Here is a 57,671-nt window from a genome sequence, read left to right as displayed (position 1 = left end):
ACGCCGGGCCGGACCCGCTGCGCGGCGGCGACAAGGGCACGGTGCCCGGCGGCGCGCCGGCCGGCACGTTCGACCCCTGGCGCTACCGGGACCAGGCCGGCGTGGCCGACGTCGACCTGGTCGGCTACAAGGTCGAGGCCACCGACGGTGGAATCGGCAAGATCGACAGCGCCAGTCACGAGGTGGGCGGCAGCTACCTGGTCGTGGACACCGGGCCCTGGATCTTCGGCAAGAAGGTGATGTTGCCGGCCGGCACCGTCAACCAGGTCGACCACGACCAGCGCACCGTCTCCGTCGACCGGAGCCGGGACCAGATCAAGGCCGCCCCGGAGTACGACGAGACCAGCCACAGCGACCCGAGCTACCGGGATCAACTGGGTGGCTACTACGACGAGACGTACGGCGCGCTCCCGCCCGGCACGGCACGCTGACGGTTCGGCCCCGACGGCCGGTGGGGCGCGTACCCGCCGGCCGTTACCGTGAGGGCGTGGACGCCATCGACGACAGCCGACAGATTCCGCTCCCCGCCACCTTCAACTTCCGCGACGCCGGCGGCTACCTCGGGCACGGCGGCCGACCCGTACGCCGTGGTCGGCTCTACCGCTCCGACTCGCTGCACCGCCTCACCGAGCAGGACCGGGACGCCTTCGCCGCGATCGGGATCCGCACCGTCATCGACCTGCGCCGCCCCACCGAGGTGGAGCGCGACGGCCGGGTGCCGGCGTACCAGGGGCTGGCCTACCGCCACATCCACCCGGAGCACGCCGACTGGGCGGGTACGCCCCACGAGGAGGGCGCCAGCCTGGCCCGGTACCTCGCGGACCGGTACGCGGACCTGGCCCAGACCGGCACCGCCGGGCTGGCCGAGGCGGTCGGGCTGATCGCCGACTCCGCCAACGCCCCGGTGGTCGTGCACTGCGTGGCCGGCAAGGACCGCACCGGCATCGTCTGCGCGCTGACCCTCGCCGTGCTCGGCGTCGACGACGCGGACATCACCGCGGACTACGCGCTGAGCAGCGAGGCGTCGGCCCGGTACAGCGCCTGGCTGGCCTCCGTCAACCCGGGCGGCGTGGACGTGCCGGCGCCGTTCCTGAGCTCACCCGCCGAGGCGATGCAGATCTTCCTGGACGAGCTGCGCGCGGGGCACGGCTCAATCGAGGCGTACCTGCGCCACGCCGGGGTGACCGACGAGCAGCTCGCCGCGCTCCGCGACCACCTGCTCGACGAGCACACCAAGGCGCAGCCCACCGACGGGTAGGGCCGACTGCGCCGGCCCGTCCGGGTGGACGGGCCGGCGCAGCGGCGGAGATCAGAAGACCCGCTGCACCCAGCCGTGCGGGTCGGCCGCCTTGCCGCGCTGGATGTCGACCAGCTGCTGACGCAGGGCCATGGTGACCCGACCGGGTTCGCCACCGCCGATGAGGAACTCGCCGTCCGGGAAGCGGACCCCACCGATCGGGGTGACCACCGCGGCGGTGCCGCAGGCGAACACCTCCTTCAGGCGTCCGCTGGCGGCGTCGGCCTGCCAGTCGGCGAAGCTGACCGGCCGCTCCTCGACCTGGTGTCCGGCCGCGCCGGCCAGCGTGAGGACGGCGTCGCGGGTGATGCCCGGCAGGATCGTGCCGGTCAACGGTGGGGTGACCACCGTGCCGTCGTCGTAGACGAAGAAGACGTTCATGCCGCCCAGTTCGTCGACGAACCGGCGCTCCACCGCGTCCAGGAAGACGACCTGGTCACAGCCGGCCTCGATGGCCTCCGCCTGGGCCGCGAGCGACGCGGCGTAGTTGCCGCCGCACTTGGCCGCGCCGGTGCCACCGGGGGCGGCCCGGGTGTAGTCCGGAGAGACCCAGACGGTGACCGGCTTGACGCCACCGGTGAAGTACGCCCCGACCGGTGAGGCGATCACCATGTAGAGGTACTCGTTGGCCGGGCGGACGCCGAGGAAGACCTCGCTGGCGATCATGAACGGCCGCAGGTAGAGGCTGCCGTCCTCGCCGGTGGGGATCCACTCCCGGTCGATCTCGATGAGCTTGTGCAGCGAGTCGACGAACACCTCCGGCGGCAGCACCGGCATCGCCATCCGCTGCGCGGAGGTGGCGAAGCGGGCCGCGTTGGCGTCCGGCCGGAACATCGTCACGCCACCGTCGGCCGTGCGGTACGCCTTGAGCCCCTCGAAGATCTCCTGCGCGTAGTGCAGCACGGCGCTGGCCGGGTCCATCGGGATCGGGGCACGGGCTTCCACCCGGGCGTCGTACCAGCCCTTGCCGTCGGCATAGCGGACGGTGACCATGTGGTCGGTGAAGACGCGGCCGAACCCGGGATTGGTCAGCAGTGCGGCCCGATCGGCGGCGGATACCGGCGCGAGATTCGGACGGATCTCGAAGTCGAGCTTGTCACCACCGCTCATCGCGCTGACCTCCCTGCGGGACAACGGCATGCGGGACCGCACACCGACATGGCTGTGCCAGAAACTTACCCCGAACGGTCGTTAAGCGGGTAGCGCCGGTCGGGCTGCCCGTGGCAGGCCGGCCTCAGGGCCGGTCGCCGCTCGGGCCGGGGTGATCAGGCTACGGCGTGGGCGGCGAGCCGGTCGCCGACCTCTTCGGTACGCAGCGTCACGCCCGGCACCCGACCGGCCAGCTCGGCGGCGACCGCCGCGTTGACCCGGGCAGCCGACTCGCTGTGCCCGAGCTGCTCCAGCAGCAACGCGGCCGAGAGCACCGCGGCGACCGGGTCGGCGATGCCCTGCCCGGCGATGTCCGGCGCCGAGCCGTGCACCGGCTCGAACATCGAGGGGTACGCCCCCTCGGGGTTGATGCAGCCGCTGGCGGCCAGCCCGATGCCGCCGGTGACGGCCGCGGCGATGTCGGTGAGGATGTCGCCGAAGAGGTTGTCGGTGACCACCACGTCGTAGCGCTGCGGCTGGGTGACCAGGAACATGGCCGCCGCATCGACGTGCTGGTACTCGGTTTCGATGTCCGGGTGCTCGGCGGCGACCGCGTCGAACGTACGCGCCCAGAGCGACCCGGCGTGGGTGAGCACGTTGGTCTTGTGCACGAGGGTGACCTTGCGCCGCTCCCGGCGGCCGGCGCGGGCGAACGCGTCGCGGATCACCCGCTCCACGCCGTGCCGGGTGTTCAGGCTCTCCTCGGTGGCGACCTCGGCCGGGGTGTCCCGGTGCAGGGAACCACCGGCACCGGCGTAGAGCCCCTCGGTGCCCTCGCGCACCACCACGAGGTCGACCTCGCCCGGCTTCACGTTGCCCAGCGGGCCGGCGACCCCGGGCCAGAGCCGGGACGGACGCAGGTTGACGTACTGGTCGAAGGCGAAACGGAGCTTGAGCAGCAGCCCTCGCTCCAGCACACCCGGCGGGACCGTCGGGTCACCGACCGCGCCGAGCAGGATCGCGTCGTGCCCGGCCAGCTCGGTCAGCACCGAGTCGGGCAGCACCTCTCCAGTACGGTGCCAGCGGGCGGCGCCGAGGTCGTACTCGGTGGCCTGCACGTCGGGCAGCACCGCGTCGAGGACCTTGCGGGCCTGCGCGACCACCTCGGGCCCGATGCCGTCTCCGGCCACCACCGCGATCCGCGCCACGACCGCACTCCTCTGCTCAACGGTTCCGTCCGGGCAACGGTACGTCGCCGTCCCGCCTCCCGGTACGCTGCGTCCACGATTTGGGATTCGGGAATGCACAGCACCCTCTCAGCTGGGACTCATGGGGCGGTCATCTCCGCTGCCTACCGTAGTAGTCAGTGGGTCGCGGGGGCCCGCTGACCAACGGGGTCGCGATGACGCGGCGCCATGTGCGAGGGGGCAGATGCGATGCGCATCGACGAGCAGCCACGGACCCGCTGGCCGGACCCGTCCGCGTTCCGCAACCGTCGACCGGACCTTCGACTCGGCAGCCGCCGGCACCGGATCGACCCGACCGCGGCCACCGAGGGCCGGATCGCCGTGCAGCACACCGTACGCACCGCGACCGCCGAGTACACCCTGCTGCTCAACGCACCCGAGTGGCTCGGCCGCCGGGGCGTGGGCGAAGCGCTGCGGGACAGCGTCGCCGAGCTGCGCGCCATCGACCTCACCTACGGCCCCAACCGACCGGAGAGCCTGGTCTCCCGGTTGCGTCGGGGCGAGATCAGCCCCGAGTCGTACCCGCCGCTCGCCGATCTGGTGGACCGCTGCGCCGCGATGCGCGCGGCCACCGACGGGTGGTTCGACGCCTGGGCGGTGCCCGGCGGCTTCGACCCCGGTGGCCTGCTCGGCGGTTGGGCTGTGGAACGCGCCGCGGAGCGACTGCGCGCCGCCGGCATCCACGACTACGCCGTACTCGCCGGCGCCGACCTGGTCGTCCGGGGCCGCGCGCCGCACGGCGGACCCTGGCGGGTCGCCGTGCACCACCCGACCGCACCCGAGCGGGCGCCGATGGTGCTGGAGATGACCGCCGGCGCGATCGGCACCTCCGGGGTGACCGGGCGGCAGGGGCACGTGGTGGACCCGCACACCGGCGAGCCGGCCGATCACCTCGTCGCCGCCACCGTGGTGGGCCCCGACCTGACGATCGCCGACGCCTACGCCACCGCGCTCTACGCCGCCGGCCCCACCGGCCTGGCGTGGTTCCGGGGCAACTCCGACTATCGCGCGCTCTTCGCGCACCGTCGCTGAGCCGGTCGGGGCCCGCGATCGGCCCCCACGGTCTCGGCAACGACAGTGGGGGCCGGTCAGCGACGAGTGCGCGTGGCTCGCACAACCGAGGGGTGCGGACCGGTCGGGCCGGACGTCGACCGCGCCACCCGAAGACGGGCCGGCGCCTCGAACTCGGCCAGTGACCGCAGTGCGTACGCTAGCGAATCGACGCAACTCGACGCAAGAGTCTCCACACCGGACCGTCGTGACGGGAGACTGCCGAGATCGGTGGTTGACCGGCGGCGAGGCAATTTCGACATGGTGAACGGCGGATGGCACGCTATCCGCCGTGAGTTTCGATCTGAGCGTGTGGGCCCTGGAGGACGGGGCGACGCCCGAGGACGTGCGGACAGCGGTCAACGGTTGCCGGCAGGGGCGGCACGTGGACCGCTACCCCGATCCGCGGGTGGTCAGCTTCTACCGGGCGATCACCGCCTCCTATCCGGACCGTCACCCCGGCCCGAACAGCCCGTGGGCGGTGGCGCCGCTGCACGCGGCCCACGACCACGTCGAGCTGAACCTGCACCCGACCTGCGCGGACCAGGTGCTACTGGACATCGAGCGACTGGCCGGCGAGCACGGTCTGATGCTCTTCGACCCGCAGGACGGCTCGGTCTATCCGCCGCCCGCGCGGCTGCCCGGCTGACCTGACCGGCGGCACGGACGGGAAATGACGAGGGGCCCGGCGAATCGCCAGGCCCCCCACGGTGTTTGTCGACTACTACTCGTCGCGCAGATCGGCGGCGCTGGCCGCCGTGGCACCGATCGACTCGGCGGCCGAGGTGAGCAGGTCGGCGCCGAGCGCCTGGTCGACGGTGAGCGTCATCAGCGTCTCACCGCCCGCCTCCCGACGAGCCACCTGCATGGCGGCGATGTTGATGCCCGACTCGCCGAGCAGGGTACCGACCGTGCCGACCACACCGGGCCGGTCGGCGTAGCGCAGGAAGAGCAGGATGCCCTCCGCGCCGATCTCCACGTCGAAGCCGTCCACCTCGGTCAGCTTCAGCACGTCCCGGGCGCCGGAGTGGGTGACCGTGCCGGAGACACTGACCGTCCGACCGTCCGGCAGCGCGCCGCGCACCGTGACCAGGGTCGGTTGCTCGGCCGTCTCGGCCAGGGTGGCCAGGGTGACCTCGACGCCACGCTCGGCGGCCAGGTGCGGGGCGTTGACGTAGGTGACCTGCTCCTCGACCACGGAGCTGAACAGGCCCTTGGTGGCGGCGAGCTTGAGCACCGACACGTCGTGGCTGACGATCTCACCGCGGACCTCGACCGTGACGCTGGCGGCGACCCCACCGGCGACCGCGGTGAACGCCCGGCCGAGCTTCTCCGCCAGCGGCAGCAGCGGCCGAACGTCCTCGGCGACCACACCGCCGGCCTGCACGTTCACCGCGTCCGGGACGAACTCGCCCTGCAAGGCCAGCTTGACGCTCTTGGCCACGGCGAGACCGGCCTTGTCCTGCGCCTCGTGGGTGGAGGCGCCCAGGTGCGGGGTGGCCACCACGTTGTCGAAGGCGAACAGCGGCGACGAGGTGCACGGCTCCTTGCTGTACACGTCGACACCGGCGCCGGCGACCCGGCCCTCGGCGATCGCGTCCGCGAGCGCCTGCTCGTCGACCAGCCCACCACGGGCGGCGTTGATGATGCGCACGCCGGGCTTGACGAGCGCCAGCTCCTTCTCACCGATCAGGCCCACCGTCTCCGGCGTCTTCGGCAGGTGGATGGAGATGAAGTCGCTCTCCCGCAGCAGCTCCTCCAGCCCGACCAGGCGGACGCCGAGCTGCGCCGCACGGGCCGGCTGGATGTACGGGTCGTACGCGATCAGCCGGGTGCCGAACGCGGCGATGCGAGACGCGAAGAGCACCCCGATACGACCGAGCCCCACCACGCCGACCGTCTTGCCCTGGACCTCGACGCCGGTGTACTTCGACCGCTTCCACTCCCCCGCCTTGAGCGCGGAACTGGCGCTCGCGGTGTTACGGGCGACGGCGAGCAGCAGCGCGACGGCCTGCTCGGCGGCGGAGACGATGTTGGAGGTGGGCGCGTTGACGACCATGACGCCCCGCGCGGTGGCGGCCGGCACCTCGACGTTGTCCAGCCCGACGCCCGCCCGGGCGACCACCTTGAGTCGCGGCGCGGCGGCGACCGCCTCGGCGTCGATCTGGGTCGCGCTGCGCACGATGACGGCGTCGGCCTCGGAGAGCGCCGAGAGCAGGGCCGGACGGTCGGTGCCGTCGACGTGACGGACGTCGAAGTCGTGGGCGAGCACCTCGATGGCGGCGGGGGCGAGTTCTTCGGCGATCAGTACGACAGGATTCATCGGTCCTCGTAGAGGTCGTGTTTGCGATCGGCCCGGGCGGCGGGGGGCGCCGCACTGCGCCCTGCGCTGATCCGTGCCGTGGCCGTCAGGTGCCGGCTGCTGCACCTACAGGCGATCGTAGGGGCCACGCTGGTCGGCGTGTTCCGGTCTTCGGGGTGAGGGCCCTCACACGCCCGGTCGAGCGACGGACATCGGCCGTTCACCGCACCGACACGGTTGCTCCCGCCCGCTACAACCGGAGGCACACCCCTGCGGGAGGATCCGCCCTTGTCGCTCGCCATGCGCATCACGCTGCTCCGACAGCTGACCCGCGTCGATCTCGCGCGGTTCGGTCCGAAGCTGGCCGAGGCGTTGGTCACCCGGTCCCACCAGGTGAAAATTCGACGCAGCTTCGTGCCCCGGCGCACCGCCGCCGCGGACGAGGCGGTCGCGCTCTACCGGCGGCTGGTCCAGGACCGGCCGGGCCGGCACGAGGTGGGGCTCGCGCGGGCACTCGTCGCGCAGGGTTCGGTCCCGGACGACCGCACCGTCGAATCCGCGCTCGCGCAGGGCCGGGAGGCGATCGGGTACGTCGAGAACGCGACCGACCGCGACGGCCTCGTCGTCCTGGCCGCGGCGCAGCTGATGGTGGCCATGCAACTCCGCTCCGACGCACCCCGCGACGCGCTGCCGCTGGCCAACCAGGCCCGGGAGACCTGGCTACGGTGCGCGCCACTGGGCGCCCGTGAGCGGATGGAGTTGGCCCGGTCCCTCACCGTGCTCGGCCAGTGCCGGGCGGCGCTGGGCGAGCCGGCCGAGGCGCTCGCCGCCCGGGAGGAGGCGGTCGAGGTGTTCCGGCGACTTTCCCTCTGGACACGGCTGAAGTACATGCCCGCCCGACTCGAGGCGATGAGCGGGCTGGCGGACTCCCTCGCCTCCCATCGTCGGTGGGCCGAAGCGCTGACGCTGGCCACGGGCGCCCGCGAGGACCTGACTTTCATGAGCCGTGTGGAGCCACTGCGGTTCCGGCCGACGCTCGGCAGCCTGTTGTTCGTGATCGCCCGGTGCCACCTGGGGCTTCGCGAACAGGACGCGGCAGTGGCGGCGGCCGAGGAGGCCGTCGGGCACTACCGCTGGCTGGCCGAGCACGACCCGGTTCGGTACCAGCCACGGCTGGTCATCGCGCTACGCACGCTTGCCGGCACTCTCAACGCTCTCGGGCTGCATGAGAAGGCCGCCTGGGCCACGGCCGAGGCCGAGGCCGAGGCCGAGGCGACGGAAAGCCGCTGACGCGGGGCGCTGCGGCCAGCGGCCGGCGACCCGCGCTGGGGAGAGCGCTGGATCGCCGGCCGCTGGTGGACCAGTCGAACGGGTCAGGCGGTCTCGGTGATCGGGCGGTCCACCCAGCTCATCATGCCGCGCAGCTTCCTGCCGGTCTCCTCGATCGGGTGCGCCGCACCCTCGGCCTGCCACTTGGTGAAGTTGGGCCGGCCGGCCTCGTCCTCGGCGACCCACTCGCGGGCGAACTCGCCGGACTGGATCTCACCCAGGATCTTGCGCATCTCGTCCTTGACCCGGGAGTCGATGATGCGCGAGCCGCGGGAGAGGTCGCCGTACTCGGCGGTGTCGGAGATGCTGTAGCGCATCTTCGCGATGCCGCCCTCGTACATGAGGTCGACGATCAGCTTCAGCTCGTGCAGGCACTCGAAGTAGGCGACCTCCGGGGCGTAACCCGCCTCGGTGAGCACCTCGAAACCGGTCTGCACCAGCGCCGAGGCACCGCCGCAGAGCACCGCCTGCTCGCCGAAGAGGTCGGTCTCGGTCTCCTCGGTGAAGGTGGTCTTGATCGCACCGGCCCGGGTGCCGCCGATTCCCTTGGCGTACGCGAGGGCGAGCGCGAGCGCGTTGCCGCTGGCGTCCTGCTCGACGGCGACGAGACAGGGCACGCCCTTGCCGTCGCTGTACTGGCGGCGGACCAGGTGGCCGGGGCCCTTGGGCGCGACCATCGCCACGTCCACCTCGGCCGGCGGCTTGATCAGGCCGTACCGGATGTTGAAGCCGTGTCCGAAGAAGATCGCCTTGCCCGGGGCGAGGTGCGGGGCGATCGACTCCGCGTAGATCCCACGCTGGGCGGTGTCCGGTGCGAGCACCATGATCACATCGGCCTCGGCGGCGGCCTGTGCGGGCGTGACCACCCGCAGGCCCTGCTCCTCAGCCTTGGGACGGCTCTTCGAGCCCTCCGGCAGACCGATCACCACGTCGACGCCGGAGTCACGCAGCGACAGCGCGTGGGCGTGGCCCTGGCTGCCGTAACCGATCACCGCGACCTTCTTGGCCTGGATCAGGCCGAGGTCGGCATCGTCGTCGTAGTACACCTCAACGCTCATGAGAACTTCCCTTTCGTACGACGGCCGGGGCGGCCCGTCGTGGTCTGTGCGGATGAATTCGCCGGACGGCCGGCCGAGGGCCGACCGGCGGCGGGTCAGGCGGCCCGTAGCGCGGGACCGGCGGTGATCGAACGCGAACCGCGCCCGATGGCCACCAGCCCGGACTGGACCATTTCCTTGATGCCGAAGGCCTCGAGGTCGCGGAGCAGCGCGTCGAGCTTGTCCGGAGTGCCGGTGGCCTCGATGGTCAGCGTGTCCGGTGCGACGTCGACCACCCGGGCGCGGAACAGGTTGACGGTCTCCAGCACCTGCGACCGTGCGGACCGGTCGGCGCGAACCTTCACCAGCAGCAACTCCCGGGCGACCGACACCTGGGGATCCAGCTCGACGATCTTGAGCACGTTGACCAGCTTGTTCAACTGCTTGGTGACCTGCTCCAGCGGGGACGACTCCGCGTTGACCACGATGGTGATCCGGGAGACGTCCGGGTTCTCGGTCTCACCGACGGCGAGGCTGTCGATGTTGAACCCGCGCCGGGAGAACAGGCCGGAGACCCGGGCGAGCACGCCCGGCTTGTTCTCCACCAGCACGGACAGGGTGTGCATGGTCATCAGATGTCATCCTCGTCGAAGACCGGGCGGACGCCACGGGCGAACATGATCTCGTCGTTGCTGGTGCCGGCGGCGACCATCGGCCAGACCATCGCGTCCTTGCCGACCACGAAGTCGATCACCACTGGCGCATCGTTGATCTCCATGGCGGCGGCGATGGTCTTGTCCACGTCATCCGCGCTCTCGCACCGCAGCCCGACACAGCCGAGGGCCTCGGCGAGCTTGACGAAGTCGGGGATGCGGTGCTTGTGGGTGCCGAGTTCGGTGTTGGAGTAGCGCTCGTTGTAGAAGAGCGTCTGCCACTGTCGGACCATGCCGAGGTTGCCGTTGTTGATGACGGCGATCTTGACCGGGATGCCCTCCAACGCGCAGGTGGCCAACTCCTGGTTGGTCATCTGGAAGCAGCCGTCCCCGTCCACCGCCCAGACCACCGTGTCCGGCTTGCCGACCTTGGCGCCCATCGCCGCCGGCACCGCGTAGCCCATGGTGCCGAGGCCGCCGGAATTCAACCAGGTGTACGGCTTCTCGTAGGAGATGAACTGCGACGCCCACATCTGGTGCTGGCCCACCCCGGCCACGAAGATCGCGTCCGGGCCGACGATCTCGCCCAGCCGCTTGATCACGTACTGCGGGGACAGGGTCCCGTCGACCGGCTCGTCGTAGCCCAACGGGTAACGGTTGCGCAGGTCGTCGAGCTGCGTCCACCAGTCACCGAGGTCGGCGGTGCGCCCCGCCGACCGCTCGGCGGTGACCGCGGTGATCAGCTCGTCGATGACGTGCTTGGCGTCGCCGACGATCGGGACGTCCACCTGCCGGTTCTTGCCGATCTCGGCGGGGTCGACGTCCGCGTGCACCACTGCCGCGTCCGGGGCGAACGAGTCCAGTTTGCCGGTGACCCGGTCGTCGAAGCGTGCGCCCAGCGCGACGATCAGATCCGCCTTCTGCAGGCCGTAGACCGCGGCGACCGTGCCGTGCATGCCGGGCATCCCGAGGTGCTGCTGGTGCGAGTCGGGGAACGCGCCGAGCGCCATCAGCGTGGTGACGACCGGGATGCCGGTCAGCTCGGCCAGCCGGCGCAGCCCGTCGGTGGCACCGGCCTTGAGCACCCCGCCACCCACGTAGAGCACCGGCCGTCGGGCCGCGGCCATCAGCCGCGCCGCCTCCCGGATCTGCTTGCCGTGCGGGTGCAGGGTGGGCCGGTAGCCGGGCAGGTCCAGGGTGGGCGGCCAGGAGAAGGTGGTCGGCGCCTGGAGCACGTCCTTGGGGATGTCGACCAGCACCGGGCCGGGTCGCCCGCTGCTGGCCAGGTGGAACGCCTCGGCCAGCACCCGGGGGATCTCCTCGGCGTTCTGCACGAGGAAGTTGTGCTTGGTGATCGGCAGGGTGATGCCCTGGATGTCCGCTTCCTGGAAACCGTCGGTGCCGATCAACGGGCTGGCCACCTGCCCGGTGATCGCCACCATCGCCACCGAGTCCATGTACGCGTCCGCGATCGGGGTGACCAGGTTCGTCGCCCCCGGACCGGAGGTGGCGATGCAGACGCCGACCTTGCCGGTGGCCTGCGCGTAGCCGGTCGCCGCGTGCCCCGCGCCCTGCTCGTGCCGCACCAGGATGTGCCGGACCGTCGAGTCGTAGAGCGGGTCGTACGCCGGCAGGATCGCGCCGCCCGGAATGCCGAAGACGACGTCGACCTCGAGCGCCTCGAGGGACCGCACGAGTGAGCCGGCCCCGGAGATCGGGGTCGCAGCGGCGGGCCGTACCGCCGGGACGGCCGGGGTGGCCGTGCGCGCGGCGGCCTGGTCGACGTCGAGGGCCGGGTCGGCGGCCGCGCGGGCCCGGCGGGCGGTGTGGGCGAGGGTCTCGGGCGTGGGTCTCGTCATGGCGGTTCTGGCCTTCGGCTGGAGTGGCTGGTGGCTAGTCAAGCGATGCGACACGGGCGGGGCCCGCCTCGCCAGGTTCCGATGGCAATAAAAACGGCCCTCGTGCAGATGCACGGGGCCAGCGCACTCTCGGTGAGGGAGAGTGCGCTCAGGTAAGTACTCGCAGCGACCGGTACGACGACATGCGGCTAAGCCTGACGCATCTCACGCGATGAGTCAACTGATCCCACATGTTGGTTAACGGAGGTCGGCGCGTCGGCCGGCGACGCGCCATCGGCAGGCGGGGTGAGCTGCTCGGACCCACCCGGAGCACGGCGTGGAGCGGGCACCGGAGCGGGACGCGCACCCGGGGATGTGGCCGCCTCCAGCATCGCCTCCAGGTGCTCGGCCGGCACCCCCCAGCCGAAGAGCGCGCCCTGGCCGAAGCGGCAACCGGCAGCCACCACCGCGGCCAACTCGGTCGGGGTGGTCACCCCCTCGGCGATCACCTCCAGCCCCAACTGGTGGCCCAGGCGCATGACGATGTCGACCATCGGGGCGAACGCCGGGCCGTCCTGGCCGACCGGGCGGACCGGCTCGTGCTCGGCGACCAGACTGTGGTCGATCTTGAGGATGTCGATCGGCAACCGGCGCAGCTGCCCCAGCGACGAGTAGCCGGCCCCGAAGTCGTCCAGGGCGATCCGGACACCGGTCAACCGCAGCGCGGTGAGCCGCCGGATCAGCTCGTCCAGGTCGGTGGCGACCGCGTGCTCGGTGACCTCCAGCACCAGCCGCTGCGGCGGCACGTGGTGGGCGCGCAGCGCCTCGGCGACCTGGACCACGTACTCCGGGGCGTGCAGCTCGCGCGGGGAGACGTTGACCGACACCCAGACGTCGTGCCCGTCCGCCAGCCACCGGGAGAGCTGGTAACAGGCCTGATGCAGCACCCAGGCACCGAGCGGGGCGATCATGCCGCACTCCTCGGCGAGCGGGATGAACTCGTCCGGACGCACGTTGCCCAGCTCGGGATGGTGCCAACGGAGCAGCGCCTCGGCGCCGACCGGCCGCACCGACGGCAGCGACGCCACCGGCTGGAACGCCAACCGCAGCTCGTCGCGGTCGATGGCCCCGCGCAGTTCGTGCTCCACCGTCGTACGCCGACGCAGCAGTTGGTCGTACGCGGCGTCGTAGCGCTCGATCCGGTTCTTGCCGCGCTGCTTGGCGTAGCGCAACGCCAGGTCGGCGTGGCGCAGCAGCAGCTCCACGTCCGGCTCGTCGGCCCAGTCGGCCACCCCGATGCTCACCGACAGGAAGACCGGCCCCTCCGGCTGGTCGTAGGGCCGGTTGAGCACCCCGAGGAGCCGTTCGGCGACCCGGTCCGCCTCGACCGGCCGGCCCTGCATGAGTACGGCGAACTCGTCGCCACCCAGCCGGGAGGCCACGTCGCCGGGGCGCAGGTTGCCGCGCAGCCGCCGGCCCACCTCGGCCAGCACGGCGTCGCCCACGTCGTGGCCCCGCATGTCGTTGACGTTCTTGAAGCCGTCCAGGTCGAGGCCGAGCAGCACACACGGGTTGTGGTCGGCGGCGTTGCGGTGCAGCGCCCGGAGCAGCCCGCGCCGGTTGGCCAACGACGTCAGCGGATCGGTGTGCGCCAGCTCCCGGAAGTGCGCCTCCCGCTCGGCCAGGCGGCCCGCGTACCCCCGGACGTCGCGAAGGGTGAGGTACTGCCGTGCCACCAGCGCGAAGCCCTCCACGCTGCCGGCCACGATGCCCGCCGCGGTGAAACGGCCGTCCTGGGCGAGGTGGTACATCGCCGAGGCGGCCATCGCCAGCATCGGTGCGATCGCGTACTCGCCGTCGCTACCGACCAGGTCAAGGTCGATCTGCCCCGGCCGGTCGGCCCGGTACACGGTGAGCGCGACGGTCAGCAGACCGGCGGCGAGCACCGCAGCACCGGTCAGCGCCATGGTCGGCCCGGCCTGGCAGAGCCCGGCGCTGAGACCCAGCCCGCCGCAGGTCACCGCGCTGATACCGGCGCCCAGCGCGGCGAGCCGTCGACGTGGTGTGGCGGCCCGGAAGACGACGATCACGACGAGCCCGGCACCGAGCGCGGCGCTCACCGTGGCCAGCAGGATCGCCGGGCAGGCCATCGGGGTGGCGGCACCGAGCAACCGGGTGGGCTCGGAGAAGAGCACCCAGCCGACGAACCACAGGGCCGCCGCCATGACCAACCCGTCCAGGGCGAGCCGGGCCGTTCCGGCCGCGGTGGCGGCCATCCCGGGCAGCCGGAGCAGACCAGCGGCGAAGGCCAGCCCGCTGACCGCCGTGCCGATCGCCACCACTGTCGCCCAACCGGTGCGCTGCCCCTGCTCGTGGGCCCAGTGGTCGGTCGCGCTGAGCGCGGCGACCATCCCGGCCAGGAGGCTGAGCACTGCAACACCGGCGGCCGCCGCGAGCAGCATGTGTGCCGGTCGACGCGGCATCGTCCGCCGCCGGGCGACGACGGTCAGCAGCACGGCGGCCACCGCGGCGACGAGCCCGCTGAGCGCCGCGACAGCGACCATGCCCGGTGGAAAATGCACGCCTCCAAGAGTGCCGGATGGGCGCACGTCATGGGGGGCTGAGTGTGCATCTGTTGGGACACGGCGGATACCCGGGTGGGGCGGCGCGCCGACGGTGTCATGCTGGTATGTATGCCTGAGCTGCGGTCGAGGACCTCCACACACGGTCGGACGATGGCCGGCGCCCGGGCCCTCTGGCGGGCCACCGGGATGACCGACGACGATTTCGGCAAGCCGATCGTCGCCATCGCCAACAGTTTCACCCAGTTCGTGCCTGGTCACGTACACCTCAAGGACATGGGTGGCCTGGTCGCCGACGCGGTCGCCGAGGCCGGTGGGGTGGGCCGGGAGTTCAACACCATCGCGGTCGACGACGGCATCGCGATGGGCCACGGCGGCATGCTCTACTCGCTGCCCAGCCGCGAGCTGATCGCCGACGCGGTCGAATACATGGTCAACGCGCACTGTGCGGACGCCCTGGTCTGCATCTCCAACTGCGACAAGATCACCCCCGGGATGCTGCTGGCCGCGTTGCGGCTCAACATCCCGACCGTCTTCGTCTCCGGCGGCCCGATGGAGGCCGGCAAGACGATGGCGATCGAGGGCGTCGTGCACAGCAAGATCGACCTGATCGACGCGATGATCGCCTCCTCGAACGAGGCGGTCACCGACGAGCAGCTCGGTGAGATCGAACGCTCCGCCTGCCCGACCTGCGGGTCCTGCTCCGGCATGTTCACCGCCAACTCGATGAACTGCCTCACCGAGGCGATCGGGCTCGCGCTGCCCGGCAACGGTTCCACGCTGGCCACCCACGCCGCCCGCCGGTCGCTCTTCGTCGAGGCCGGCCGGACCGTCGTGGAGATCTCCAAGCGGTGGTACGACGGCGACGACGACTCGGTGCTGCCACGTACGGTCGCCTCCAAGGCCGCCTTCGAGAACGCCGTCGCCCTGGACGTGGCGATGGGCGGCTCCACCAACACGGTGCTGCACCTGCTCGCCGCCGCCCGCGAGGCGGAGATGGACTTCGGCGTCACCGACATCGACGCGATCTCCCGGCGGGTGCCGTGCCTGGCCAAGGTCGCGCCGAACTCGCCGAACTACCACATGGAGGACGTGCACCGGGCCGGCGGCATCCCGGCGATCCTCGGCGAACTGGACCGGGCCGGGCAGCTCAACCGGGACGTGCACGCCGTGCACTCCCCCTCCCTCGCGCAGTGGCTGACCGACTGGGACGTGCGCGGTGGCTCCCCCACCCCGACGGCCGTCGAGCTGTTCCACGCCGCCCCCGGTGGGGTGCGCACCACCGAGCCGTTCTCCACCACCAACCGGTGGTCGTCGCTGGACACCGACGCGGCCGGCGGCTGCATCCGGGACCGCGAGCACGCCTACTCCGCCGACGGTGGGCTGGCCATCCTGCACGGCAACCTGGCACCCGAGGGCAGCGTGGTGAAGACCGCCGGCGTGCCCGACGACTGCCTGACCTTCCGTGGCCCGGCGAAGGTCTACGAGTCGCAGGACGACGCGGTGACAGCGATCCTCGCCAAGCAGGTGGTCGCCGGGGACGTCGTGGTGATCCGGTACGAGGGGCCCAAGGGCGGCCCCGGCATGCAGGAGATGCTCTACCCCACCTCGTTCCTCAAGGGACGCGGGCTGGGCCGCTCCTGTGCGCTGCTCACCGACGGCCGTTTCTCCGGCGGCACCTCCGGGCTCTCCATCGGGCACGTCTCCCCCGAGGCGGCCTCCGGCGGGCTGATCGCCCTGGTCCGCGACGGCGACGAGGTCGTCATCGACATCCCGAGCCGGTCGATCGAGCTGAACGTGCCCGCCGAGGAGCTGGAGGCGCGCCGGGTGGCCGAGGAGAAGCGCGACAAGCCGTACACCCCGACCGATCGGCAGCGGCCGGTGTCGGCGGCGCTGCGTGCGTACGCCTCGATGGCCACCTCGGCCAGCGACGGCGCCTACCGCCGCGTCCCGGAGTAACCGCCGCTCGCGATCGACACTGGATCGCCGATGGTGGGGTGTCCCACTCTCGGATACCCCACCATCGACGATGTCGTCGGCGAAACACGGTCCGCAAATGTCGGTCGCGTGGGCTAGCGTGTCGTCGATCAATTCGGGGTGAGCCCGGATTCCTGCGGGAAGAGGCGTGTACGTGTCATTTGGCAAGAAGTCCGTGGCGGTGGCGGTCTCGGCGCTCACCGCGCTCGCTGTCTCCGCGTGCGGCACGACGTCCGGCGGATCCGAGTCGCCGAAACAGCCCAGCGTCCTGGAGCTGCTGGCCAGCGACCTGAAGGGGTCGCTGCAGAAGACCGCCGAGGCCACCGACAAGAGCGACTCGGTGACCGTGACGATGTCAGGCACGGCGGGCGGCGAAAAGGTCTCGATGAAGGGCGTCCTGGACCTCGGCGACCCGGTCAAGGCCGAGATGACGACGACGGACGCGAAGGGTGCCGCGACGGTCGTCCGGATGGTCGGCGCGGTCATCTACGTCGAGATTCCGGCGGAGGACCGCGCGGAGATGGACGGCAAGCGCTGGATGAAGATGGACCTGACCGCCGCCGGCAAGCAGGCCGGGATGAACATCGGCAAGCAGTTCGAGGACATCGACCCGACCAAGCAGGTCAAGACGCTGCTCGCCACCGAGGGCACGAAGGTGGTCGGGCAGGAGACGGTGAACGGGGTGGCCACCGTCCACTACACCGTCACCACGCCGATGGCGACCTACCTCCAGCAGGTCGACGCGAAGCTGCGGGCGGGCGTCGAGCAGCAGATGACCAAGATGGGCGTCAAGGACATCACCACCGACCTGTGGGTCGACGAGCAGTACCGGCCCCGCCGGGCGGCCCTGAAGATGGGCCCGCTGGGTGACCTGGTGATGGACTACACCGACTACGGCAAGGCGGTGACCATCGAGACGCCGCCGACGGCGGAGACCTTCGACTTCGCCGAGATGCTCAAGGGCCTGCAAGGTCTGACCACCAGCAACTGATCAGTTCCGTGTTCGGGCGGGCTCGGCGTCACGCCGGGCCCGCCCGTTCCGTTCCGGTACTGCCGGTGCGCAGGCCGAGCCGCTCGCCGGGCGGCGACCACCACAGATCCGTGCGGTCAGGACGGTGCCCACGGTCCGCTGACGAACTGCCCGTTGCCGACGAACGGGCTGACGTTGGGCACGCACCCGCCCAGGCCCATGGTCTGGGTCATCATGACCGGGGCCGGCTTGCCGCGACCGCCGCACTTCATGTGGGCGAAGCCGAGGAAGTGGCCGAACTCGTGATTGATCACGCCGGCGTGGTACTCGTCGATGCTGACCGGGTATCCCGGTGAGCCCTGGAGCCAACGCCGCAGGTTGATCATGATCGTCTTGCCGTACTTGCAGGAGTAGACCCCCTCGGTGTCGACACCGCTCGCGCCGCAGAGTCGGTCCACTGTCCTCGGTGTGGCGAGCCGCACGTCGACGTCGACCTTCGAGGTGCCGACCCGCTGGAAGGACCACGACGCGCGGGACAGGTTCACCGCGGCGTTGGTGACCGGGTGCTGCGCGGACGTGGCCCACCCGTTCGGTGCGGCCAACACCTGCTCGATGCTCGCGGCGAACCGGTCCGGCTTCCAGGCGGGGATGTCACCCCAGGCGATGCCCTTCTCCACCGAAACGCTGTAGCGCACCCGTTTCCTGCCCTTGCCGATCACGCGACCGGTGCCGGTGGCGGTGGTGAAGGTGCCGGCGGCCCTGGTGGGGATCTGCGCGTCGGTCGGGATCTCCGGAGTCGGGCTGGAGGTCGGCGTGTCGCCGGGGCTCGGAGTTGAGTTCTGCAAACCCGGGTCGGAGGGTGGGGTGTCGGCCTGCCCGGAAGCCGGGGTGGACAGGCCACAGGCGGCGGTCGCCAGCACCACTGCCAACGAGATCGGCACGAGCAGCCGTCCGTTGATCCGCACGTCGAAACCTCCAGGAGCAATCACGGGTGAGTGAGGAACACCGGAAGGCTATGTGACTGCCTGTAAGGAAAATGTCAAGATGATCTGCGGCATAACCCGGTCAAGAGACTACATATCAGGCGCGCCGCGCAGGGTGAATCACGCTGGGTATCAGAGCGGGCGAGGTCAGGCGGCCGCTACGACGTGGTCGATCACCAGGTGGGCGGCGCCGGTGATACCGAGGTCCTGGCCGGCGGCGACCCGTTCGATGAGCAGGGTCTGGGTGGCCAGCGGGAGGCACCGCTCGTAGAGGGTGGCCCGCATGCTGGCCAGCAGCGGCTCGCAGTCGGCGAGCCGACCACCGATGGCCACCACCTGAGGGTTGAAGAAGTTGACCACCACGGCCAGGATCTCGCCGACGGCGCGGCCGGCCTGCCGGGCGAGGGCGGTGGCCTGCCGGTCACCGTCGTCGATCAGGCGGATCACACCGGTCAGGTCGGAGACCGGCACACCCTGCTCCCGGAGCGCGGTGACCAGTGCGGCGCCGCTGGCCACCGCCTCCAGGCAACCGGCGTTGCCACAGGTGCACGGTGGCGCGGGATCGGCCACCACCCGGCAGTGGCTGATGTCCCCGGCCGATCCCTGCGCGCCCCGGTGCAACCGTCCACTGGAGATCACACCGGAACCGATTCCGGTGCCGGCCTTGATGTAGACGGCGTGATCCAACTCGGAATGAGCGGTGCGGTGCGCGCCGAGCGCCATCAGGTTGGCGTCGTTGTCCACGATGACCGGCACGTCGACACGGCCGGCGCAGAACGCGGCGACGTCGAAGCCGTTCCAGCCGGGCATCCGCGACGGGCTGACGATCCGCCCGGTGGAGTGCTGCACCGGACCGGGAATCCCGATGCCGACGCCGCGGAGCGCACCTGTGGCCGAGCCGCCGCGCGAAACCGCCGGATCGTCGTCCACCAGCGCGGCGACCTCGGCCAGCAGTGCGCCGAGCACCGCCTCCGGGCCGTCCTCGATGCGGACCGGCAGGGTGCGGGCCTGGACCACCCGCCCGGAGAGATCCAGTGCACCGACGCGGGCGTGATGCGCGCCGAGGTCGATGGCGCCGACCACGGCGCCGCCGGTGGGCACGGCGAGTTGACGGGGTCGCCGCCCACCCCGGGACCGCCCGGCGCCGGCCTCCTCCAGCAACCCCTGGCTGATCAACGCCTCGACCCGCTGGGAGACCGTCGACGGGGAGAGCCCGGAGAGGCGGGACAGGTCGGCCCGACTGACGGCCGCACCGGTAGCCACCCAGCGCAGTAGCTCCCGGGGGCCGCCCCGGAGGGCGTCGCGTGGCGCGTCGTCAATCGTCACGTCAGCTTCTTAGCACCCGGAGTTTGTTCAAGCAACCGGTTGACTTAGTTTCCTGGCTACCTTTAGATGGCGCTGTTGGTTCGATATGAAGCTGACTTAGTTTTGTAGTCGAAGGAAGTGAGGCCGTCTGGTGGCACCGGAGACGACGGGTGCGAACCGACCGATGGTGTCGGTACGCGGCCTGAACAAGTGGTTCGGTCCGCTGCACGTGCTCAAGGACATCGACCTCACGGTGGCCGCCGGCGAGGTGGTCGTCGTGGTGGGGCCCTCCGGCTCCGGCAAGTCGACACTGTGCCGCTGCCTCAACCGGCTGGAGACCGCCGGGCAGGGCAGCATCGAGATCGACGGTGAGCCGCTGCCCGCCGAGGGTCGCGCGCTGGCCCGGCTGCGCGCCGATGTCGGCATGGTCTTCCAGTCCTTCAACCTCTTCGGCCACAAGACGGTGCTGGACAACATCACCCTCGGCCCCACCCGGGTCCGCCGGATCGCTCGACCCGAGGCGCGGCAGCAGGCGATGGCCCTGCTGGAGCGCGTCGGTATCGCCGACAAGGCGGACCACCACCCGGCCCAACTCTCCGGCGGGCAGCAGCAGCGGGCCGCGATCGCCCGGGCCCTGGCGATGCAACCGAAGGTGCTGCTCTTCGACGAGCCGACCTCGGCCCTCGACCCGGAAATGGTCAACGAGGTGCTCGACGTGATGGTCTCCCTCGCCGCCGAGGGGATGACCATGATCGTGGTGACCCACGAGATGGGCTTCGCCCGTCGCGCCGCCGACCGGGTGGTCTTCATGGACGACGGCCGGATCGTCGAATCCGGCGCACCCGACGACTTCTTCGCAGCTCCGCGCACCGAGCGGGCCCGCGACTTCCTATCCAAGATCCTCCAGCACTAGCCCCCAACGGGAGGGTGTCATGTCAATCCTCAAGATGAGCTTCACCGGGCGGCGGTCGCTCGCCCTCACCGCCACCGCGGTGGCGGTGGCCCTCGCCGCCGCCGGCTGCGGCGGCGACAGCGGCGGCAGCGCTCCGACGCTGCCCGGCAACCCCGGTCTGGGCGGCGACGGCGTGGTCGCCCAGTCGGTGTACGACGCCGCCCCGGTGGCCACCGACGCGAACATCCCGGCCGGTTCCACCATGGAGGCGATCCGCAAGCGCGGCTACCTGAACGTCGGCGGATCCCTGGACGCGCCGCTGCTCGCCCAGCAGAACCCGGTCAGCGGCACCATCGAGGGCTTCGACGCCGACATGGCGAAGTTGCTGGCGAAGTACATCATCGGCAAGCCCGAGGTGAAGACGACGACCATCGGCACCCAGACCCGGGAGGCCATGCTCCAGGCCAAGTCGGTGGACGCGGTCTTCCAGACGTACACGATCACCCCGCAGCGGGCCACCCAGGTCGCCTTCGCCGGGCCGTACCTCACCTCCGGTCTCGCCGTCGGGGTCCGCAAGGACGACACCTCGATCAAGAGCGTCAAGGACCTCGCCGGCAAGACCGTGATCGTCGGGGCGAACACCCCCGCCGTCACCGCGCTGCCCTCCGCCGCGCCCGGCTCGAAGCAGATCGCCTTCGGCACCGACCCGCAGGCGTTGCAGGCGCTGCTGCAGAAGCGCGGCGACGCGTACGTGCAGGACTTCACGCTGCTCGCCTCGGGCGCCAAGGCGAACCCGGGGATGAAGGTGGTGGGCGAGCCGTTCACCACCGAGGCCTACGGCATCGGCCTCAACAAGGAGGACGCGCAGTTCAAGGAGTTCGTCAACAACTGGCTGAAGAAGATCCAGGCCGACGGCACGTGGGCGAAGGTCTGGGAAGGCACCCTCGGCTCGGTGGTGGAGGGTGGAGCACCCACCCCGCCCGCCCTCGGTTCCGCCGACGGCTCCTGAGCAGTCTCTCGTACCGATGGAAGCCCTCACCGACCACCTGAGCGAGCTTGGCCACGGCCTGGTCACGACGGTCGAACTGACCGTCGTGACCACCGTCGGCGCGATGCTGCTGGGCATCGTCGTGGCCACCCTGCGCATCGCCCCCGTCCCGCTGCTGCGCGCCATCGGCACCGCGTACGTGGAGGTGTTCCAGAACCTGCCGCTGCTGGCGCTACTGGTGCTCTTCGTGTTCGCGCTGCCGACCATCGGCATCACGTTCCCGCTGTTCACCTCCGCCGCGATCGTCATCGCGGTGTACGAGGGGGCGTACCTGGCCGAGGCGATCCGCGCCGGCATCAACACGGTCGGTGTGGGCCAGGCTGAGGCAGCCCGAGCCATCGGGCTCACCTTCGGCCAGTCCCTGCGGCACGTGATCCTGCCGCAGGGACTCCGGGCGGTGATCCAGCCGATCGGCAACATCTGCATCGCGCTGCTGATGAACACCTCGCTGGCCGCCGCCGTCGGTGTGGTCGAGCTGACCCAGGCGGCCAACACCGTGAACCTGGTCGAGGCTCAACCGATCGCCGTGTTCACCGGCGCGGGCCTCGCCTACATGCTGCTGGCGCTGATCATCGGTCAGGTCACCGGCCTGCTCGAACGAAGGCTGGCGATCGTCCGATGAACAAGACGCAACAGATCCTCTTCGACGAGCCCGGCCCGCGCGCCCAACGGCGGATCCGGATCGCCACAGTGCTGGGTGCCGTCCTCCTGGCCGGCGCCCTGGTCGCGGCCGTCTACCAGTTCGCCAGCCACGGCGAGTTGGCCGCCGCCCGCTGGGAACCGTTCACCACCTGGCCCATCTGGCGGTACCTGCTCAACGGCCTCTGGGCAACGGTGCGCGCCGCCGCCGCGACCGCGGTGCTCAGCGCCGCGCTCGGGCTGTTGCTGGCGCTCGGCCGGCTGTCGACGAACCGCCCGTTGCGCTGGCTGGCCGGCGCGTACGTGGAGATCTTCCGGACCGTACCCACCCTGCTGCTGATCTACGTCACGCTGTTCGCGCTGCCGCAGTACGGGCTGAACTTCCCGCTGTTCTGGAAGCTCGTGGTGCCGCTGGTGGTCTCCAACTCGGCGGCGTTCGCGGAAATCTTCCGGTCCGGCATCCTGGCGCTGGACCGCGGGCAGACCGAGGCCGGCCTCGCGGTCGGGCTGCGTCGCGGGCAGGTGATGGCGCTGGTGGTCCTGCCGCAGGCGCTGCTCCAACTCGCCCCGTCCCTGGTCAGCCAGCTGGTCGGGCTGCTCAAGGACACCTCGCTCGGCTTCGTGGTCAGCTACACCGAGCTGCTCTACAGCGGGCAGGTGCTCTCCTCGTACACCCACCTGCTGATCCAGACGTTCCTGGTGGTGGCGCTGATCTACCTGGTGGTCAACGCCTCGCTGTCGAAGTTCGCCCGCGTACTCCAGGCCCGCAACGGCCGCTTCGGAGGCCGGCGCGGACGGCGGACCGCCGAACTGCCGCCACCACTCCTCGAAGGGAACACTCCCCGGTGACCATCTTCCGCTACGCCGAACTGGCCCGGGTCGTGCGCAACGGCTTCGTCGAGAGCCGGCACTACGGCAGCGTCATGGTGCTCGCCCCGGACGGCACTGTCGCCCTCGCCGCCGGCGTACCCGACGAGCCGGTGCTGCCCCGCTCCACCCTCAAGCCGGTGCAGGCGCTGGCCTGCCGGATCGCGGCGGGCGACGAGCTGACCGGCCCGGCGCTGGCCCTCGCCGCCGGCAGTCACACCGGCGACGACCGGCACGTCGAGGTGGTTCGGGCGATGCTGGCCGGGGCCGGCCTGACCGAGGACGCGCTCGGCTGCCCGGTGGACTGGCCGGAGGACGAACCGACCCGGGACCGGCTGATCCGCGCCGGCGCACAGCGCGACCGGATCCGGATGAACTGCTCCGGCAAGCACGCCGCGATGCTCGTCGCCTGCGTCGCCCGGTCCTGGAGCACCCACGACTACCTCGACCCCGACCACCCGCTCCAGCGGGAAACCGCCGCCGCCGTCGCCCGGCTGGCCGGCTCGCCGATCGCGCACCACGCGGTTGACGGCTGCGGGGCACCGCTGTTCGGCCTGTCGCTGACCGGCCTGGCCCGCACCTTCCAGGCGTTGGTCACCGCGCCCGCCGGCAGCGACGAGGCGCTGGTCGCGCAGGCCATGCTCCAGCACCCGGAGTACGTCGGCGGCTGGAACGGGCACCCGAACACCGACCTGATGCGGGCGCTGCCCGGCTTCGTCGCCAAGGGCGGGGCCGAAGGCGTGCTCGCGGTGGCCGCACCGGACGGTCACGCGGTGGCGGTGAAGGCGATCGACGGTTCGCCCCGGGCCACCACCGCCATCGCCCTCGCCGCCCTCGACGCCGTGGGCGTACCGGTGGGTGGGGCCGACGCGCTGCGCCAGGTGCCGGTGCTCGGCGGCGGCGTACCCGTTGGTGCCGTCACGGCCGTCATCGACTGGACCACAGCATCGTCTCGGACCGAAGCGGCATCGCCTCGCACGGAAAAGGAAGAATCATGAACACATTCGAGATCTGCATCGACAGCGTCGAGGGCGCGGTCGCCGCCGAGGAGGCCGGCGCCGACCGGGTGGAGTTGTGCTCCGCGCTCTTCGACGGCGGGCTGACCCCCAGCCTGGGCACCATCGAGACGACAGTGCGCGCCGTCGACCGGATCCGGGTACACGTGATCGTCCGTCCCCGGGCCGGCGACTTCATCTACTCGCCGTTCGAGGTCGAGGCCATGGAGCGGGACGTGCGGGCCGCGGTGGCGGCCGGGGCGCACGGCATCGTGATCGGCGCGTTGACCGCCGAGGGTGACGTCGACGTGCCGACCACCCGCCGGCTGATCGCCGCCGCGGGCGACGTCAGCATCACCTTCCACCGGGCGTTCGACATGACCCGCGACCCGTACGCGGCGCTGGAGCAGCTCATCGAGCTGGGCGTGCACCGGGTGCTCACCTCGGGTCAGGAGGTCAGCGTGCTGGAGGGTGCTCCGCTCATCGCCGACCTGGTGCGCCGGGCCGCCGGTCGGATCGTCGTCATGCCGGGCGGTGGCATCACCCCGCGCAACATCGCCCGGATCGTCGAGGCGACCGGCGCCGACGAGTACCACTTCGCGGCCCTGGTCAGCTCGGACAGCCCGGCCGTGCACCGCAACCCCGCGCCGCTGATGGGTGGCAGCCTGAACCGGCCCGAGTACGAGCGTTCGGGCACCTCGGGCGCCCTGGTCGGCCAGGTGCTCGCCGCCGCCCGCGCCTGACCGACAGATCGCGCCCCCGGGCGTGATGATCGTGCTCGAACATGGAAGTAGTGGCCTCCCACGGCAGGGAGGCCACTACTTCGTGGATCGAGCACGATCATGGGCTGCAAGCCAGCAACCGTCCCGGCCGAGGCGACCGCCGGGCGGCGACGCTAGCTCGACGTCAGGTCGTTGACGCAGCGCAGCACCGGGCGGACGACGAGGGCCGCCGGGTCCAGCGCAGCGTCGGCGCGCACGGTGAAGGCCGCCGACTCCCCCGGCAGCAGGGTGACCAGGGCTTTGTCCACCTGCGCCGAGGCGTCGAGGCGGTCCGGGAAGAGCGTCAGGTCGCGCAGCACCGTGCGGGCCGTGACCCGGACCCGCTGCCCACCGTCGACCGGTTCGACCGTCGCGTCCCAGGCCGCCGCCGGCCAGTCCACCTCCCGGTCCTCGGCGAAGAACCACAGGGCGCGCGCCGCGGTGCCAGCGGCCTCCGCGACCAGCAACTCGCGCCGGGCATCCTCCGGCCGCGCCAGGTCCGTCGGCAACGCCAGCACCACCGAGGAGTACGCCGGGACGTCGAGGTCGACCGAGGTCTTCGCCCTCGGCTCCCCGGTGAGCGTGAACCGGGTGACCGCGGCTGTCGCGGTCCACACCTCGGCGGTCTCGTTGACGGCGACCAGGGCCAGGCCGCCGTCGCGGGGTTGCACGGTGAGCAGCCGGTCGGCGTACGCGTGGCGCAGCGCGTACCACAGGGGTTTGCGGCGGCCGTCGCCGTCGACGGCCGACCAGGAGGTCACCGGCCAGCAGTCGTTGAGCTGCCAGACGATGGTGCCCGCGCAGACGTCCCGGTGGGAGCGGAAGTGTTCCACCCCGAGTTGGATGGCCCGGGCCTGGTTGAGCTGCGTCAGGTAGTGCCAGTCGTCGAAGTCCGCCGGGGCGGGCAGGTGCGCGTCGAGGCCCCGCTGGAGCTTCGTGTCACCGCCGGCCGCCTTCTGGTGGTGCGCCATGCCGGGTGAGTCGTGGGCCAGGGGTTCGTCGCTCAACGCGCGGCGCAGCGTGGCGTACGCCGGTGGGGCCTGGTAGCCGAACTCGGCGACGAAGCGCGGCACGTACTCCCGGTACCTGGTGTAGTCGTCGGTGTTCCACACGTCCCAGATGTGGGTGGTGCCGTGCGCCGGGTCGTTGGGGTGGATCGCCTCGGTGCCCGACCAGGGGCTGCCCGGCCAGTACGGGCGGGTCGGGTCCAGTTCGCCGACGATCCGGGGCAGCACGTCGAGGTAGTAGCCGCGCCCCCAGGTGCGCCCGGCGAGGGCCGGCTGCCAGCCCCAGTCGTGCCAGCCCCAGATGTTCTCGTTGTTGCCGGTCCAGAGCACCAGCGACGGGTACGGCGCGAGCCGGGTCACCTGCTCGGCGGCCTCGGCGGCCACCTCGGTGCCGAACGGTTCCTCCTCCGGGTACGCGGCGCAGGCGAAGAGGAAGTCCTGCTGGACGAGGAGACCGCGCTCGTCGGCGAGGTCGTAGAAGTCCGCCGACTCGTACCGGCCGCCGCCCCAGACCCGCAGGAGGTTGACGTTGGCCGCGACCGCCTGGTCGAAGCGCTCGGCCAGCCGGGCCCGGGTGATCCGGGTGGGGAACACGTCGTCCGGGATCCAGTTGACCCCGCGGACGAAGACCGGGACGTCGTTGACCGACAACGCGAACGGGGTGCCGTGCTCGTCGGGTGTGGTGTCCAGCCATACCGAGCGGAAGCCGATCCGGTGCGACCAGTCGTCCAGGGTGTCGCCGTCCGGTGCGTGCAGGGTCACCTCGATCGGGTGACGCGCCTGCTCGCCGTACCCCCGGGGCCACCACAGCGCGGGCTCCCGGACGGTGAGGGTCAGCACGGCCGTGCGCTGCCCGGCCGGGACGACCACCTCGGCGCTGGCGCCGGCGACGGAGGCCCGGACGGTCAGCGGGACGTCCGCGACCCGCTCGACCTCCACGTGCACCTCGACCCGGCCGTCGCGACCGTCCATGGTGACCAGAGGACGGACGGTGGCCAGTCGGGCGGTCGACCAGGCGTGCAGGCTGATCTCCTGCCAGATGCCGGCGGTGACCAGTGTCGGCCCCCAGTCCCAGCCGAAGTTGCAGGCCATCTTGCGGATGAAGTGGAACGGCTCCGGGTAGGCGTTCGGCCGGTCCCCGAGCCGCTCCTGCTGCGCCTCGGCGTAGCGGTACGCGGAGTCGAACGAGACCACCAGGTCGTTGTCTCCGTCGCGCAGCAGCGGTCGGACGTCGAACCGGTAGCCGCGGTGCATGTTCGCGGTGCGGCCGACCTCGACACCGTTGAGGGTGAGCGTGGCGACGGTGTCCAGGCCGGCGCAGACCAGGTCGACGCGCTCGTCGTCGCCGGCCCGGTGGACGAAGGTGGTCTGGTAGACCCAGTCGGTGTGCCCGATCCAGGCCACCGCCCGCTCGTTGTCGTCGAGGTACGGGTCGGGGATCAGCCCGGCGTCGAGCAGATCGGTGTGCACGCAGCCCGGCACGGTCGCCGGCACGGACCGGCCGGCGAGCTCCTCGGGCACCTGTGCTCCGGGGGCCGCTCGCACTGTCCAACCGTCGTAGAGTGCCTGTCGGTTCACGATTTCACCGCACCTTCCCGCATCGAAAGATGCCGTACTGAACCGGATAAGCTGAGCTACGGTACGGTCCGGAATCCGGGCTGTCAACGGCCAGAGAGCGAAGGAGCACGCCGGTGAAGCGGCCGACCATCGCCGACGTCGCCCAACGCGCCGGGGTGTCCAAGGGCGCGGTGTCGTACGCGCTGAACGGGCAGCCCGGCGTCTCCGAGGCCACCCGGCAGCGCATCCTGGCCATCGCCACGGAGATCGGTTTCAGTCGCAGCAGCGCAGCCCGCGCCCTCTCGGCCGCCACCGCCGGGGCGATCGGCCTGGCCCTGTGCCGACCGGCGCGGACCCTCGGCGTCGAGCCGTTCTTCATGGCGCTGATCAGTGGTGTCGAGGCCGAACTCTCCGCCCGCTCGTACGCGCTGACCCTCCAGGTGGTGGCCGACCCGGACGCCGAGATCGCGGTCTACCGGCGCTGGTGGGGCGAACGACGGGTGGACGGGGTGCTCGTCTGCGACCTGCGCACCGACGACCGTCGCATCCCCGCACTCGAACAGCTGCAACTGCCGGCGGTGGTGATCGGAGGCCCCGGCGGCACCGGTGAGCTGGCGAGTCTCTGGTCCGACGACGCCGCCGCGCTGACCGAGACGGTGGAGTACCTTGCCGCGCTCGGGCATCGGCGGATCGCCCGGGTCGCCGGCCTGCCCGACCTGCGGCACACCGAGATCCGCACCGACGCCTTCGCGGCGGTCTGCCAGCGGCTCGGCCTGGTCGACGCGGTCACCGTCTGGTCCGACTACACCGGCGAGGAGGGCGGCCGGGCCACCCGCCGGTTGCTCAGCTCGGCCGGCCGGCCCACAGCGGTCATCTACGACAACGACGTGATGGCCATCGCCGGGCTCTCCGTCGCCCAGGAGATGGGCCTGACCGTGCCCGGCGATCTGTCCATCGTGGCCTGGGACGACTCGCCGCTGTGCCGGCTGGTGCACCCGCCGCTGACCGCGCTGGGCCGGGACATCCCGGCGTACGGCGCGCACGCCGCGCGGCAACTGCTCGCCGTCGTCGCCGGGCAACCGGCCGGGCGGGTGCAGGACGAGACACCCCACCTCACGCCCCGCGGCAGCACCGCACCGCCCCGGGGAAGATGAACCGGTTCAGCGAGACGCTGAGGGGAACTCCTCGAAGTACGCCTCGACCCGCTCGGCGGTCGCCGGTCGGGCCAGCGCGAACCCCTGCCCGTACTGACAGCCACCCCGGCGCGCCCCCTCGACCTGGGTCGACGACTCCAGCTCTTCGGCGACGATCTCGACGCCCAACCGGTCGCCCACGTTGACCACCACGTCGATCAGCGGCGGTTGCCCGTCCGGCCGCGCGCTGACCAACTCCGGGCCCACCTTGAGCAGGTCGATCGGCAGGCGACGCAGCTGGGCCAGCGAGGCATGCTCGGCCCGGAAGTCGTCCAACGCGGTGCGTACGCCCAACGACCGCAGCCCGGCCAGCCGAGCCACCACTGTCGACAGATCACCGGCGACCCTCGGCTCGCTCACCTCCACCACCAGCCGCTCCGGTGGCACCCCGTACGCGGCCAGCACGGCAGCGAGCCGCTGAACGAAGTCGGGAGTGGTCAGCTCCCGGGTGGTGACGTTGACCGCCATCCACAGCTCCCGGACACCCACCGACCAGTCGGACAACTGCCGGCAGGCCCGGTCCAGCACCCACCACTCCAACTCGCCGACCAGGTCCAGGTCCTCGGCGACCGGCAGCAACTCGGCCGGGAGCACGGTGCCGAGCACCGGGCTGCGCCACCGCAACAGCGCCTCCGCGCCCACCGGCTGCCCGTCGGCCAGGTCGACCACCGGCTGGTAGACGAGGTCCAACTCGCCGCGCGCCACCGCACCGGGCAGCTCGCGCTCCAGGTCGAGCCGGCGCACCAGCTGTTCCTCCAGGAACGCGTCGTACCACTCCACCCGGTCCCGGCCCAGTTGCACGGCCCGTCGTCGGGCCAGCTCGGCCTGCCGGAGCACGTCCGCCGGCCCGGCGCCGCTCACCTCGGCCAACCCGATGCTCGTCTGCACGCAGAGCATCGCACCGGCCAGCCGGTAGGGCGGGTCGAGCGCGCTCAACAGTCGGGTGCCCAGCGCGTACGCCAGCACCGGCCCGGCGGCGGTGACCACCGCGAAGCCGGTACCCGTGCACCCGGTGACCAGATCGTCGGGGGCGATGACCGCACGGGCCCGGTGCACCGCCTCGGCCAGCACGTCCTCCCGGGCCGTCGGGCCGACCCCCTCGGTGCCGTGCAGGTCCACCAGCAGCAGCGCACCGGCCGGCGCCGGAACGTCGCCGATCGCGGCCAGGGCGTCCAGCAGGGCGGCCCGGTCGCCGGGGTTCGCCACCGCGGGTCGCCGATTGAGCCCCGGCCACGCGGAACCGTGATCAGGCGACCAGGTCGAGCCGGTACCCGTCGGGGTGGCCGAGCCCTCCGGGACGCCGAGGGCCGGCTCGGGCGGCGGCTCCGGCGTGCCCGGCCAGCGGCCCGGGGCCGCCCGGCGGTGCCGCAGCGACCGACCGGCCGGTCGCCGGTGAGCGGCCCGCCGAACGGACGTGGACGCGTCACCGGCGCGCAGCAGCTCGCGCAGCACCAGGGGCGGCACCGCCGCCAGGGCCAACAGCACGCTCGTCCGGTCCGGTGCGCGGCCGGCTCCCAGGTGCAGACCCGATGCCAGCAGCAGCACCGCCGCGGGCAGCACCGACCGGGGCCAGGCCGCGGCGACCGGCTCCACCGACTCCGGGTCGTCCGCCGCATCCGCCGCACCGACCGCGACGAGCAACATCCCGAACACCAACGGGGGTACGGCCAGCAGGGCCACCCGGCCGGCCGGCGCGGACGGCAACGTGGCCAGCAGCACCAGCCCGCCCACTGTGAGCAGGACGCCGCCCCGGCAGAGCGCCGCACCCGAACGCCGACGTGGCCCCGCGAACGCGTTCAACGCGGCCATGCCCAACCCGCCGAGCGTCAACGCGGCGACCAACCGGACCGGGACCGGCAGGCCGTCGGGGGGCAGCAGCAACCAGCCGGCGAGGGCCAGACCCAGCGCCGGGCCGGTCGACTCGACCAGCCACCGCAACCGGACCGAAGCCGCCGGGCGGGATCGGCCGGGGAGCCGGTACAGACCGACAGTCGAGAGGGCTGCCACGACCAGCGACCCGGTCAGCACGGCGAGGGTGTGCCCGATGCCGGCCAGGGGCAGCACGACGGCGGTGAGACCCGCCGCCACCACCGCCGCGTCGAGGAGCACCCCCGCCGCACGCGGTGTCGGATCGGTGCCGCGTCGGGAGGCCAGCCGGGACAGTCGCAGCCCGGCGAGCGTGGCGCCGGCACCGGCGGCCAGCGCGATCACCACCGAGGGCGGGACCAGGTCGACGGAACCGGCGAGGAGGAGCAGCGCCACCGCCACGGACGTGGCGGCCTCCGGTGCCGCACGGCGGGGGACGAGGACGCGGAACGGGTACGCGAGGAGCACGGCGGTCGCCTTCGTGAGGGGGCACGGGGGCGGTGCGGCGGTGCGGGACATCGGACGTTGCGAGTCCGCTACCCACGATTGCAACGATGGACGGCCGAATTGGTTACTTGCCGGTCACTCAGGGGAGACAACGACCTGTGTCACTGTACGGCGTACCGCACGCTGCCGGCACCGCCCGCCGCGAGCCGAAACAACCCGGAGTGGGATCATCGGAGGGTGAGTAAGCCCGACACGGTCCGCTTCCGGTACAACCAAGCCATCCTGGTGGCCGCGATCATCGCCTTCGTCGGCGCCCTGCCGCTGGCCAACGCCCGGGACTACCTGCTGCCGGTGCTGCTCGTCCCGCTCGCCGTCGCGGTGTGGGCCTGGCGGGCCGGCACCGACGCCGACGCGCGGGAGCTGCGCATCCGGGCGCTGGTCGGGCAGCGTCGGATCGACTGGGACCAGGTCCTCGAGCTGACCACCGACCAGCGCGGGCGCGCGGTGGCCCGGCTCGACGACGGCCGCCAGGTCACCCTGCCGGCCGTCCGTGGGGCGGACCTGCCTCAACTGGTCGCGGCGACCGGCCAGCCGCTGCCGGACGCGCCGGCGGCGGACACCCCCGGTCAGTAGCCGTCGACCACCGTGTTGATCAGCGGTTGCCCGGCGGCGAACCGGCGGACCTGATCGCCCACCAGCCGGTAGGCCCGTGGCAACAATCCGCGCACCGACCCACCGACGTGGGGGGTGAGCAACACGTTCGGCATGACCCAGAGCGGAGAGTCGGCGGGCAGCGGCTCCGGGTCGGTGACGTCCAACGCCGCCGAGATCCGACCGGTGCCCAGCTCGGCGACGAGCGCATCGGTGTGCGCCACCGGCCCCCGGGCGGCGTTGACCAGCAGCGCCCCGTCCGGCATCGCGGCCAGGAACGCCTTGTCGATCAGGCCACGGGTCTGGTCGGTGAGTGGCACCAGCACCACCACCACGTCCGCGTCGGGCAGCAGTCGGGGCAGCTCCTCGACGGCGTGCACCCCCTGCTCCGGACGGGCCGTCCTGGCGACCAGGGTGAAGCTCACGTCGAACGGGGCGAGCCGGTCGCGCACGGCGGCGCCGATCGAGCCGGCGCCGATGATGAGCACCCGCTTACCGGTCAGCTCGTCGGTCGGGGTGTTCTCCGCGAACGTCCAGCGCCGTTCGGCCTGCGCGCGGACGAACGCCGGGAACGCCCGCAGCTGGGTGAGGATCGCGGTGACGACCCACTCGGCGGTGGACGGGTCGTGCACGCCCCGGGCATCGCAGAGCGTCACAGCCGGCGGTGTCCGGCCGGCCCAGGCGTCCGCCCCGGCGGAGAGCAACTGCACCACGGCCAGGTCGGGCAGCTCCCGCAGCACCGTCGTCGCGTCCGAGCCGCCCAGGAACGGCGGCACCCAGAAGCGGACGTCGGCCGCCTCGGACGGCATCCGGTCGGTGTGCTCGAAGACCTCCACTGTCACGTCCGCGGGCAGCTCGCCCAGGAGGTTCACGCCGGCCGGGTGCGGAATCCATACCTTCACGTCAGCCGACGATAGTCCCCGCCGCCGCGGCTGGTGCGGGCACGGCGGTGAACCGGCGTCCGGAGCGGTGGCGCACGGGGCCGCAGCGGGCGAGACTCAGCACACCGAGGTTCAACCCGGACCCCCGCGAGGTATAAGGAAGGGTCGGAGGGCCGTCCGCCTCCGCCCCGGCAGACAGGTGCACGATGACCGACGGCTCCCCCGCCTCCCCCCGGCGTCCGATCGCGCCACCGATGGCGCTCGGCGACCCGGCACGGCTGCGCGCGCTCGCCGACACCGGGCTGGACGCCGCCCCGGACGAGGCGTTCGACAGATTCGCGCGGCTGGTCAGCGACCTGCTGGACGTGCCGGTCGCGCTGGTCTCGCTGGTCTCCGCCGACCGGCAGTTCTTCCCGGGCGCGGTCGGGTTGCCGGAGCCCTGGTCGGAACGCCGGCAGACCCCGTTGAGCCACTCGTTCTGTCAGCACGTGGTGGACATCCAGGTGCCGATGGTGCTGCCGGACGCCCGGCTCTACCCCCGCGTCCGGGACAACCTGGCCATCGAGGACCTCGGCGTGGTCGCGTACGCCGGGATGCCACTGACCGATCTCTCCGGCCGGGTGCTCGGCTCGCTCTGCGCCATCGACAGCAAGCCCCGCGCCTGGACGGCCGCGCAGCTGCGGACCCTGGCCGATCTGGCCGCCGCCTGCTCGTCGGAGCTGCGGCTGCGGATCGCGCTCGACGGCGCGCAGGAGGCCCGGCGACGGGTGGTGCAGGCGCACGGGCGGCTGGAACTGCTGGCCGGGGTGAGTGAGACGCTGGCCGGCACCCTGGACGTGGGCACCGCGCTGCGCCGGCTCGCCGCCACCATGGTGCCGCTGCTCGCCGACTGGTGCCTGCTCACCCTGATCGGGCCGACCGGCCTGCCCCGCGAGGTGGTCTCGGTGCACCGGGACCCGGCCCGCGCGGCGGACGTCGACCGCTTCGCCGATCTGCTGCGCACCGGGCTGAGCTCCGAGTCGGTCATCCGGGCGGTGCTCCGGACCGGCCAACCCCGGCTCGGCAGCGTGGCGTCCCTGGCCGACGTGACAAGGGGCACCACCCACCCGGAGATGGCCTCCATCGCCAGTCGGCTGGGCATCGCCTCCTTCCTGACCGTGCCGGTGCGGGCCGTCGGCGGCACGGTGCTGGGCGCGATCACCCTCGTCAACGGCGGCCAACGTCAGCAGTTCGACGACCGGGACCTGCTCACCGCTGTCGACATCGGCCGCCGGGCCGGCCAGGCCGTCGGCAACAGCTCGATGTACGGCGAGCAGCGGCACGTCGCCGAGGTCCTGCAACACAGCATGCTGCCCCGACTGCCGGTGGTGGCGGAGCTGGAGCTGGCGGCCCGCTACCAGCCGGCGGCCGACCGGGTCGAGGTGGGCGGCGACTGGTACGACGCCTTCGTGCAGCCCGACGGCGACGTGATCGCGGCGATCGGGGACGTGGCCGGGCACGACATCGAGGCGGCGGCGACCATGGGCCAGCTGCGCAACCTGGTGCGGGGCAACGCCTTCGGCCGACCGGACGCGGTCGGGTCACTGATGAGCAACCTGGATGGCGCCATCCGTGGCCTGCGGCTGCCGATCGCCGCCACCGCGACGCTGGTGCGCATCTGTCCGCAGCGCGCCGGTGTGCACGAGGTGACCTGGTCCAACGCCGGGCACCCGCCGGCCCTGGTGGTCCGCGCCGGCGGGGCGGTGGAAGCCCTGGAGGCGACGCCGGAGCCGCTGCTCGGCCTGGCCCGTCCGTCGCCGCGGAGCAGCCACTCGACCATCCTGGCCACCGGCGACACCCTGCTGCTCTACACCGATGGGCTGATCGAACGGCGGGACCGCTCCATCGACGAGGGGCTGGCCGAGCTGGTGGGCCGGCTGTCCGGCACCGACACGCTGCCCCTCGACGACCTGTGCGACCTGCTGCTCGCCTCGATCAGGCACCGTGAGGACGACACCGCACTGCTGGCCGTACGGGCCCGGTGAGCCGGTCCACCGGAGACCATCGGCACCCTTTTGCCTCTCGACACGGGCCCGGCCGGGTCGCGCGGCGGGCTACCCTGGGCCGGGTGAGCGCCCGTCCCCCGTACCCTCGCATCCACCGCCTCCGGGTGGCCCTCGCGGCGTCCTGCGCGGCGCTGCTGTTCGCCGCCGGTTGCAGCTTCGGCGAGCCGGAGCCCGACCCGGCCGGCGAACCGCCCAACCTGCCGACCCCGTCCGCGTCGGCGAGCCCCGGCGGTGCCGGCCAGCAGGCGGTGGCGACAGTGCTCGCCAAGGGTCTGCGGGTGCCGTGGGCGATCGCCTTCCTGCCGGACGGCGGTGCGTTGGTCACCGAGCGGGACAACGGCCGCATCCTCCAGGTCGGGCCCGAGTCCGGGCCGGACGGCCTGCGGGTCCGCCCGGTGCAGACGATCCCCGACGTGGCGGCGGCGGGCGAGGGTGGCCTGCTCGGCATCGCCGTCTCCCCCGACTACGCCCGGGACCGGACGGCGTTCGTCTACTACACCACCGAGCGGGACAACCGGGTCGCCCGGCTGCAACTCGGCGGGCAGCCCACCCCGATCCTCACCGGCATCCCCAAGGCCAATGTGCACAACGGTGGTGGGCTGGGCTTCGGCCCGGACAAGCAGCTCTACGTCAGCACGGGTGACGCGGGTCAGCGTCCCCTCTCCCAGGACGTGAAGAGCCTCGGCGGCAAGATCCTCCGGATCACCCCGGACGGCAGGCCCGCCGCCGGCAATCCGTACCCCAACTCCCCGGTGTGGTCCCTGGGGCATCGCAACGTCCAGGGTCTCGCCTGGGACGCCGCGAAGCGGATGTACGCCGTCGAGTTCGGCCAGAACACCTGGGACGAGATCAACCAGATCACCAAGGGCGGCAACTACGGGTGGCCGGAGGTCGAGGGCCAGGCCGGAGACAAGCGGTTCACCGACCCGATCGCGCAGTGGGCGACGTCGGACGCGTCCTGCTCCGGTCTGGCCGCCACGGACCGGCTGCTGGTCACCGGCTGTCTGCGCGGCAAGCGCCTCTGGGTGATGGAGCTGACCGACACCGGCACCCTGCTCGGTCAGCCCAGTGAGCTGCTCACCAACCGCTACGGTCGGCTGCGTGCGGTGGCCGCGGCACCGGACGGGTCGCTCTGGGTGAGCACCTCCAACCACGACGGCCGGGGCGACCCGGCGGGCGACGATGACCGGCTCCTGCGGGTGGTCTTCGCGGGTGGTGACGGCGGACGCAGCTGATTGCGTCACCATCCGTTCAGGTTTGCCAAGATCTTCCGACGGGCAGGTCAGACTTTCAGCATGGACGGGCAACGCGACGAGGGCCACGACGACGCCGATGACCGGGACGACCCGGTGACCGGCGACGACCGGCCGCGTCCGACGGGTTGGTGGGTCGGCGCGGCCGGCCCGCTGCGCCGCCTCGGGTTGATCCTCGCCGTCCTCGCCGTGGCCCTGGCCGGGGCGGTGCTCGGGGTGCTGGCCGGTGGCCAGGTGAGCACCGACATCGGCCCGTTCCGGGCCAATCTCAGCATCTCCCCCGCCCGGGACGGCGGCACCACCGTCGACATCCCGCCGCTCGGCGCGCTGCTGCTCGACAGCCACGACGGGCCGACCCATCTCACCGTCCGGCTGGGCGCCCTGGACCAGGGACGCACCGAGGCGCTGATCGACGATCCGGCCAGCATCAGCCGGGCCAGCCAGAGCGCCGTGGAGGACGTCCGCTCCGGGGTGATGCGCCTCGGCCTGCGTACCCTCGGGGCCTCGGTGCTTGTCACGTTGATCCTGGCCGGGCTGATCTTCCGCGACGTCCGGCGAACCGCCTGGGCGGGTGGGCTGGCGCTGCTGGTCACCGCCAGCAGCCTCGGCACGGCGGCGGGGACCCTTCGTCCGCAGGCCATCGAGGAACCGCGCTACGAGGGGCTGCTGGTCAACGCGCCGGCGATCGTCGGTGACGCCCGGCGGATCGCCAACGACTACACCAAGTACGCGGAGCAGTTGCAGCGCCTGGTCGGCAACGTCAGCCAGCTCTACACCACCGTCTCGGCGCTTCCGCTGCTGGAGCCGACCCCGGGCACCACCCGGGTGCTGCACGTCTCCGACATGCACCTCAACCCGACCGGCTGGCAGCTGATCCGGACGGTCGTGGAGCAGTTCGGCATCGACGTGGTGATCGACACGGGGGACATCACCGACTGGGGCAGCGAACCGGAAGCCTCCTTCGTCGCCTCGATCGGCCTGCTGAAGAAGCCGTACGTCTTCATCCGGGGCAACCACGACTCCGGCAAGACCGCCGCCGCGGTGGCCCGTCAGCCGAACGCGATCGTGTTGAACAACACGACCACGACGGTCGCCGGGCTGACCATCGCCGGCATCGGCGACCCGCGTTTCACCCCGGACAAGAACACCTCCCCGGCCGGCAGCGGGTTGACCCAGCAGGTGGCCGACCAGGTGATCGGGGCCGGCAACCAGCTCGCCGCGACGGTCCGCAGCTCACCGCGACCGGTCAACATCGCGCTCGTGCACGACCCGGCGTCGGCTGGGCCGCTCGCCGGCACCTGCCCGCTGGTGCTGGCCGGGCACACCCACTCCCGGCAGGTCTCCGAGCTGCCGCAGGCGCCCGGGCAGCAGCGCACCACGCTGATGGTGGAGGGCTCCACCGGCGGCGCCGGGCTGCGCGGCCTGGAGGGCGAGAAGCCCACCCCGCTGTCGATGAGCGTGCTCTACTTCGACCAGCAGAAGCTGCTCCAGGCGTACGACACCATCACCGTCGGCGGCACCGGGCAGGCCCAGGTCAACCTGGAACGACGCCTGGTGGAGAACCCGGCCGCCGGTGTCCCCGCCACACCCACTCCCACGCCGAGCGGCGGTGTCCCCGCCACACCCACTCCCACGCCGACCGGCTGAGCCGACGTCGACGCCCGCCAGCCCAGCGGACCGGCGGGAGGTCGACGGGTCAGCGGAGGGCGATGGCGGCCAGTGCGGCGTTGACGATGCTGCCGGGCAGCAGGTCGTGCAGTTCGTACAGCTCGGCGACGCTGCCGGACTGGCCGAACTCGTCCACGCCGAGCGGCACCGCCGGTGCACCGACCGCCGAACCGAGCCAGGCCATCGCGTGCGACGCGGCGTCGTGCACTGTCACCACCGGCACCCGATCGGCGAACGCGGACCGCAGCGCTCCCGGCACGCTGGGCACCGTGGCCGTCCGTACGCCCTGGCGAAGGGTGCGCTGCCAGGCCCGGTAGAGCCGGTCCAGCGAGGTCACATCCACCACGTGCGCGGCGATGCCCTCGTCGGCCAGCTCCGCCGCGGCGGCCAGCACCTCGGGCAGCACCGCGCCGGAAGCGGCCAGCTGCACCACCGGGGCGTCGACCAGGTGCGGGTACGCCTGGTGCGCGTCGACCAGCCGGTACGCCCCGGCGACGACCTGCCGGCGCAGCACCGCGTCGCCGAGCCGCGCCCGCGCCGCCTCGAACGGCGCCTGGTCCAGCGGTCGGGTGCTCAACCGGAAGTAGTACGCGCCGTCCTCGGCGGGTGCGGCGGTCGCGGCCGGGGCCGACCCGCCGGCGATCTGACCGAGCGCGTCGCAGAGCAACCAGTCGAGGGTGGCCGCGTACGCCGGCTCGACGAAGGTCACCCCGGGCAGCTCCAGGCCGACCGACGCGGTGATCGTGGACTGGTGGGCGCCGCCCTCCGGGGCGAGGGTGATGCCGGACGGGGTGCCGGCCACCACGAACCGGGAGCCGGAGTAGGTGCCGTACAGGAACGCGTCGAGGCCACGCAGCACGAACGGGTCGTAGACGGTGCCCACCGGCAGCAGCGGCTGCCCGGACAGGTCCCAGGACAGCCCGAGCTGGCCGAGCAGCAGGAACAGGTTCATCTCCGAGATGCCCAGCTCGATGTGCTGCCCGGCGGGGCTCTCCGTCCAGCGCAGCATCCGGTCCTCGGTCCAGGAACGCTGCTCGGTGGGGGCGAACACCCCGGTCTTGTTGATGAACCCGGCGAGGTTGGTGGAGGTCGCCACGTCCGGGGCGGTGGTGACCAGGTAGCGGCCCACCTCCCGGTCCCGCGCCAGGTCCACCAGCACCCGACCGAAGACCTCCTGGGTGGAGATCGGCTTGTTGGCGCGTACTCCCGTGCTTTCCGGGACGGTGACCCCCAGCGCACGCTCTCGCGGCGCACGGGACAGCGCCTCCCGGCGGGCGCCGGCCTGGATCCCGGCGGGTGACGCCGGGTCGAGGCGGTCCCACTCGGTCTCGGCGGTCAACCCCTGCGCGGCGCGCAGCGTGTCGACCTGCTCCGAGCTGAGCAGCGCGGAATGGTTGCGCGGATTGCCGGCGATGGGCAACCCCCAACCCTTCACCGTGTACGCGAAGACGACGCTGGGCCGGTCGGTGACCGCGTCGCACTGGGCGTACGCGTCCAGCATCGCCTGAAGGTCGTGCCCGCCCAGATCGGTGATGAGCGGGCCGAGCTCCTCGTCGGAGACGTCGGCGATCAGCTCGGCGATGCCGGCCGGAGCGCCGTCCAGGAACTGCTTGCGCAGCGCCGGCCCGACCAGCCCGAACAGCGACTGGTACTGCTCGTTGGGCATCGCGTCGATCCAGTCGCGCAGCGCCTCGCCGCCCGGCCGGGCGTACGCCTCGGCGAGCCGACGCCCGTACTTGACCTCCACGACGTGCCAGCCGGCCGCCTCGAACTGGCCCCGCCACTGGTTGATCCGGATGCCGGGGACCACCCGGTCCAGCGACTGACGGTTGAAGTCGACGAGCCACATGACGTTGCCCAGCCCGGTGGTCGCCGGGTCGGCCACCGCCTCCCAGATGTTGCCCTCGTCCAGCTCGGCGTCGCCGATCAACGCCACGAACCGGGAGTGCGGGCGGGCCCCGAAGTGCGCGTCGACGTACCGCCGGGTGGCGGCCGCGAAGAGCGGCGCCGCCGCGCCCAGGCCCACCGAACCGGTGGAGAAGTCCACAGCGTCCGGGTCCTTGGTACGCGACGGGTACGACTGGAGGCCGCCACGGGCCCGCAGCCGGGGCAGGTAGGAGCGGTCCAGGTTGCCGAGCAGGTACTGGATGGCGTGGAAAACCGGGGACGCGTGCGGCTTCACGGCGACCCGGTCCTCGGCGTCGAGGTGCGCGAACCAGAGTGCGGTCATCGCCGTGACCAGGGAGGCGCTGGACGCCTGGTGGCCGCCGACCTTCACGCCGTCGCCGGTGGCCCGGTCATGGTTGGCGGCGTCCACGATCCGGGTGGCGAGCCAGAGCACCCGCCGCTGGATCTCGTCGAGGACATCGAGGTCGTGCTCGGTCACGGTGGCTCCATCCAGGCGTCGCCGTTGACGCCCTCGCGAGGGGTGCGGGGTGGCCGCGTGGTCGACAGGGGGTGGCGGTAGGCCGCCGCCGGGTCGCGGCGGCGGCCTGCTCCGGGTGGGTCTCAGCCCTGGACGCCGAGGCGCTCCAGGATCAGCTCGCGCAGGGTCTTCGCGTCGGCCTGACCACGGGTGGTCTTCATGACCGCGCCGACCAGCGCGCCGACCGCCGCGACCTTGCCGCTGCGGATCTTGTCGGCGATGCCGGGGTTCGCGGCGATCGCCTCGTCCACGGCGGCGGTGAGCGCGCCGGTGTCCGACACGACCTCCAGGCCCCGGCTGGTCATGATCTCGGTGGGCGAGCCCTCGCCGTCGACAACGCCCTCCAGCACCGTGCGGGCCATCTTGTCGTTGAGCTTGCCGGCGTCGACCAGCCCCTGAAGCTCGGCGACCTGGGCGGGGGTGGCACCGATCTCGGCCAGCTCCACGCCGCTCTCGTTGGCCCGGCGGGACAGCTCACCCAGCCACCACTTGCGGGCCGCGGCCGGGGTGGTGCCGGCGGCCACGGTGGCCTCGATCAGCTCGACCGCGCCGGCGTTCAGCACCGACTGCATGTCCAGGTCGGAGAGGCCCCACTGCTGCTGGAGCCGACGCCGGTGCACCCGGGGCAGCTCCGGCAGGGCGGCCTTCAGCTCGGCGACCCAAGCCGGGTCCGGGGCGATCGGCACCAGGTCCGGCTCGGGGAAGTACCGGTAGTCGGTGGCCGTCTCCTTCGAGCGACCCGGGGTGGTGTCACCGGTGTCCTCGTGGAAGTGGCGCGTCTCCTGGGTGATCCGGCCGCCCGCGTCGAGCACCGACGCCTGCCGCAGCATCTCCGAGCGGACCGCCCGCTCCACCGACCGCAGCGAGTTGACGTTCTTGGTCTCGGTACGGGTGCCCCACTCCGCGCCCGGCAGGTTGAGCGAGGTGTTCACGTCGCAGCGCAGCGAACCCTCCTCCATCCGCACGTCGGAGACGCCGAGGGTGCGGATCACGTCGCGCAGCTCGGCGACGTACGCCTTGGCCACGTCGGGAGCGAGCGCACCGGTGCCCGTGATCGGCTTGGTGACGATCTCGACCAGCGGGATGCCGGCCCGGTTGTAGTCGACGAGCGACTCCGTCGCGCCGTGGATGCGGCCGGTGGCGCCGCCGACGTGCAGCGTCTTGCCGGTGTCCTCCTCGAGGTGCACCCGCTCGATCTCGATCCGTACCGTCTCGCCGCCCACCTCGACGTCCAGGTAACCGTCGACGCAGATCGGCTCGTCGTACTGGCTGATCTGGAAGTTCTTCGGCATGTCCGGGTAGAAGTAGTTCTTCCGGGCGAACCGGCACCACTCGGCGATCGAGCAGTTCAACGCCAGGCCGATCCGGATGATCGCCTCGATGGCCGCCTTGTTGGCCACCGGCAGCGAACCGGGCAGGCCCAGGCACACCGGGCAGACCCGGGTGTTCGGCTCGCCGCCGAAGTCGGTCGGGCAACCGCAGAACATCTTGGTGTTCGTGCCCAGCTCGACGTGGGTCTCCAGGCCGATCACCGGTTCGAAGCGCGCAACGACCTCGTCGTACGCGGGCAGTGTCGTGGTCATGAGACGCTCCAGGCGCGATCCGGACAGAACCTGTCCAGCCTAATGGGGTTGCCCGATCAATCCTCGGCCGGGTTTCGTCCGGCGTGCGTGGCGTCACCGACGGCAGGGTACGGAGCGACAATGACGAATACGGGGAGAGAGCGAGGAGTGCGGGTCCGGCCGGTGCTCGTCGGGGTGGTCGCGGTGTGGGCGGTGGCCGTCGTGGTGACCCTGATCAGCTGGTTCGCCTCCGGGGAGGACCGGAACCCGGACTCGGCCGCCGCGCTTGTGCTCGGTGTGGCGCTGCCCGGGGTGGTGGCGGTGGCGATCGCGTACGTGGTGGTGCGTCTGCTGAATCGTCGGCGTGCGGAGCGGGGACGGCGATGACCCGGAGGAACACCGCGGGCGACCCGACGGACGATGAGCGGGCCGGACCGGTCATGGAGGCCCGGTGGTGCTCAGGCCGGATGACCAAGGCCGCGCTGGTGCTGTTGGCGGCCACCGTCCCCGCCACGTTCGCCGTCGGGTTGCTGATCTCCGACGGAGAACGGGATGCCGGCGACCCGCTGATCCGGCTGCTGCTCCTCCTGGTAACTGCGGCGCTGGGCGTCGCCGTCATCCTGCTGATCAACGCGTGGATGACGAAAAACGCTCTGTCCGACGGCGCCGACCCGGCCAGCCGCCGGCGGGTGAAGGCGGCACTGCGCGACGGGTCGACCACCGACCCGCAGGTCGACGCGCTGGCCCGCAAGGAAGCCGAGCAGCAGGTACGTCGACGGTGGGTGTTCTGGGCCCTCGGTGTGGTCCTGGCGTTGCAGATGCTGAACGCCATCAGCACCGACCGGACGTCCACCCGCTGGACATCCGGGCTGGGAGCGCTGGCCTGGGCTGTGCTGCTCTACCAGCACTGGCGCACCACCCAGCGGGCCCGCCGCTACCTCGCCGGTCGGCCGGACGCCGAAACAGCCGAGGCGGGTCACGGACCGGCGTGAACCGCCCGTCCCGACCCGCCTCGGCCCCGTCCGTGCCTTACAGCGCCGGCGGGGTGAACGTGCCGACGGCGGACTCCAACGCGGCGGCGACCCGGTACATCCGGTCGTCGGCCATCGTCGGGGCCATCACCTGCAGACCGACCGGCAGCCCCTCGGAGAGCCCACAGGGCACCGAGATGCCCGGCCCGCCGTACAGGTTCGTCGGAATCGTGTACAGGTCGGCCAGGTACATCTGGTACGGGTCCGCGGTCCGCGCACCCATCGGGAACGCCACCGACGGGGTGGTCGGCGAGATCAGCGCGTCGACCCGCTCGAACGCCGCGGTGAAGTCCCGGGTGATCAGCGTCCGGACCTTCTGCGCCTGCCCGTAGTACGCGTCGTAGTAACCCGACGACAGCGCGTACGTGCCGATCATGATGCGGCGCTTGACCTCCGGGCCGAAGCCGGCCTCCCGGGTCAGCGACATGACCTCCTCCAGCGACCGGTTGCCGTCGTCGCCGACCCGCAGGCCGAACCGGACACCGTCGAACCGGGCCAGGTTGGAGGAGCACTCGCTCGGGGCGATCAGGTAGTACGCCGGCAGGGCGTACGCGAACGTCGGGCAGGACACCTCGACGACCTCGGCACCCATCTTGGTCAGCGCGTCCACCGACTCACGGAACGCGGCCATCACGCCCGGCTCGGCGCCCTCGCCCACGAACTCGGTCACGATGCCGAGCCGCACACCGGTCAGGTCGCCGGTAGCGCCGAGCTTCGCCGCCGCCACGACGTCCGGCACCGGCTGCGGGATCGAGGTGGAGTCGCGCGGGTCGTGCCCGCCGATCACCTGGTGCAGCAGGGCCGCGTCGAGCACCGTACGGGCACACGGGCCGGGGGTGTCCAGCGACGAGGAGAAGGCCACCAACCCGTAACGGGAGGTGCCGCCGTAGGTGGGCTTGGCACCCACGGTGCCGGTGACCGCGCCGGGCTGGCGGATCGAGCCGCCGGTGTCCGAGCCGATCGCCAGCGGCGCCTCGTACGCGGCCAGCGCGGCGGCGCTGCCACCACCCGAGCCACCCGGGATCCGGCTCAGGTCCCACGGGTTGTGCGTCGGGCCGTACGCCGAGTATTCGGTGGAGGAGCCCATCGCGAACTCGTCCATGTTGGTCTTGCCGAGCATCACCGTGCCGGCCTCCCGCAGCCGCTGCACGATCGTCGCGTCGTACGGCGGGCGCCAGCCCTCCAGGATCTTCGACCCCACGGTGGTCGGTACGCCCCGGGTGGCGAGCACGTCCTTGACCGCGACCGGCACACCGGCGAGCGGGCCCAGCTCTTCGCCGGCGGCCCGGCGCTCGTCCACCGCACGGGCCGCGGCGAGCGCGCCCTCGGTGTCGACGTGCAGGAAGGCGTGCACCCGGTCGTCGACCGCGGCGATCCGGTCCAGGTGCGCCTGGGTCACCTCGACGGCCGAGGTCTCGCCCCCGGCGACCAGGCTCGCGATCTCCGTCGCGGTCATGCTGATCAAGTCGCTCATGCCGTCACTCCGCTTCGCTCCGCGACGCCATGAGGCACCACGGCGCTGCACTGCTGATCCGCTCGCTGACGCTCGCTCATGAGGCCACATCCTCGCTCAGGATCCGCGGTACGCGGAACCGCTGGTCCTCAGCGTCGGGCGCGCCCGACAGCGCTTCCTCCGGGGTCAGGCACGGCGTGACGACGTCCTCGCGGAAGATGTTGGTCAGCGGCACCGAGTGCGAGGTCGGCGGGATGTCCGCGGCGGCGACCTCGCCGACCTGGGCGACCGCCTGGAGGATCACGTCGAGCTGGCCGGCGAACGTGTCCAGCTCCTCCTCGGTGACGGCGAGCCGCGACAGGCGCGCCAGGTGCGCGACCTCCTCGCGGGAGATGGCGGCCATCCGTGCCCCCTTCTGAATTCCTGCTGGTCGGGCGGTGTGCCGGCCGCGCGACAGGTGGAGCGTGACACGCGGTGACCGGAGCGAGTCTATTGTTCCGCTCCGGTGCCGCGTCCCCGACTCCCCCTCCAGCGACCTCGTGCCGGGTCAGCGGGTGGGGCGGCGAGCGACATCCGGCTGCGGGTGCCCCCCGGTCGGGCGGACCGGCCGGTACCGGGCCAGCCAGGTGACCAACTCCTCGGCCGGCATCGGCCGGGCGTAGAACCAGCCCTGAGCGGCGTCGCAGCCGGCGGCGTGCAGCATCCGCCAGGTCCGTTCGTCCTCCACACCCTCGGCCACCACCCGCAGCCCCAGCGCGCCGGCCAGCTCGATCATCGACCGGACGATCGCCGCGTCGTCGGCGTCGTCGGCCATGCCGAGGACGAACGACCGGTCCACCTTCACCTCGGACAGCGGCAACCGGCGCAGGTGCTGGAGCGAGGAGTAGCCGGTGCCGAAGTCGTCCAGCGCGATGGCCACCCCGATCCGGTGCAGGCGGGAGATGGTGGCCAGCACCCGGCGCGGGTCGGCCATCAACGCGCCCTCGGTGATCTCCACCTGAAGCCGCTCGGCCGGCACCCCGTAGCGGGCCAGCCGGTCGGCGATCTGGTCGGCGATCTCGCCGGTGTGCAGGTCGCGCACGCTCACGTTGAGCGCCGCGCGCAGGCCGATGCCGGCCGCCGACCACTTGGCGAGCTGCTCCACCACGTCGTCGACGACACGACGGGTGAGCAGTCGCATCACGGCGCTCTGCTCGGCGACCCGGATGAGTTCCTCCGGGTCGACCATGCCCCGCCGGGGGTGCCGCCACCGCAGCAGGGCCTCGACACCGACCACCTCGCCGCTCGCGATGGCGATCTGCGGCTGGTAGTACATGGTGATTTCCCCGGCGTCGTCGGCCGGCTCATCGTCCGCGTGCGCCCACCCGGTCGATTCGAGGGGCTGCCCTGGCGTACCCGGCCCGACGTCCCGCCGAGCCCCGGTGCGCCCCTTGCCCACCGCGCTTCCGTTCGGGGACCGCCGACCGATCCCGCCCCCGGCGCGTCGTTCACGGACCGGGCCGGAACGGGTGCCGGCGACCGTGGCACGGGCGTTGCGGCCCCGGATCGGGTCGGCTCCGGTGGCGATCCGATTGATCAGCTCATCGGAGTGCACCAGCTCGGCCTCGGTGCGCCGACGGCGTGCCCACCACCGGGCAGCTCCCGGCCGTGCCGTGGCGACCGCCGACGCCGGGTCCGCCGCTGGCGCGGACCGGTCCGACGCCGCGGTGGGCAGCGCGCCCTCGGCCGGGGCGCCGGTGGGCAGCGCCGCACCGTCACCGCCGCGCACCTCCGCCGACGCGACAAGGGGTACGTCGGCAGTCCGCTCGGCGTCGCCCGGCACACCGTGCCGGCCGTTCCCGTCCGGCTGCGTACCGTCGCCCTGCCCCTGAACCGCCGACTCGGCGTCGGCGTCGAACGGCCCCTCGGCCGAGGGGCTGGTCTCCAGTACGCGGCGCAGGTCGGCGAGGAGGCCGAGTCGCTCGGCGGAGTTGTGGTCGGACTCCGGGGCGTACACGGCCACCGTGTCGTTGCGGTGTTTGGCGTCGTACATCGCGACGTCGGCGTGGCGCATCAGGGTGGCGAAGTCCTCGCCGTGCTCCGGGAAGAGGGCGATCCCGATCGACCCGCCCACGTCCAACGGCAGCCCGTCGAGCGGCACCGGCTCGGCCAGCGCCTGGACCACCCGGTCGGCCAACTCCCGCGCCTGCCCGACGTCGGTCAGCCCGGTCATCACGATGGCGAACTCGTCACCGCCCAGCCGGGCGATCATCTGTGGTCGGGGCTGCATGTCGGTGAGCCGGGCGCTGACCTCGACCAGCAGCCGGTCGCCCACGGCGTGCCCGAGGGCGTCGTTGACGTTCTTGAAACGGTCCAGGTCGATCAGCAGGAGCGCGAGCTGCCCGTCGGGTTCACCACGGGCGGTCCGCTCGGCATGCAGGTGCACCTGCTCGGCCACCTCGGCCAGCAGGGCCTTGCGGTTGGGCAGCCCGGTCAGCGGGTCGGCGGCGGCGAGGTGCTGCTGTTCGTTGGTCAACCGCGCCATCCGGTAGACGGCGAAGAGCGGCACCAGCACCAGCGGGATCAGCGCGGCGCTGACCCGCGCCGCCGCGACCAGCACCGGGGCGAGCAGCAGCAGCGAGCCGGTGGAGAGCAACTCGAAGCCGAGGCCCTGGCGGACGGTGGGCCACCAGCGGTCCCCGAACCGCAGCCGCACCGCCCAGCTGACCAGCCCGTAGTTGACGACGAACCAGGCCAGCGCGGCACCGCCGACGGCGGCCACGTCGGTCCAGTGCAACCGCCCTCCGGAGAAGATGGTGCCCGAGCCGAGCTGGATCACGCCGTAGGCGGCGGCGAGGGCACACGCGTACTGGCCGACGTTGAACGCCGTGCGCCACACGGCGTGCCGCATCCGCCAACCCGAGACGACGACGCCCACCGCCTGCACCACCACCGCCGGGCCGAGACCCCAGCCGAGCAGGATCGCGAAGGTGAAGCAGGTGGACGGGAACACCGCCGACGTCTGCCGGCGCCCCGGCGGCACGAACGGGCGCGCGTCGCAGACGACGGCGAGCGCGGCCATCGTCCAGAACGCCACCGGCAACTCGGACAACTCGCCGGGGAGCGTCGCGAGTGGAACGGCAGCGGTCAGCGCGGCGACCGCCAGGATGCCGGCGACGAAGGCGGCGAACGGTGCGACCCGTCCCGCAGGAAGCGAGTTGCGTGGATCGGCGACCTCCACCACACCTCCCGACCGACCATCGGCGTGCCGGTGCGCGCCGTGACCCAATGAAACGCCCTCGGCCCCCAGTTTCCCGGTATGACAGTCACGAATCGGTCGTAGTCGTAATTAAGTTGGTATACGCGGCCAGTCGCCGCGCCGGCCGCCTTCGGGGTCAGCCGCCCAGCTGAGCGACCTCCCGGGCGGCGTCCGGGCCCGCGTCCAGCAGGAGCCGGAACCCGTCCTCGTCGAGCACCGGCACCTTGAGACTGGCGGCCTTGTCGGCCTTCGACCCGGGGTTGTCCCCCACCACCACGAAGCTCGTCTTCTTGGAGACCGACCCGCTGACCTTGCCGCCCCGGCTCTGCACGGCCTCGGCGGCCTGGTCTCGCGAATAACCGGCGAGGGTGCCGGTCACCACCACGGTCAACCCTTCCAACGGGCGCGGCCCCTCGTCGACCGCCTCCTCCGCCATCCGTACGCCGGCCTCGGCCCACTTGCGGACCACCTCGCGGTGCCAGTCCACCGCGAACCACTCCCGGATGCTGGCCGCGATGGTCGGCCCGACCCCGTCGACGGAGGACAGCTCCTCCTCGGTGGCCGCGTCGATGGCGTCCATCGAACGGAAGTGCCGGGCGAGCGCCTGGGCCGCGGTCGGGCCGACGTGCCGGATGGAGAGTGCCACCAGCACCCGCCACAGGTCCCGTTCCCGGGCGACGGCGAGATTGTCCAGCAACTTGGTGGCGTTGCTGCCCAGGCTGCCGTCCTTGTTGACGAAGAACGGCGACCGGGACAGCTGTTCGGCGTCGAGCTGGAAGAGGTCACCCTCGTCGCCGATGATCTCCGCGTCGAGCAGGGCGGCCGCGCCCTTGTAGCCGAGCACCTCGATGTCGAACCCACCCCGGCCGGCGAGGTGGAACACCCGCTCCCGCAACTGCGCCGGGCAGCTGCGGGTGTTGGGGCAACGGATGTCCACGTCGCCCTCCTTCGACGGTGCGAGCGGGGTGCCGCAGGCCGGGCAACTGGTCGGCATGACGAACGGCCGAGCATCGGCGGGCCGCAGGTCGACCACCGGGCCGAGCACCTCGGGAATCACGTCGCCGGCCTTGCGCAGCACCACCGTGTCGCCGATCAGCACCCCCTTGCGCTCCACCTCGCGGGCGTTGTGCAGGGTGGCGAGCGCGACCGTGGAACCGGCCACGCGCACCGGCTCGAGTACGGCGAACGGGGTGACCCGGCCGGTGCGCCCCACGTTGACGTCGATGTCGAGCAGCTTGGTGGTGACCTCCTCCGGCGGGTACTTGAAGGCGATCGCCCAACGCGGGGCACGACTGGTGGACCCGAGCCGGCCCTGGATGGAGACCGGGTCCACCTTGACCACCACACCGTCGATCTCGTGCTCGACGTCGTGCCGGTGCTCGGCGTAGTAGGCGATGAACTCCGCCACGCCGGCCAGGTCCGGGACGACCCGCCACCGGTCGCTGGTCGGCAACCCCCACGACTTCAGTGCCGCGTACGACTCGGACTGCGCCGTGGGCTGGAACCCACGGCGGGCGCCGATGCCGTGCACCACCAGGCGCAGCGGCCGGGTGGCGGTGACCCGTGGATCCTTCTGTCGCAGGCTGCCGGCGGCGGCGTTGCGGGGGTTGGCGAAGGGTGCCTTGCCCTGCTCCACCAGACCCGCGTTGAGATCGGCGAACGCCGCGATCGGGAAGTAGATCTCGCCCCGGACCTCCAGCAGCTCGGGAACGTCCGGAAATTCGGCGGACGGGACGAGTTGGCTGGGCACGTCCCGGATGCTGCGCACGTTTGCCGTGACGTCCTCACCGGTGCGCCCGTCGCCTCGGGTGGCGGCCCGGACCAGCCGGCCGTTCTCGTAGGTCAGGTTGATCGCCAGCCCGTCGACCTTCAGCTCGCACAGGTAGGGCACCGGACCGCCCGCGTCCCGTTCGACCCGCTCGGCCCAGGCCGCCAACTCCTCGTCGGCGAAGGCGTTGTCGAGCGAGAGCATCCGTTCGGCATGGGTGACAGGGGTGAAGTCGGTGGAGAACGTGCCACCCACCCGCTGGGTCGGCGAGTCGGGCGTCCGCAGCGCCGGAAACTCCTCCTCCAGTGCCTCCAGCTCGCGCAACTGCCTGTCGAAATCGGCGTCGGGGATGGTCGGCGCGTCCAGCACGTAGTAGCGGTACTGGTGCTCGGTCAACTCCTGACTGAGCGCGGCGTGCCGTTCCCGGGCCTGCGGCGTGGGCTCAGCCCCGGCCGCCGCCTCCTGCGCCGGGCTGACCTGCTGACCGATCTGCTCCTCGGACACACCGCCACCTTCGGACACGCCTGCGACCTCCCTGATCACGCTACTCCGGCACCGTATCGGGCCGGTGGGACAATCCGCCGCCCACCCGCGCCCGAAGCGACGTCGCCCTCAGCCGCATCCGGTGATCACGTGATGCTCACTAGCCGTCGACGGGCCGATCCAGCTACTGACCATCAGGTGATCAAGGGTGACGGTCGAATGCCGCCGTGGGCATGGCGGCGTCGAGGTTGCGTGCAGCGCGGCGGTGGGGCGGCCGCGGTGTGGTTGGCGGGCGGCACGGGCGGCGGCGTGCAAGGATCGCCGGACGGTGCGACCGGCGGGTCGCCGGGACGCGGAGGTACGGATGCCTGAGGCACTGCTCTGGGCGGTGGCGATCCTGCTGGCCGTGGCCGCCGGCTGGGCGTGGAACAGTTGGCGGCACCGGGTGGCCAACCGCCGTCCGGGCCCCCGGCCGGGTCGGGGCGGCACCGGTGGCCGTCGTTCCACCCCGCCGCGGCCCCGTGGCGCCGAACGGCCGTCCACCAAACGCCGCTCGCGCGACACCGACCGGCACGGCGACGCCCCGGCGCCCGGCGAGATCTGGTGGGCCGACGTGCCGTACGCCGACGGCAGCGGGTCGAAGGTGCGCCCGTGCCTGGTGCTGCGCGCCGACTCCCGGGGCGCCGACGTCCTGAAGATCACCAGCCAGGACAAGAGCGACCGGGACGACCACGTGCGGATCCCCACCCGGGACTGGGACCCGGGCGCGGAGCACGACAGCTACCTCAGCCTCACCGAGCCGATCCGACTCAGCTCGGCCGCCTTCGCCGACCACGCCGGCCGCTGCGACGCCGACCTGTGGCGAAAAGTCCGCAGCCTGCGCCACCTCCCCACCTCCTGACCACCCTCGACCATCCCGCGGACCACCCGAGCCGAGCCGGGCCGGGCCGGATCAGTCCCAGGCCGCGCTGAGCGTGGCCAGCTGGTCCGCGTACTCGATGCGGGTGGCCCATTCGCGCGGCCAGGCGGTCATGCCGACGGCCGCGCCCACGAACGCGCCGGCCAGGGCGGCGATCGAGTCGGAGTCGCCGGCGGTGGTCGCGCCTCGGGCCAGCGCCGCGACCGGGTCGTCGGCGTGCCGTACGGCGCAGAGCAGCGCGGTGGCCAGCGCCTCCTCGGCCACCCAGCCCTCCCCGGTGGCCTGACACGGGTCACCACCGTCGTCCGGTTGCGCCAGGGTGTTGGTCAGTCGGCCCAGCACCGCCAGACACTCGTCCCAGCCCTGGGCGATGAACTCCTGCGGAGAACCGGAACCGGCGCGCTGCCAGAGGTCGCCCAGCCACCGCTCGCGGTAGACCAGGCGCTGGGACAGTGCCCGCTCGGTGAGCAGCGCGGGAAGGTCGGGCAGCGAAGCGCCCGCGCGCAGCGCGAAGACCGCGTACGCGGTGAGTTCGCTGGCGGCCAGCCCGGTCGGGTGGCCGTGGGTCAGCCCGGCCTGCAACTGGGCCAACCCGGCGAGCGTGTCGAGGTCCACGTCGAGCAACCCGACCGGGGTGACCCGCATGTTCGCCCCGCAGCCCTTCGAGCCGACCACCGTCGCCTCCTGCCAGCGCACCCCACGGCTCAGCTCGGCGCAGGCGCGCAGGCAGGTCATGCCCGGGGCACGGTTGTTGTCCGGGCTGACCGCCCAGGCCAGGAAGCGTCGCCGCAGCAGTGGCTCCACCGCCTCCGGCGTGAACGACGGCGCCTCGTGCAGCGCCCAACCCACCGCCAGCGCCATCTGGGTGTCGTCGGTGACCAGTGCCGGCTCGCCGGTCAGCTCGCGCGGACCGGCCGGGCCGTACCGGCGCTCGATCTCGGCGACGGTCAGGAACTCGGTCGGCTTGCCCAGCGCGTCACCGTAGGCGAGGCCGAAGAGCGAGCCGGAGGCGCGAAGCGCAGATGTGGGGATCACGGCGGCCATGATGCCCGGCCGCCGCAACCCACGGCTCAGTCCCAGCAGAGGCAGAACGGGTGGCCGGCCGGATCGGCGTAGACCCGGAAGCCCTCGCCCTCACCTGGCAGCCGCCGAGCACCCAGCGCGAGCGCCGCCTTCTCGGCGGCCTCGATGTCGTCCACCGTCACGTCGAGGTGGAACTGCTGTGGGCGCTCCGGATCCGGCCAGGCCGGTGGGCGCAGGTTGAGCGCCTGTTGGAAGGCGAGGCGCGGCTGGTGACCGGGTGGGCCGCCCAGCACCACCCAGTCGTCATCGGAGTCGCCCTCGGCGAGCGGTACGCCGAGCAGCTCGGCGTAGAACGCCGCCAACGCCCGCGGATCCGGGCAGTCGATCACCACTGAACGCAGCTGTCCAATCATGACCGTCATCCTGCCCACCGGGTACGACAGGAAACCTCAGTCCTCGGCGAGGCGCCGGCCGGCGTCCCGGCAGGCGGCGAGCACCGCCCGCGCGTACTCCGGGGTGGCGTCGGCGAGGCCGCAGGCCGGGGTGAGCACCACCTGCTCGGCGAGTTGGCGACGAGGGAAGCCGAGGCGGTCCCAGACCTGGCGTACCCGGTCGGCGATCTGCGCGGAGGTCGGCGCGCCACCGGCCGACGGCGGCCGGGTCGGCGCGGCCCCGGCCAGCAACCCGAGGCCGGCGTCGATCGCCTCGCCCAGCGGGTCGAGCTTGGTGACCAGGTCCAGGTCGAGGGCGACCGCGACGGCGCCGGTGGAGCGGATCAGCTCCAGCGGCACGTCCGGGGCGCAGCAGTGCACCAGCGTCGGCACCCCGACCGCCTCGACGACGGTGCGCAGCAGGGCGGCGGCGTCCACCGACTCGACCGCCCGGTACGCGCCCAGACCGCTCTCGGTCGGCACCCGCCCGGCCAGCACGGTCGGCAGTGACGGCTCGTCCAGTTGCAGCAGCACCGATGCCTGGGGCAGCCGGCGGGCGACCGCCGCGACGTGCGCGCGCAGCCCTTCGGCGAGGGAGCCGGTCAGGTCGCGGACCGCGCCGGGATCGCGCAGCAGTCGGCCACCGATCGGCAACTCCAGGGAGGCGGCCAGCGTGAGCGGGCCGGCGGCCTGCACCTTGATCGGCCCGGCGTACCCCTCGGCCTGCTCGGCGAGCTGGTCCAGGTCGCGTTCCATCAGGTCACGGGCCCGGCGCAGGTCGCGGCCCGGGCGTGGGGCGACCCGCCACCGCCCCGCGTACACCTCGACCGGCAGCTCGACGAGCAGCCCGGCGGACCGGCCGATCATGTCCGCTCCGGGGCCACGGGCCGGCAACTCGGGCAGGTGGGGCAGCTCGGGAAGCTCACCGAGGACCACCCGCTGAGCCTCGCCGATGTCGGTGCCGGGCAGCGAACCAATTCCGGTTGCCGCGCCGGCCGGCCAGGGCCACGCCTGATCTGTCACTGGCGAAGGCTATCCCGCGAACACCCGGGCCGTGCGGTCAGCCGGTGATGGTCGCGGAGCCGAGGACCACGTCGCCGGCCGGGTCCGGTCGGTACGCCACCACTGCCTGGCCGGCGGCGACGCCGCGAACCGGTCGGCGCAACTCGGCGTGCAGCCGGTCACCGTCGAGCGCGACGGTCGCCGGCACCACGTCGCCGTGCGCGCGCAACTGCACCTCGCACTCGACCGGGGCGTCCGGACGGGCGCCGCCGGTCCAGACGGGACGTACGGCGTGCACGTCGGACACGTCCAGGGCCTCGGCCGGGCCGACCGTCACCGTGTTGGTCTTCGGCGTGATGGAGAGCACGTAGCGTGGCCGGCCGTCCGGGGCGGGCCGGTCCAGGTGCAGCCCGCGACGCTGCCCCACCGTGTACGCGTACGCGCCGCTGTGACTGCCGACGACCGCGCCGGTGGAGGCGTCCACCACGTCGCCGGGCGCCTCACCGAGCCGGCCGGCCAGGAAGCCGCGGGTGTCCCCGTCGGCGATGAAGCAGATGTCGTGTGAGTCCGGCTTGTCGGCCACGGCCAGGCCACGCTCGGCGGCCTCGGCGCGGACCTGCGCCTTGGTCGAGTCACCGAGCGGGAAGATCGACCGGTCGAGCTGCTCGCGGGTGAGCACGGCGAGCACGTACGACTGGTCCTTGGCCAGGTCGACACTGCGCCGCAGCAGCCCGTCCGCGCCGAGGCGGGCGTGGTGCCCGGTCACCACCGCGTCGAAGCCCAGGGCCACCGCCCGGTCCAGCACCGCGGCGAACTTGATCTTCTCGTTGCAACGCAGGCAGGGGTTCGGCGTACGGCCGGCGGCGTACTCGGCGACGAAGTCGTCGACCACGTCCTCGTGGAAGCGGTCGGCCATGTCCCACACGTAGAACGGGATGCCGATCACGTCGGCCGCCCGGCGGGCGTCCCGGGAATCCTCCAGGGTGCAGCAGCCCCGCGCCCCGGTCCGATAGGTCTGTGGGTTACGGGCGAGCGCCAGGTGCACACCGGTCACATCGTGTCCGGCAGCCACCGCCCGCGCCGCCGCCACGGCCGAGTCAACCCCACCCGACATCGCCGCCAGAACCCTCACCGGCCCACTCCCTTCCCCGTCCCCCACGACAACCCTATCCACCAGCCCCGAAAACCCGCGGAGCCCGCACACCCACCCCCGCGATCTTGCAGTTTCTGCGGCGACATATGCCGCGGAAGGCCGCGAACCGTCAACCGAAACTGCAAGATCGCGGGGACGGAAGGGCGGTCAGCGGGGGGTGCGGAGGGCGGCGGCTCGGCGGGCCCGGTCGACCGCCGCCGGGAGGGCCGCGATGAGGGCGTCGATGTCGGCCTGGGTGCTGGTGTGGCCCAGGGTGAAGCGCAGCGAGGAGCGGGCGCGGTCGTCGTCGGCGCCCATCGCCAGCAGCACGTGCGAGGGCTGGGCCACCCCGGCCGAGCAGGCGGAGCCGGTCGAGCAGGCGATCCCCTGCGCGTCGAGCAGGAGCAGCAGCGCGTCGCCCTCGCAGCCGGGGAAGGAGAAGTGCGCGTTGCCGGGCAGCCGATCGGTCGGGTCACCGTTGTAGACCACCTCGGGCACCGCCTGGCGGACCCGCTCGATCAGGTCGTCGCGGAGCGCCGCCACCCGGGCCGCGTACTCCTGCTGGCCCTTAACGGCCGTCTCCACGGCGACAGCGAAGGCGACGATGCCGGCGGTGTCGAGGGTGCCGGAGCGGATGTCGCGTTCCTGGCCGCCGCCGTGCAGCAGCGGCGTGGCCGGCACGTCCCGGGCGAGCAGCAGCGCGCCCACCCCGGTCGGGCCGCCCAACTTGTGCCCGGTGACGGTCAGCGCGGCCACCCCGCTGGCGCCGAAGTCGACGGGCACCTGACCGACCGCCTGGATGGCGTCGGTGTGGAAGGGCACACCGTGTTCGGCGGCGACGGCGGCCAGCTCGGCCACCGGCTGGACGGTGCCCACCTCGTTGTTCGCCCACATCGCGGTGACCACGGCCACCTCGTCGGCGTGCGCGGCCAACTCCGCGCGCAGGGTCTGCGGGTCGAGCCGACCGACGGCGTCCACCGGCAGCCAGCCGACCTCGGCGCCCTCGTGCTGGGCCAGCCAGTCGACCGCGTCCAGCACCGCGTGGTGCTCGACGGCGCTGGAGACCACCCGGCGGCGGTCGGGCCGGGCTGCTCGCCGGGCCCAGAAGACGCCCTTGACCGCGAGGTTGTCGCTCTCCGTGCCACCACCGGTGAAGATCACCTCAGAGGGCCGGGCGCCCAGCACCGCGGCCACCCGTTCGCGTGACTCTTCGACCCTGCGGCGGGCACGGCGGCCCGCCGCGTGCAGGGAGGACGCGTTGCCGACCTCGCGGGCGGTAGCGACGTACGCCTCCAGTGCCTCATCGAGCATGGGAGTGGTCGCCGCGTGATCCAGGTAAGCCATCGCCGTTCAGCGTACGGCCGACACCTTGGGGACCGGATGCCGGAGGGGACCGCACGCAAAGGCCGGGGTGGAACTCCACCCCGGCCCGATGCGCGCGGGCCCGGTCAGGCAGGCACCGCGGTGACGACGATGTTGTCGCGGTACTTGCGCGCCTTGGCGTCGAACGGCCCACCACAGGTGATCAGGGTCAGCCGCGGCTTGCCGTCGCGGGCGAAGTACCGGTCCAGCGGGATCTTGGTCTTGGCGTACTCCTCCCGGGCGACGACCCGGTAGCGCCGCGTCTCACCGTCGCTGCCGGTCGCTGTCAACGTGTCGCCCTGGTCCAGCTCACGCAGCCGGAAGAACGCCCCCTTACCCTGTTTGGCGCTGTCCACGTGACCGGCGATGACCACCGAGCCGGTCTCCGTCTCCAGGCCGGGGCCGTAGCGGTACCAGCCGATCTGGTCGACGCTCGGCGGCACCTCGAACTCGTTGGTCCGCTCGTTGATGCCGACCGCGTTGACGGTGGCGGTGACGCCGATCTCCGGGATCAGCAGCCGCACCGGCGGGACGATCTTCGGACCGGCGGGCAGTTCACCCGTGGTCACCGGCACCGACGGGGCACTGGCGGCGGTCGGTGCGGGGCTGGCCAGCGTGCTCGCCTCCTCGGCCCCCACCGTCCCGGCCGGCTGGTTGGCGCACGCCACCAGAGCGGCGGCGGTGAGCGCGGCAACGCCGGCGGCCAGGGCCGCCAGCGCGCCGCGATTGCGCACCGTCACTTGCGGCCGGTCCGCGCGGTCGCCATCCGCACCCCACCACCAAGCAGCAGGAGTACGCCGGCACCGGTGAGCACGTACCACCAGGTGTCCACGCCCGTGCCGGCCTGGCCGCCGTCACCGCTGGGCACGCCGCCCGGGGCGGAGTGCAGGCCGGTGATGGTCTGGGCCACCACGTCGAGGGTCTTGCCCTCGGCGGAGCCGATCGCGTAGACGATCGTGGCGGTGCCCTCCTTGAGGTTGAGGTCCGCCGGGCCGATGGCCACGGTGTCGGTGCCGGCCAGCACCACGTCCGCCTTCACCTCGCCAGCGTCGACGTCGCCCTTGGCCTCGTTCGGGTTGGTGAGGTCCTCGAAGACCGGGGTGCCACCGGCGCGGACGTCGACCGCCGGGGCGGCGGCGGTGTGCCGGACGATCAGCCGGGCCTTGCCGGCGTCGACCTTCGAGACGTCGTTCACGAACGGAGTGATCTTCGGCTGGCCGGCGGCGTCGAGGTGGGCCGCGATGCTGATGTTTGCACCGCCGGGCACCGCGGCGTTGTCGACAGTCAGGATCGCGCTGCCGATCGGCTCGCCCGGCTTGGTGAGCGCGATGTCGTAGTCGCCCTCCTCGAGGTTCAGCGGGCCGGCGACGTCGCCGGGCTTGAAGTTGTCCAGCGTCTTCTTGCCGTTGACGTAGACGTCGACCGGGGTGTCCGGGATGCCGTGCACGACGGAGACCTTCGACGTGGCGGCGTACGCGGGGCCGGCGGTGAGGGCGCCCACACCGGCGAAGGCCAGCGCGGCGACCGCGCCGCCCGCGGCGACCCGACGGAAGTACGAGAACTGCATGTCTGCCTCCTGATATTTGGTGCTGATTCGTCAGGCCTGGCTTGCAGAACGGGTTACGCCGGCTGTCGGACGGGTGGATGCGCCCCGGAGGCACTTTTCTTTTCCGGCCCGGACCGCATCCGGAACGGGGTCGGGGAACGAAGAGCTGGTGAGATGACATCGACCGGGGAAGTGGGGCGGGGACTGTGGCAGCTACAGTCGGGCATGCCCCATCGAAGGCGAGCCGCCCGATGACGGCGCTACGACAGGAACCGGACCCTCCGGTGGACGACCTCGACCGCAGGTTCCGCGCCGGTGACGACGTGGCGCTCCGCGAGGCGTACGACCGCTACGGTCGTGCCGTGCTCCACCTGGCCACGTCCATGCTGGCGAACCGCAGCGACGCCGAGGACGTCACCCAGGCGACGTTCGTCGCCGCCTGGTTGGGTCGCGACACGTTCGACCCGGCCAAGGGGTCGCTGATCGGTTGGTTGCTCGGCATCGGCCGGCGGAAGGTGATCGACCGGATGCGCGCCTCGGCCCGGGAGACCCGGGTGGTGGAGACGGTCCGACAACTGCCCGAGCCGGCGCAGACCCAGCCGGATCCGGACCGCGTGGTGGACCGGTTGGTGATCGCCGACGAGCTGGCTCGTCTCCCGGACGACCAGCGGCGGATGCTGGAGCTGGCCTTCTACGACGACCTGACACACCAGCAGATAGCCACGGTGACGGGCGTGCCGTTGGGCACCGTGAAGAGTCACATCCGACGCGGCATGGCGAGCTTGAAGCGCAGATGGGAGGTGGACGGTGCAGCACCTGGACCACGACCGGCTGGTATTTCTGGCACTCGGTGAGAGCGAGGCGGAC

General features: G+C 72.2%; 48 protein-coding genes (2 of these 48 only partly in view). 23 read left to right on the top strand and 25 right to left on the bottom strand.

The window, feature by feature from the left end; all coding sequences use genetic code 11:
• Positions 1-431 carry the 3' portion of a PRC-barrel domain containing protein gene (locus tag ABTW72_RS26770; protein WP_350863049.1) on the top strand. The gene continues 28 nt to the left of window position 1, outside the view, so only the last 431 of its 459 coding nucleotides appear in the window; its start codon lies beyond the left edge, outside the window; its stop codon occupies positions 429-431.
• 20 nt (positions 432-451) lie between these two features.
• A complete protein-coding gene (locus tag ABTW72_RS26765) occupies positions 452-1,258 on the top strand; it encodes a tyrosine-protein phosphatase (protein ID WP_350863046.1) in 807 nt (268 codons plus the stop codon).
• A 51-nt stretch (positions 1,259-1,309) separates the two neighbouring features.
• Here ABTW72_RS26765 and ABTW72_RS26760 read toward each other — a convergent pair whose 3' ends face one another.
• Together ABTW72_RS26760 and ABTW72_RS26755 are read right to left on the bottom strand one after the other, a co-directional pair.
• Complete coding sequence (locus ABTW72_RS26760) at positions 1,310-2,407, bottom strand: branched-chain amino acid aminotransferase (RefSeq protein WP_350863043.1); 1,098 nt, start codon at positions 2,405-2,407, stop codon at positions 1,310-1,312.
• A 155-nt stretch (positions 2,408-2,562) separates the two neighbouring features.
• Entirely contained in the window at positions 2,563-3,594 is a 1,032-nt protein-coding gene (locus ABTW72_RS26755; RefSeq protein ID WP_350863040.1) for a 3-isopropylmalate dehydrogenase, read from the bottom strand.
• Positions 3,595-3,822: 228 nt separating this feature from the next.
• Between ABTW72_RS26755 and ABTW72_RS26750 the strand changes: the two genes are divergently transcribed.
• Positions 3,823-4,665 carry an FAD:protein FMN transferase gene (locus ABTW72_RS26750; protein ID WP_350863037.1) on the top strand — a complete coding sequence of 281 codons (843 nt, stop codon included), beginning with the start codon at positions 3,823-3,825 and terminating at the stop codon, positions 4,663-4,665.
• A 310-nt stretch (positions 4,666-4,975) separates the two neighbouring features.
• Entirely contained in the window at positions 4,976-5,332 is a 357-nt protein-coding gene (locus ABTW72_RS26745) for a hypothetical protein (RefSeq protein ID WP_091393184.1), read from the top strand.
• Between the two features lie 75 nt (positions 5,333-5,407).
• Here ABTW72_RS26745 and serA read toward each other — a convergent pair whose 3' ends face one another.
• Complete coding sequence (gene serA, locus ABTW72_RS26740) at positions 5,408-7,006, bottom strand: phosphoglycerate dehydrogenase (protein WP_112582056.1); 1,599 nt, start codon at positions 7,004-7,006, stop codon at positions 5,408-5,410.
• Between the two features lie 267 nt (positions 7,007-7,273).
• On the opposite strand from serA, the gene ABTW72_RS26735 reads away from it, so the two are divergent.
• Positions 7,274-8,275: a hypothetical protein gene (locus ABTW72_RS26735; protein WP_350863033.1), complete on the top strand. Its 1,002-nt coding sequence runs from the start codon at positions 7,274-7,276 to the stop codon at positions 8,273-8,275.
• An 83-nt stretch (positions 8,276-8,358) separates the two neighbouring features.
• Here ABTW72_RS26735 and ilvC read toward each other — a convergent pair whose 3' ends face one another.
• The 4 genes from ilvC to ABTW72_RS26715 form a co-directional block, all read right to left on the bottom strand.
• Positions 8,359-9,372 (bottom strand): ketol-acid reductoisomerase, encoded by a 1,014-nt coding sequence (gene ilvC / locus ABTW72_RS26730; RefSeq protein WP_091393194.1) that lies wholly within the window; start codon positions 9,370-9,372, stop codon positions 8,359-8,361.
• A gap of 95 nt (positions 9,373-9,467) precedes the next feature.
• Entirely contained in the window at positions 9,468-9,983 is a 516-nt protein-coding gene (gene ilvN, locus ABTW72_RS26725; protein ID WP_088946549.1) for an acetolactate synthase small subunit, read from the bottom strand.
• Positions 9,983-11,863 (bottom strand): acetolactate synthase large subunit, encoded by a 1,881-nt coding sequence (locus tag ABTW72_RS26720; protein WP_350863030.1) that lies wholly within the window; start codon positions 11,861-11,863, stop codon positions 9,983-9,985. The genes ilvN and ABTW72_RS26720 overlap by 1 nt, the downstream gene beginning before the upstream one ends.
• Positions 11,864-12,051: 188 nt before the next feature.
• Entirely contained in the window at positions 12,052-14,406 is a 2,355-nt protein-coding gene (locus ABTW72_RS26715) for a putative bifunctional diguanylate cyclase/phosphodiesterase (protein WP_502892250.1), read from the bottom strand.
• A 129-nt stretch (positions 14,407-14,535) separates the two neighbouring features.
• Here ABTW72_RS26715 and ilvD point away from each other — a divergent pair, with 129 nt between their 5' ends.
• The gene (gene ilvD / locus ABTW72_RS26710) at positions 14,536-16,383 is read left to right on the top strand and encodes a dihydroxy-acid dehydratase (protein ID WP_350863024.1); all 1,848 of its coding nucleotides are present in this window, start codon (positions 14,536-14,538) and stop codon (positions 16,381-16,383) included.
• 172 nt (positions 16,384-16,555) lie between these two features.
• Complete coding sequence (locus ABTW72_RS26705) at positions 16,556-17,392, top strand: SCO4651 family lipoprotein (protein ID WP_350863022.1); 837 nt, start codon at positions 16,556-16,558, stop codon at positions 17,390-17,392.
• Between the two features lie 116 nt (positions 17,393-17,508).
• Here ABTW72_RS26705 and ABTW72_RS26700 read toward each other — a convergent pair whose 3' ends face one another.
• Positions 17,509-18,336 (bottom strand): DUF3152 domain-containing protein, encoded by an 828-nt coding sequence (locus ABTW72_RS26700; protein WP_350863021.1) that lies wholly within the window; start codon positions 18,334-18,336, stop codon positions 17,509-17,511.
• Between the two features lie 165 nt (positions 18,337-18,501).
• Positions 18,502-19,680 (bottom strand): ROK family transcriptional regulator, encoded by a 1,179-nt coding sequence (locus tag ABTW72_RS26695; RefSeq protein ID WP_350863018.1) that lies wholly within the window; start codon positions 19,678-19,680, stop codon positions 18,502-18,504.
• A gap of 163 nt (positions 19,681-19,843) precedes the next feature.
• Between ABTW72_RS26695 and ABTW72_RS26690 the strand changes: the two genes are divergently transcribed.
• The 6 genes from ABTW72_RS26690 to ABTW72_RS26665 are packed head-to-tail and all read left to right on the top strand — an operon-like array spanning position 19,844 to position 24,843.
• Entirely contained in the window at positions 19,844-20,572 is a 729-nt protein-coding gene (locus tag ABTW72_RS26690) for an amino acid ABC transporter ATP-binding protein (protein WP_350863209.1), read from the top strand.
• Between the two features lie 19 nt (positions 20,573-20,591).
• Complete coding sequence (locus tag ABTW72_RS26685; protein WP_350863015.1) at positions 20,592-21,560, top strand: glutamate ABC transporter substrate-binding protein; 969 nt, start codon at positions 20,592-20,594, stop codon at positions 21,558-21,560.
• Positions 21,561-21,576: 16 nt separating this feature from the next.
• Positions 21,577-22,221: an amino acid ABC transporter permease gene (locus tag ABTW72_RS26680; protein WP_350863012.1), complete on the top strand. Its 645-nt coding sequence runs from the start codon at positions 21,577-21,579 to the stop codon at positions 22,219-22,221.
• Positions 22,218-23,087: an amino acid ABC transporter permease gene (locus tag ABTW72_RS26675; RefSeq protein ID WP_350863010.1), complete on the top strand. Its 870-nt coding sequence runs from the start codon at positions 22,218-22,220 to the stop codon at positions 23,085-23,087. The genes ABTW72_RS26680 and ABTW72_RS26675 overlap by 4 nt, the downstream gene beginning before the upstream one ends.
• Positions 23,084-24,103 carry an asparaginase gene (locus tag ABTW72_RS26670; protein ID WP_350863008.1) on the top strand — a complete coding sequence of 340 codons (1,020 nt, stop codon included), beginning with the start codon at positions 23,084-23,086 and terminating at the stop codon, positions 24,101-24,103. The genes ABTW72_RS26675 and ABTW72_RS26670 overlap by 4 nt, the downstream gene beginning before the upstream one ends.
• On the top strand, positions 24,100-24,843 hold the full coding sequence (locus ABTW72_RS26665; RefSeq protein WP_350863006.1) for a copper homeostasis protein CutC: 744 nt from the start codon (positions 24,100-24,102) through the stop codon (positions 24,841-24,843). Before ABTW72_RS26670 ends, ABTW72_RS26665 begins: the two co-directional genes overlap by 4 nt.
• 152 nt (positions 24,844-24,995) lie before the next feature.
• On the opposite strand, the gene ABTW72_RS26660 is transcribed toward ABTW72_RS26665, so the two are convergent.
• Positions 24,996-27,446 (bottom strand): glycoside hydrolase family 2 protein, encoded by a 2,451-nt coding sequence (locus ABTW72_RS26660; protein WP_350863004.1) that lies wholly within the window; start codon positions 27,444-27,446, stop codon positions 24,996-24,998.
• 113 nt (positions 27,447-27,559) lie between these two features.
• On the opposite strand from ABTW72_RS26660, the gene ABTW72_RS26655 reads away from it, so the two are divergent.
• The gene (locus tag ABTW72_RS26655) at positions 27,560-28,579 is read left to right on the top strand and encodes a LacI family DNA-binding transcriptional regulator (protein WP_091393228.1); all 1,020 of its coding nucleotides are present in this window, start codon (positions 27,560-27,562) and stop codon (positions 28,577-28,579) included.
• 6 nt (positions 28,580-28,585) lie between these two features.
• On the opposite strand, the gene ABTW72_RS26650 is transcribed toward ABTW72_RS26655, so the two are convergent.
• Entirely contained in the window at positions 28,586-30,952 is a 2,367-nt protein-coding gene (locus ABTW72_RS26650) for an EAL domain-containing protein (protein ID WP_350863002.1), read from the bottom strand.
• A 216-nt stretch (positions 30,953-31,168) separates the two neighbouring features.
• Between ABTW72_RS26650 and ABTW72_RS26645 the strand changes: the two genes are divergently transcribed.
• The gene (locus ABTW72_RS26645) at positions 31,169-31,564 is read left to right on the top strand and encodes a PH domain-containing protein (protein ID WP_350862999.1); all 396 of its coding nucleotides are present in this window, start codon (positions 31,169-31,171) and stop codon (positions 31,562-31,564) included.
• Here the strand turns inward: ABTW72_RS26645 and ABTW72_RS26640 are convergent.
• Positions 31,558-32,484, bottom strand: coding sequence for a 2-hydroxyacid dehydrogenase (locus ABTW72_RS26640; RefSeq protein WP_350862997.1), 927 nt, complete (start codon positions 32,482-32,484; stop codon positions 31,558-31,560). The two genes, ABTW72_RS26645 and ABTW72_RS26640, sit on opposite strands and share 7 nt — an antisense overlap.
• Positions 32,485-32,669: 185 nt before the next feature.
• Here ABTW72_RS26640 and ABTW72_RS26635 point away from each other — a divergent pair, with 185 nt between their 5' ends.
• The 3 genes from ABTW72_RS26635 to ABTW72_RS26625 all read left to right on the top strand — a co-directional run bounded on the left by ABTW72_RS26635 (position 32,670) and on the right by ABTW72_RS26625 (position 37,408).
• The gene (locus tag ABTW72_RS26635) at positions 32,670-34,487 is read left to right on the top strand and encodes a SpoIIE family protein phosphatase (protein ID WP_350862994.1); all 1,818 of its coding nucleotides are present in this window, start codon (positions 32,670-32,672) and stop codon (positions 34,485-34,487) included.
• Between the two features lie 83 nt (positions 34,488-34,570).
• A complete protein-coding gene (locus ABTW72_RS26630; protein WP_350862991.1) occupies positions 34,571-35,743 on the top strand; it encodes a PQQ-dependent sugar dehydrogenase in 1,173 nt (390 codons plus the stop codon).
• Positions 35,744-35,803: 60 nt separating this feature from the next.
• Positions 35,804-37,408 (top strand): metallophosphoesterase, encoded by a 1,605-nt coding sequence (locus ABTW72_RS26625; RefSeq protein ID WP_350862988.1) that lies wholly within the window; start codon positions 35,804-35,806, stop codon positions 37,406-37,408.
• Positions 37,409-37,457: 49 nt separating this feature from the next.
• On the opposite strand, the gene ABTW72_RS26620 is transcribed toward ABTW72_RS26625, so the two are convergent.
• Both ABTW72_RS26620 and gatB read right to left on the bottom strand, forming a co-directional pair.
• The gene (locus ABTW72_RS26620) at positions 37,458-39,815 is read right to left on the bottom strand and encodes a thiamine pyrophosphate-binding protein (RefSeq protein ID WP_350862985.1); all 2,358 of its coding nucleotides are present in this window, start codon (positions 39,813-39,815) and stop codon (positions 37,458-37,460) included.
• A gap of 122 nt (positions 39,816-39,937) precedes the next feature.
• Positions 39,938-41,437, bottom strand: a complete 1,500-nt coding sequence (gatB, locus tag ABTW72_RS26615) for an Asp-tRNA(Asn)/Glu-tRNA(Gln) amidotransferase subunit GatB (protein ID WP_350862982.1) — start codon at positions 41,435-41,437, stop codon at positions 39,938-39,940.
• A gap of 120 nt (positions 41,438-41,557) precedes the next feature.
• On the opposite strand from gatB, the gene ABTW72_RS26610 reads away from it, so the two are divergent.
• Positions 41,558-41,803 carry a hypothetical protein gene (locus ABTW72_RS26610; protein WP_350862979.1) on the top strand — a complete coding sequence of 82 codons (246 nt, stop codon included), beginning with the start codon at positions 41,558-41,560 and terminating at the stop codon, positions 41,801-41,803.
• On the top strand, positions 41,800-42,408 hold the full coding sequence (locus ABTW72_RS26605) for a hypothetical protein (protein ID WP_350862976.1): 609 nt from the start codon (positions 41,800-41,802) through the stop codon (positions 42,406-42,408). The genes ABTW72_RS26610 and ABTW72_RS26605 overlap by 4 nt, the downstream gene beginning before the upstream one ends.
• A 37-nt stretch (positions 42,409-42,445) precedes the next feature.
• Here ABTW72_RS26605 and gatA read toward each other — a convergent pair whose 3' ends face one another.
• The 4 genes from gatA to ligA form a co-directional block, all read right to left on the bottom strand.
• The gene (gatA, locus tag ABTW72_RS26600; protein ID WP_350862973.1) at positions 42,446-43,921 is read right to left on the bottom strand and encodes an Asp-tRNA(Asn)/Glu-tRNA(Gln) amidotransferase subunit GatA; all 1,476 of its coding nucleotides are present in this window, start codon (positions 43,919-43,921) and stop codon (positions 42,446-42,448) included.
• Between the two features lie 76 nt (positions 43,922-43,997).
• A complete protein-coding gene (gene gatC, locus ABTW72_RS26595) occupies positions 43,998-44,303 on the bottom strand; it encodes an Asp-tRNA(Asn)/Glu-tRNA(Gln) amidotransferase subunit GatC (RefSeq protein WP_238657840.1) in 306 nt (101 codons plus the stop codon).
• A gap of 144 nt (positions 44,304-44,447) precedes the next feature.
• Positions 44,448-47,120 carry an EAL domain-containing protein gene (locus ABTW72_RS26590; RefSeq protein ID WP_350862969.1) on the bottom strand — a complete coding sequence of 891 codons (2,673 nt, stop codon included), beginning with the start codon at positions 47,118-47,120 and terminating at the stop codon, positions 44,448-44,450.
• A gap of 154 nt (positions 47,121-47,274) precedes the next feature.
• Positions 47,275-49,410: an NAD-dependent DNA ligase LigA gene (ligA, locus tag ABTW72_RS26585; RefSeq protein WP_350862966.1), complete on the bottom strand. Its 2,136-nt coding sequence runs from the start codon at positions 49,408-49,410 to the stop codon at positions 47,275-47,277.
• 343 nt (positions 49,411-49,753) lie between these two features.
• Here ligA and ABTW72_RS26580 point away from each other — a divergent pair, with 343 nt between their 5' ends.
• Positions 49,754-50,290 (top strand): type II toxin-antitoxin system PemK/MazF family toxin, encoded by a 537-nt coding sequence (locus ABTW72_RS26580; RefSeq protein WP_350862964.1) that lies wholly within the window; start codon positions 49,754-49,756, stop codon positions 50,288-50,290.
• Between the two features lie 51 nt (positions 50,291-50,341).
• Here ABTW72_RS26580 and ABTW72_RS26575 read toward each other — a convergent pair whose 3' ends face one another.
• From ABTW72_RS26575 to ABTW72_RS26545, 7 genes are all read right to left on the bottom strand, one after another.
• Positions 50,342-51,352: an ADP-ribosylglycohydrolase family protein gene (locus ABTW72_RS26575; protein WP_350862962.1), complete on the bottom strand. Its 1,011-nt coding sequence runs from the start codon at positions 51,350-51,352 to the stop codon at positions 50,342-50,344.
• A 26-nt stretch (positions 51,353-51,378) separates the two neighbouring features.
• Positions 51,379-51,744, bottom strand: a complete 366-nt coding sequence (locus ABTW72_RS26570) for a VOC family protein (protein ID WP_181539234.1) — start codon at positions 51,742-51,744, stop codon at positions 51,379-51,381.
• Positions 51,745-51,780: 36 nt separating this feature from the next.
• Complete coding sequence (locus ABTW72_RS26565; RefSeq protein WP_350862959.1) at positions 51,781-52,785, bottom strand: methionine synthase; 1,005 nt, start codon at positions 52,783-52,785, stop codon at positions 51,781-51,783.
• A gap of 37 nt (positions 52,786-52,822) precedes the next feature.
• Positions 52,823-53,896 carry a tRNA 2-thiouridine(34) synthase MnmA gene (gene mnmA / locus ABTW72_RS26560; protein WP_181545405.1) on the bottom strand — a complete coding sequence of 358 codons (1,074 nt, stop codon included), beginning with the start codon at positions 53,894-53,896 and terminating at the stop codon, positions 52,823-52,825.
• Between the two features lie 168 nt (positions 53,897-54,064).
• A complete protein-coding gene (locus ABTW72_RS26555) occupies positions 54,065-55,240 on the bottom strand; it encodes a cysteine desulfurase family protein (protein WP_350862955.1) in 1,176 nt (391 codons plus the stop codon).
• A 104-nt stretch (positions 55,241-55,344) separates the two neighbouring features.
• Positions 55,345-55,998, bottom strand: a complete 654-nt coding sequence (locus ABTW72_RS26550) for a class F sortase (protein WP_350862952.1) — start codon at positions 55,996-55,998, stop codon at positions 55,345-55,347.
• The gene (locus tag ABTW72_RS26545) at positions 55,995-56,825 is read right to left on the bottom strand and encodes a DUF4397 domain-containing protein (protein WP_112678747.1); all 831 of its coding nucleotides are present in this window, start codon (positions 56,823-56,825) and stop codon (positions 55,995-55,997) included. Before ABTW72_RS26545 ends, ABTW72_RS26550 begins: the two co-directional genes overlap by 4 nt.
• A gap of 230 nt (positions 56,826-57,055) precedes the next feature.
• Here ABTW72_RS26545 and ABTW72_RS26540 point away from each other — a divergent pair, with 230 nt between their 5' ends.
• The gene (locus ABTW72_RS26540) at positions 57,056-57,658 is read left to right on the top strand and encodes an RNA polymerase sigma factor (protein ID WP_112582098.1); all 603 of its coding nucleotides are present in this window, start codon (positions 57,056-57,058) and stop codon (positions 57,656-57,658) included.
• A protein-coding gene (locus ABTW72_RS26535; RefSeq protein ID WP_350862950.1) for an anti-sigma factor crosses the window boundary here: on the top strand, positions 57,612-57,671 show its 5' end (the start). It continues 750 nt past the right edge of the window; 60 of the gene's 810 nt are visible here — the first part of the coding sequence; it begins with the start codon at positions 57,612-57,614; its stop codon lies off the right edge, out of view. The genes ABTW72_RS26540 and ABTW72_RS26535 overlap by 47 nt, the downstream gene beginning before the upstream one ends.

It is taken from the genome of Micromonospora sp. NPDC127501, assembly GCF_040302185.1.
Taxonomy (GTDB): Bacteria; Actinomycetota; Actinomycetes; order Mycobacteriales; family Micromonosporaceae; genus Micromonospora.
Note: the sequence above shows the minus strand (reverse complement) of the source record. Positions and strands in the feature narration are given on the sequence as shown.

Coding starts and splice junctions, on each gene's coding strand:
- ABTW72_RS26685 (WP_350863015.1), top strand. CDS start 20,592: ATGTCAATCCTCAAGATGAGCTTCACCGGGCGGCGGTCGCTCGCCCTC.
- ABTW72_RS26605 (WP_350862976.1), top strand. CDS start 41,800: ATGACCCGGAGGAACACCGCGGGCGACCCGACGGACGATGAGCGGGCC.
- ABTW72_RS26540 (WP_112582098.1), top strand. CDS start 57,056: ATGACGGCGCTACGACAGGAACCGGACCCTCCGGTGGACGACCTCGAC.
- ABTW72_RS26715 (WP_502892250.1), bottom strand. CDS start 14,406: ATGGTCGCTGTCGCGGCGCTCAGCGGGCTCGTCGCCGCGGTGGCCGCC.
- gatC (WP_238657840.1), bottom strand. CDS start 44,303: ATGGCCGCCATCTCCCGCGAGGAGGTCGCGCACCTGGCGCGCCTGTCG.
- ABTW72_RS26675 (WP_350863010.1), top strand. CDS start 22,218: ATGAACAAGACGCAACAGATCCTCTTCGACGAGCCCGGCCCGCGCGCC.
- ABTW72_RS26610 (WP_350862979.1), top strand. CDS start 41,558: ATGACGAATACGGGGAGAGAGCGAGGAGTGCGGGTCCGGCCGGTGCTC.
- serA (WP_112582056.1), bottom strand. CDS start 7,006: ATGAATCCTGTCGTACTGATCGCCGAAGAACTCGCCCCCGCCGCCATC.
- ABTW72_RS26750 (WP_350863037.1), top strand. CDS start 3,823: ATGCGCATCGACGAGCAGCCACGGACCCGCTGGCCGGACCCGTCCGCG.
- ABTW72_RS26570 (WP_181539234.1), bottom strand. CDS start 51,744: ATGATTGGACAGCTGCGTTCAGTGGTGATCGACTGCCCGGATCCGCGG.
- gatA (WP_350862973.1), bottom strand. CDS start 43,921: ATGAGCGACTTGATCAGCATGACCGCGACGGAGATCGCGAGCCTGGTC.
- ABTW72_RS26680 (WP_350863012.1), top strand. CDS start 21,577: ATGGAAGCCCTCACCGACCACCTGAGCGAGCTTGGCCACGGCCTGGTC.
- ABTW72_RS26625 (WP_350862988.1), top strand. CDS start 35,804: ATGGACGGGCAACGCGACGAGGGCCACGACGACGCCGATGACCGGGAC.
- ilvD (WP_350863024.1), top strand. CDS start 14,536: ATGCCTGAGCTGCGGTCGAGGACCTCCACACACGGTCGGACGATGGCC.
- ilvN (WP_088946549.1), bottom strand. CDS start 9,983: ATGACCATGCACACCCTGTCCGTGCTGGTGGAGAACAAGCCGGGCGTG.
- ABTW72_RS26635 (WP_350862994.1), top strand. CDS start 32,670: ATGACCGACGGCTCCCCCGCCTCCCCCCGGCGTCCGATCGCGCCACCG.
- gatB (WP_350862982.1), bottom strand. CDS start 41,437: ATGACCACGACACTGCCCGCGTACGACGAGGTCGTTGCGCGCTTCGAA.
- ABTW72_RS26580 (WP_350862964.1), top strand. CDS start 49,754: ATGCCTGAGGCACTGCTCTGGGCGGTGGCGATCCTGCTGGCCGTGGCC.
- ABTW72_RS26575 (WP_350862962.1), bottom strand. CDS start 51,352: ATGGCCGCCGTGATCCCCACATCTGCGCTTCGCGCCTCCGGCTCGCTC.
- ilvC (WP_091393194.1), bottom strand. CDS start 9,372: ATGAGCGTTGAGGTGTACTACGACGACGATGCCGACCTCGGCCTGATC.
- ABTW72_RS26720 (WP_350863030.1), bottom strand. CDS start 11,863: ATGACGAGACCCACGCCCGAGACCCTCGCCCACACCGCCCGCCGGGCC.
- ABTW72_RS26690 (WP_350863209.1), top strand. CDS start 19,844: ATGGTGTCGGTACGCGGCCTGAACAAGTGGTTCGGTCCGCTGCACGTG.
- ABTW72_RS26555 (WP_350862955.1), bottom strand. CDS start 55,240: ATGGCTTACCTGGATCACGCGGCGACCACTCCCATGCTCGATGAGGCA.
- ABTW72_RS26665 (WP_350863006.1), top strand. CDS start 24,100: ATGAACACATTCGAGATCTGCATCGACAGCGTCGAGGGCGCGGTCGCC.
- ABTW72_RS26545 (WP_112678747.1), bottom strand. CDS start 56,825: ATGCAGTTCTCGTACTTCCGTCGGGTCGCCGCGGGCGGCGCGGTCGCC.
- ABTW72_RS26760 (WP_350863043.1), bottom strand. CDS start 2,407: ATGAGCGGTGGTGACAAGCTCGACTTCGAGATCCGTCCGAATCTCGCG.